Source organism: Qaidamihabitans albus (assembly GCF_016464705.1).
GTDB lineage: Bacteria > Actinomycetota > Actinomycetes > Mycobacteriales > Pseudonocardiaceae > Qaidamihabitans > Qaidamihabitans albus.
The window spans coordinates 1-57,671 of sequence record NZ_JAEHOB010000007.1 but is presented as its reverse complement, the minus strand read 5'-3'; the positions used below and the strand labels follow the sequence as shown (position 1 = coordinate 57,671).

47 protein-coding genes and 1 pseudogene (1 of these 48 running past the window's edge) are annotated in these 57,671 nt (G+C 71.2%); 21 read left to right on the top strand and 27 right to left on the bottom strand.

Annotated elements, in window-relative coordinates; all coding sequences use genetic code 11:
- The 4 genes in view from JAP66_RS15455 to JAP66_RS15440 are tightly spaced (at most 23 nt apart) and all read left to right on the top strand, a layout consistent with a single transcriptional unit that may run on beyond the window.
- Positions 1-14, top strand: partial view of an ABC transporter ATP-binding protein gene (locus JAP66_RS15455; RefSeq protein ID WP_199432438.1) — the 3' end only. It extends 1,084 nt beyond the left edge of the window; 14 of the gene's 1,098 nt are visible here — the last part of the coding sequence; the start codon falls outside the window, past its left edge; the stop codon is at positions 12-14.
- Complete coding sequence (locus JAP66_RS15450; protein ID WP_199432437.1) at positions 11-700, top strand: ABC transporter permease; 690 nt, start codon at positions 11-13, stop codon at positions 698-700. Before JAP66_RS15455 ends, JAP66_RS15450 begins: the two co-directional genes overlap by 4 nt.
- Positions 697-1,407, top strand: coding sequence for an ABC transporter permease (locus JAP66_RS15445; protein WP_199432436.1), 711 nt, complete (start codon positions 697-699; stop codon positions 1,405-1,407). The genes JAP66_RS15450 and JAP66_RS15445 overlap by 4 nt, the downstream gene beginning before the upstream one ends.
- A gap of 23 nt (positions 1,408-1,430) precedes the next feature.
- Entirely contained in the window at positions 1,431-2,312 is an 882-nt protein-coding gene (locus JAP66_RS15440) for an ABC transporter substrate-binding protein (protein ID WP_372448979.1), read from the top strand.
- Positions 2,313-2,360: 48 nt separating this feature from the next.
- Here JAP66_RS15440 and JAP66_RS15435 read toward each other — a convergent pair whose 3' ends face one another.
- From JAP66_RS15435 to ald, 5 genes are all read right to left on the bottom strand, one after another.
- Entirely contained in the window at positions 2,361-6,104 is a 3,744-nt protein-coding gene (locus tag JAP66_RS15435) for a multifunctional oxoglutarate decarboxylase/oxoglutarate dehydrogenase thiamine pyrophosphate-binding subunit/dihydrolipoyllysine-residue succinyltransferase subunit (RefSeq protein WP_199432435.1), read from the bottom strand.
- 156 nt (positions 6,105-6,260) lie between these two features.
- Positions 6,261-10,037 (bottom strand): ABC transporter ATP-binding protein, encoded by a 3,777-nt coding sequence (locus tag JAP66_RS15430; protein ID WP_372448974.1) that lies wholly within the window; start codon positions 10,035-10,037, stop codon positions 6,261-6,263.
- Between the two features lie 70 nt (positions 10,038-10,107).
- The gene (locus JAP66_RS15425) at positions 10,108-10,995 is read right to left on the bottom strand and encodes an ABC-2 transporter permease (protein ID WP_199432676.1); all 888 of its coding nucleotides are present in this window, start codon (positions 10,993-10,995) and stop codon (positions 10,108-10,110) included.
- A complete protein-coding gene (locus JAP66_RS15420; RefSeq protein WP_199432434.1) occupies positions 10,995-12,053 on the bottom strand; it encodes an ABC transporter ATP-binding protein in 1,059 nt (352 codons plus the stop codon). The genes JAP66_RS15425 and JAP66_RS15420 overlap by 1 nt, the downstream gene beginning before the upstream one ends.
- Positions 12,054-12,426: 373 nt before the next feature.
- On the bottom strand, positions 12,427-13,533 hold the full coding sequence (gene ald / locus JAP66_RS15415; protein WP_199432433.1) for an alanine dehydrogenase: 1,107 nt from the start codon (positions 13,531-13,533) through the stop codon (positions 12,427-12,429).
- A 175-nt stretch (positions 13,534-13,708) separates the two neighbouring features.
- On the opposite strand from ald, the gene JAP66_RS15410 reads away from it, so the two are divergent.
- Positions 13,709-14,668: a zinc-binding dehydrogenase gene (locus JAP66_RS15410; protein ID WP_199432675.1), complete on the top strand. Its 960-nt coding sequence runs from the start codon at positions 13,709-13,711 to the stop codon at positions 14,666-14,668.
- Positions 14,669-14,672: 4 nt separating this feature from the next.
- Here the strand turns inward: JAP66_RS15410 and JAP66_RS15405 are convergent, their stop codons facing one another.
- Genes JAP66_RS15405 through JAP66_RS15395 form a run of 3 tightly spaced genes read right to left on the bottom strand, consistent with a single transcriptional unit; the run spans position 14,673 to position 17,040 of the window.
- Positions 14,673-16,241 (bottom strand): PucR family transcriptional regulator, encoded by a 1,569-nt coding sequence (locus JAP66_RS15405; RefSeq protein WP_199432432.1) that lies wholly within the window; start codon positions 16,239-16,241, stop codon positions 14,673-14,675.
- Positions 16,241-16,687 carry a VOC family protein gene (locus JAP66_RS15400; protein WP_199432431.1) on the bottom strand — a complete coding sequence of 149 codons (447 nt, stop codon included), beginning with the start codon at positions 16,685-16,687 and terminating at the stop codon, positions 16,241-16,243. Before JAP66_RS15400 ends, JAP66_RS15405 begins: the two co-directional genes overlap by 1 nt.
- A complete protein-coding gene (locus JAP66_RS15395) occupies positions 16,684-17,040 on the bottom strand; it encodes a PadR family transcriptional regulator (protein WP_199432430.1) in 357 nt (118 codons plus the stop codon). The genes JAP66_RS15400 and JAP66_RS15395 overlap by 4 nt, the downstream gene beginning before the upstream one ends.
- A gap of 62 nt (positions 17,041-17,102) precedes the next feature.
- Between JAP66_RS15395 and JAP66_RS15390 the strand changes: the two genes are divergently transcribed.
- A complete protein-coding gene (locus JAP66_RS15390) occupies positions 17,103-17,495 on the top strand; it encodes a VOC family protein (RefSeq protein ID WP_199432429.1) in 393 nt (130 codons plus the stop codon).
- 40 nt (positions 17,496-17,535) lie between these two features.
- Here the strand turns inward: JAP66_RS15390 and JAP66_RS15385 are convergent, their stop codons facing one another.
- The gene (locus JAP66_RS15385; protein WP_199432428.1) at positions 17,536-18,039 is read right to left on the bottom strand and encodes a hypothetical protein; all 504 of its coding nucleotides are present in this window, start codon (positions 18,037-18,039) and stop codon (positions 17,536-17,538) included.
- A 50-nt stretch (positions 18,040-18,089) separates the two neighbouring features.
- Entirely contained in the window at positions 18,090-18,683 is a 594-nt protein-coding gene (locus JAP66_RS15380) for an SACE_7040 family transcriptional regulator (protein WP_199432427.1), read from the bottom strand.
- Between the two features lie 150 nt (positions 18,684-18,833).
- Here JAP66_RS15380 and JAP66_RS15375 point away from each other — a divergent pair, with 150 nt between their 5' ends.
- The 7 genes from JAP66_RS15375 (at position 18,834) to JAP66_RS15345 (ending at position 27,415) form a co-directional block, all read left to right on the top strand.
- Positions 18,834-19,628: an SGNH/GDSL hydrolase family protein gene (locus JAP66_RS15375; RefSeq protein ID WP_199432426.1), complete on the top strand. Its 795-nt coding sequence runs from the start codon at positions 18,834-18,836 to the stop codon at positions 19,626-19,628.
- Between the two features lie 118 nt (positions 19,629-19,746).
- Positions 19,747-21,360 carry a carboxyl transferase domain-containing protein gene (locus tag JAP66_RS15370; protein ID WP_199432425.1) on the top strand — a complete coding sequence of 538 codons (1,614 nt, stop codon included), beginning with the start codon at positions 19,747-19,749 and terminating at the stop codon, positions 21,358-21,360.
- Positions 21,361-21,362: 2 nt separating this feature from the next.
- Positions 21,363-23,336, top strand: coding sequence for an acetyl-CoA carboxylase biotin carboxylase subunit (locus JAP66_RS15365; RefSeq protein WP_199432424.1), 1,974 nt, complete (start codon positions 21,363-21,365; stop codon positions 23,334-23,336).
- Positions 23,333-24,487, top strand: coding sequence for an acyl-CoA dehydrogenase family protein (locus JAP66_RS15360; RefSeq protein WP_199432423.1), 1,155 nt, complete (start codon positions 23,333-23,335; stop codon positions 24,485-24,487). The genes JAP66_RS15365 and JAP66_RS15360 overlap by 4 nt, the downstream gene beginning before the upstream one ends.
- 64 nt (positions 24,488-24,551) lie before the next feature.
- The gene (gene map, locus JAP66_RS15355) at positions 24,552-25,319 is read left to right on the top strand and encodes a type I methionyl aminopeptidase (protein WP_199432422.1); all 768 of its coding nucleotides are present in this window, start codon (positions 24,552-24,554) and stop codon (positions 25,317-25,319) included.
- Positions 25,320-25,410: 91 nt separating this feature from the next.
- Complete coding sequence (locus JAP66_RS15350; protein WP_199432421.1) at positions 25,411-26,280, top strand: SDR family oxidoreductase; 870 nt, start codon at positions 25,411-25,413, stop codon at positions 26,278-26,280.
- A 58-nt stretch (positions 26,281-26,338) separates the two neighbouring features.
- Complete coding sequence (locus tag JAP66_RS15345) at positions 26,339-27,415, top strand: alpha/beta fold hydrolase (RefSeq protein ID WP_199432420.1); 1,077 nt, start codon at positions 26,339-26,341, stop codon at positions 27,413-27,415.
- Between the two features lie 32 nt (positions 27,416-27,447).
- Here JAP66_RS15345 and JAP66_RS15340 read toward each other — a convergent pair whose 3' ends face one another.
- Positions 27,448-27,897 (bottom strand): MarR family winged helix-turn-helix transcriptional regulator, encoded by a 450-nt coding sequence (locus JAP66_RS15340; protein ID WP_199432419.1) that lies wholly within the window; start codon positions 27,895-27,897, stop codon positions 27,448-27,450.
- Between the two features lie 94 nt (positions 27,898-27,991).
- On the opposite strand from JAP66_RS15340, the pseudogene JAP66_RS15335 reads away from it, so the two are divergent.
- Positions 27,992-29,066: pseudogene (locus JAP66_RS15335) on the top strand (epoxide hydrolase family protein).
- Here the strand turns inward: JAP66_RS15335 and JAP66_RS15330 are convergent.
- The 6 genes from JAP66_RS15330 to JAP66_RS15305 all read right to left on the bottom strand — a co-directional run bounded on the left by JAP66_RS15330 (position 29,063) and on the right by JAP66_RS15305 (position 35,160).
- Positions 29,063-29,380: a hypothetical protein gene (locus JAP66_RS15330; protein WP_199432418.1), complete on the bottom strand. Its 318-nt coding sequence runs from the start codon at positions 29,378-29,380 to the stop codon at positions 29,063-29,065. The pseudogene JAP66_RS15335 and the gene JAP66_RS15330 sit on opposite strands and share 4 nt — an antisense overlap.
- Positions 29,381-29,714: 334 nt before the next feature.
- On the bottom strand, positions 29,715-30,365 hold the full coding sequence (locus tag JAP66_RS15325) for a TetR/AcrR family transcriptional regulator (protein ID WP_199432417.1): 651 nt from the start codon (positions 30,363-30,365) through the stop codon (positions 29,715-29,717).
- The gene (locus tag JAP66_RS15320; protein WP_199432416.1) at positions 30,362-31,183 is read right to left on the bottom strand and encodes an alpha/beta fold hydrolase; all 822 of its coding nucleotides are present in this window, start codon (positions 31,181-31,183) and stop codon (positions 30,362-30,364) included. Before JAP66_RS15320 ends, JAP66_RS15325 begins: the two co-directional genes overlap by 4 nt.
- Positions 31,184-31,248: 65 nt before the next feature.
- Positions 31,249-32,460, bottom strand: coding sequence for an acyl-CoA dehydrogenase family protein (locus JAP66_RS15315; RefSeq protein WP_199432415.1), 1,212 nt, complete (start codon positions 32,458-32,460; stop codon positions 31,249-31,251).
- Positions 32,461-32,548: 88 nt separating this feature from the next.
- Positions 32,549-33,844, bottom strand: a complete 1,296-nt coding sequence (locus JAP66_RS15310; RefSeq protein WP_199432674.1) for an acyl-CoA dehydrogenase family protein — start codon at positions 33,842-33,844, stop codon at positions 32,549-32,551.
- A gap of 125 nt (positions 33,845-33,969) precedes the next feature.
- Positions 33,970-35,160: a TetR/AcrR family transcriptional regulator gene (locus JAP66_RS15305; RefSeq protein WP_199432414.1), complete on the bottom strand. Its 1,191-nt coding sequence runs from the start codon at positions 35,158-35,160 to the stop codon at positions 33,970-33,972.
- A gap of 138 nt (positions 35,161-35,298) precedes the next feature.
- Here JAP66_RS15305 and JAP66_RS15300 point away from each other — a divergent pair, with 138 nt between their 5' ends.
- Entirely contained in the window at positions 35,299-36,510 is a 1,212-nt protein-coding gene (locus JAP66_RS15300) for an acetyl-CoA C-acetyltransferase (RefSeq protein ID WP_199432413.1), read from the top strand.
- A gap of 14 nt (positions 36,511-36,524) precedes the next feature.
- Positions 36,525-38,696 carry a 3-hydroxyacyl-CoA dehydrogenase NAD-binding domain-containing protein gene (locus tag JAP66_RS15295; RefSeq protein ID WP_199432412.1) on the top strand — a complete coding sequence of 724 codons (2,172 nt, stop codon included), beginning with the start codon at positions 36,525-36,527 and terminating at the stop codon, positions 38,694-38,696.
- Positions 38,697-38,754: 58 nt separating this feature from the next.
- On the opposite strand, the gene JAP66_RS15290 is transcribed toward JAP66_RS15295, so the two are convergent.
- The 5 genes from JAP66_RS15290 to JAP66_RS15270 all read right to left on the bottom strand — a co-directional run bounded on the left by JAP66_RS15290 (position 38,755) and on the right by JAP66_RS15270 (position 44,486).
- Positions 38,755-39,486 (bottom strand): PP2C family protein-serine/threonine phosphatase, encoded by a 732-nt coding sequence (locus JAP66_RS15290; RefSeq protein ID WP_199432411.1) that lies wholly within the window; start codon positions 39,484-39,486, stop codon positions 38,755-38,757.
- Positions 39,487-39,604: 118 nt separating this feature from the next.
- The gene (locus tag JAP66_RS15285; RefSeq protein WP_199432410.1) at positions 39,605-41,176 is read right to left on the bottom strand and encodes an acetolactate synthase large subunit; all 1,572 of its coding nucleotides are present in this window, start codon (positions 41,174-41,176) and stop codon (positions 39,605-39,607) included.
- A gap of 22 nt (positions 41,177-41,198) precedes the next feature.
- A complete protein-coding gene (locus JAP66_RS15280; RefSeq protein WP_199432409.1) occupies positions 41,199-42,572 on the bottom strand; it encodes an FAD-binding oxidoreductase in 1,374 nt (457 codons plus the stop codon).
- 92 nt (positions 42,573-42,664) lie between these two features.
- Positions 42,665-43,165, bottom strand: a complete 501-nt coding sequence (locus tag JAP66_RS15275) for a DUF3830 family protein (protein WP_199432408.1) — start codon at positions 43,163-43,165, stop codon at positions 42,665-42,667.
- Between the two features lie 67 nt (positions 43,166-43,232).
- The gene (locus JAP66_RS15270) at positions 43,233-44,486 is read right to left on the bottom strand and encodes an aspartate aminotransferase family protein (RefSeq protein WP_199432407.1); all 1,254 of its coding nucleotides are present in this window, start codon (positions 44,484-44,486) and stop codon (positions 43,233-43,235) included.
- A gap of 103 nt (positions 44,487-44,589) precedes the next feature.
- On the opposite strand from JAP66_RS15270, the gene JAP66_RS15265 reads away from it, so the two are divergent.
- Genes JAP66_RS15265 through JAP66_RS15255 form a run of 3 tightly spaced genes read left to right on the top strand, consistent with a single transcriptional unit; the run spans position 44,590 to position 51,452 of the window.
- Positions 44,590-46,053, top strand: coding sequence for an NAD-dependent succinate-semialdehyde dehydrogenase (locus JAP66_RS15265; protein WP_199432406.1), 1,464 nt, complete (start codon positions 44,590-44,592; stop codon positions 46,051-46,053).
- On the top strand, positions 46,050-47,105 hold the full coding sequence (locus JAP66_RS15260) for a tartrate dehydrogenase (protein ID WP_199432405.1): 1,056 nt from the start codon (positions 46,050-46,052) through the stop codon (positions 47,103-47,105). Before JAP66_RS15265 ends, JAP66_RS15260 begins: the two co-directional genes overlap by 4 nt.
- Positions 47,106-47,144: 39 nt before the next feature.
- Positions 47,145-51,452 carry an HAD-IC family P-type ATPase gene (locus JAP66_RS15255; protein ID WP_199432404.1) on the top strand — a complete coding sequence of 1,436 codons (4,308 nt, stop codon included), beginning with the start codon at positions 47,145-47,147 and terminating at the stop codon, positions 51,450-51,452.
- A gap of 48 nt (positions 51,453-51,500) precedes the next feature.
- Here the strand turns inward: JAP66_RS15255 and JAP66_RS15250 are convergent, their stop codons facing one another.
- The 3 genes from JAP66_RS15250 to JAP66_RS15240 are packed head-to-tail and all read right to left on the bottom strand — an operon-like array spanning position 51,501 to position 53,745.
- Positions 51,501-52,226: a GntR family transcriptional regulator gene (locus JAP66_RS15250; protein ID WP_199432403.1), complete on the bottom strand. Its 726-nt coding sequence runs from the start codon at positions 52,224-52,226 to the stop codon at positions 51,501-51,503.
- A 2-nt stretch (positions 52,227-52,228) separates the two neighbouring features.
- Positions 52,229-52,951, bottom strand: coding sequence for a maleate cis-trans isomerase family protein (locus tag JAP66_RS15245; RefSeq protein WP_199432402.1), 723 nt, complete (start codon positions 52,949-52,951; stop codon positions 52,229-52,231).
- 44 nt (positions 52,952-52,995) lie between these two features.
- The gene (locus tag JAP66_RS15240; RefSeq protein ID WP_235999045.1) at positions 52,996-53,745 is read right to left on the bottom strand and encodes a maleate cis-trans isomerase family protein; all 750 of its coding nucleotides are present in this window, start codon (positions 53,743-53,745) and stop codon (positions 52,996-52,998) included.
- A 150-nt stretch (positions 53,746-53,895) separates the two neighbouring features.
- Between JAP66_RS15240 and JAP66_RS15235 the strand changes: the two genes are divergently transcribed.
- Complete coding sequence (locus JAP66_RS15235; protein ID WP_210770228.1) at positions 53,896-54,813, top strand: D-2-hydroxyacid dehydrogenase; 918 nt, start codon at positions 53,896-53,898, stop codon at positions 54,811-54,813.
- Between the two features lie 34 nt (positions 54,814-54,847).
- Positions 54,848-56,257: an amidase gene (locus JAP66_RS15230; protein ID WP_199432399.1), complete on the top strand. Its 1,410-nt coding sequence runs from the start codon at positions 54,848-54,850 to the stop codon at positions 56,255-56,257.
- On the opposite strand, the gene JAP66_RS15225 is transcribed toward JAP66_RS15230, so the two are convergent.
- The gene (locus tag JAP66_RS15225) at positions 56,254-56,985 is read right to left on the bottom strand and encodes a hypothetical protein (RefSeq protein WP_199432398.1); all 732 of its coding nucleotides are present in this window, start codon (positions 56,983-56,985) and stop codon (positions 56,254-56,256) included. The two genes, JAP66_RS15230 and JAP66_RS15225, sit on opposite strands and share 4 nt — an antisense overlap.
- Before the next feature lie 71 nt (positions 56,986-57,056).
- Positions 57,057-57,509, bottom strand: coding sequence for a VOC family protein (locus JAP66_RS15220; RefSeq protein ID WP_199432397.1), 453 nt, complete (start codon positions 57,507-57,509; stop codon positions 57,057-57,059).
- Positions 57,510-57,671 lie beyond the last annotated feature (162 nt).

Here is a 57,671-nt window from a genome sequence, read left to right as displayed (position 1 = left end):
TGGGTGGCGCATGACGTTCCTCGACGAGCTGTCCCGCTTCCTCGGCAGCGAGAACGTCCGGGCACAGATCCTGGCGAACCTGCTGGACCACTGCTACCTCGCCCTGCTGCCGCTCGTGTTCGGCGCCGTGCTGGCGATCGCGGCCGGGTGGCTGGGCCGCGGCCGTCGCCGGGTCCGCGGTGTTCTCTTCGTGCTGTCCAATCTGCTCTACACGATCCCGTCACTGGCGCTGTTCATGGTGATTCCCGGCATCATCGGGACGAAGTTCACCAGCAGTGCCAACGTGGTTGTCGGGTTGACCGTCTACACCACGGCACTGCTGGTCCGCCCGGTGCTCGATGCGCTGGACGCGGTGCCGCCGCACGTGGTCGCGTCGGCCACCGCACTCGGTTACCGCCCCGCCAGGCGCTTCTTCGCCGTGGAGCTGCCGCTGGCGGTGCCGGTGCTCGCGGCCGGCGTGCGGGTGGCCTCGGTGAGCAATATCAGCCTGGTCAGCGTGGGCGCGCTCATCGGCACCGGTGGTCTCGGCGTGCTGTTCACCGACGGCTTCCAGCGGGTCTACTTCGCGCCGATCGTCGTCGGCATCGTGCTGACGCTGCTGCTCGCACTCGTGGTCGACCTGCTGCTCGTGGCACTGCGCAGGTCGCTCACACCATGGGATCGCGCGGCACCGGGTAAGGCGGAGGTGAGCGCGGCATGATCCCCGAGCTCGTCGACTGGGTGTCCGATCCCGCGAACTGGCAGGGAACGGACGGGGTGCCCGCCAGGGTTCTCCAGCACGCCGGGTACGTCGCGCTCGCGCTGCTGATCGCGGCGGCGATCGCGGTGCCGCTCGGCCTGTTCGTCGGGCACACCCGGCGCGGCGCGGTAGTGCTCGTCGGCTCCGGCAACGCGATCCGCGCGCTGCCGACACTCGGTCTGGTGACCTTCCTGTTCCTGCTGTTCACCGACAGCTTCGTGGCGGCGCTCATCGGTCTGGTGGTGCTGGGGGTCCCGCCGATCCTGGCCGGTACCTATGCCGGTATCCAGGCCGTCGACCACGACGTCGTCGACGCGGCCGAGGGCATGGGCATGCGCGGCGGGCAGCGGCTGTGGCGGATCGAGGTGCCCATCGCGTTGCCGCTCATCCTCGGTGGCGTGCGCAACGCCGTGCTGCAACTGGTCGCCACCGCCGCGGTCGCCGCCTACGTGGGGCTGGGCGGACTGGGCCGGTACCTGTTCGACGGCCTGGCCAACTTCGACTACGGCGAGGTGACGGCCGGGGCGATCCTCACCGCCCTGCTCGCCGTCATCCTGGATCTCGTGATCGCGGCCGTCCAGCGCGCGCTGGTGCCCAAGGGGGTCCGGATCGCCACCGCGGGCAGGCGGGCTGCGGGCCCCGCGGCGACGGAGGAGGTGGTCGCGTGAGGTGGCGTCGCGTGCGGTCGCGCCTGCTCGCACTGCTGGCCGGGATCGGCCTGCTGGCCGCCGCGTGCGGCAATCCGATGGAGGGCGGTGCGGGGCGCGGGGAGATCGTCATCGGCGCCTCGGACGTAGGGGAGACGCTGTTGCTCGCCCAGATCTACGCCGGGGCACTGCGCAACGCCGGCTCGGAGAACGTGAGCGTGCATCCGCCGGTCGGCGGCCGTGAGGTCGTGGTGGAGGCGCTGCGGGACCGCTCGCTCTCGCTGGTGCCGGACTACAGCGGCAACCTGCTGCGCTACTTCGACGAGAACACCGAGGCAACCACGTCACAGGAGGTCTACACCGAGCTGCGCCGCGCGCTGCCCGCCGGGTTCGAGGTGCTCGACCAGGCGCCCGCCGAGGACACCGACGTGCTCGTGGTCCGCCGGGATCTCGCGAACCAGGGCGTGCGTACCATCTCCGACCTCGCACCGCTGTGCGGTGATCTCGTCTTCGGCGGGCCGGGCCAGTGGGCCGACCGGTGGCGGGAGAAGATCAAGGAGCTGTACGGCTGCGAGTTCAAGCAGATCACGGTGACCGATACGGGTGGTCCCGTGACCGTGGCCGCCCTGCGCTCGGGCGACATCCAGGTGGCTGACCTGTTCAGCACGTCGGCCACGATCGAGAACAACGGTTTCGTCCCACTGGAGGACGACAAGTCCATGTTCCCCGCACAGAACATCGTGCCGCTCGCGGCGAGGGGTGCGCTGTCCGAACGCGAGAAGCAGGCGCTGAACGAGGTTTCCGCGGTGCTGACGACAGAGAAGCTGACCCGGCTCAACGTCGAGTTCTCCGAGGAGAAACGGCATCCGCTGGACATCGCGGAGGACTTCCTGCGGGAGAACGGCCTGGCCCGGGGTCGTGAGTGAGGAGCCGAGTTCTAACTCGCGTGCGCACTCACGACCCCGGCGGGCCTGCTATTCGAAGGCCTTCGCGATGAGGGCCTTCTGCTCCACCTCGTGCACCTTCGACGAACCCGCCGACGGCGCGGCCATCGGCCGGCGGGCGAACACCTGCAGGCCGGAGCACACCTCCGGAAGCTTGCGCGGCAGGTTCAGCCCGAAGAACGGCCACGCGCCCTGGTTCTCCGGCTCCTCCTGGACCCAGGCCACGGCCTTCGCGTTCGAGTACCGCTCGATCGCGGCCGCGAGCTTCTTCTTCGGCAGCGGGTAGTACTGCTCGACGCGCACGATCGCGATGTCCTCGATCTCCTGCTTGGCGCGCTCGGCCACCATCTCCCAGTAGAGCTTCCCGGAGGTGAGCAGCACCTTGCGGACCTTGGCTGGGTCGATCGTCTCGTCGTCGATGACGGAGAGGAACTTCGACTGGTCGGTGAAGTCCTCCACCGACGACGTCGCGGCCTTGTTCCGCAGCATCGACTTGGGGGTGAACACGATCAGCGGCCGGTTGACGCCGTCGAGGGCGTGCCTGCGCAGCAGGTGGAAGTAGTTCGCCGGGGTGGAGGGCACCGCCACGGTCATCGAACCCTCCGCGCACAGCTGCAGGAAGCGCTCGATCCGGCCGGAGGTGTGGTCCGGCCCCTGGCCCTCGTGCCCGTGCGGCAGCAGCAGCACGACGTCGGAGAGCTGTCCCCACTTGGCCTCGCCGGAGGAGATGTACTCGTCGATGACGGTCTGCGCGCCGTTGACGAAGTCGCCGAACTGCGCCTCCCACATCACCAGCGCGTCCGAGTTGGCCACCGAGTAGCCGTACTCGAAGCCCACGGCCGCGTACTCGGACAGCGCCGAGTCGTAGATCATCACGCGGCCCTGGTTCTCGGACAGGTGCTGCAGTGGCGAGTACTCCTGGCCGCTCTTGCGGTCGATGACCACCGAGTGCCGCTGGGTGAACGTGCCCCGCCGGGAATCCTGCCCGGACAGCCGCACGAGCCTGCCCTCGCAGGCCAGCGAGCCGAACGCGAGCAGCTCGCCGAACGCCCAGTCGATGTTGCCCTCGCGGGCCATCTTCGCCCGCCGCTCCAGGACGGGCTTGACCCGTGGGTGCGGGTTGAAGCCCTCGGGCAGGTTGACGAAGGCGTCGCCGATGTGCTCGATGAGGCTGCGGGGAACCGCCGTCGGCACCTTGGCCGGCACCTGCTGCTCCTCCTCGACCGAAGGGCTCGGCGCGATCGGGTGCTTCTCCAGCTCGCGGACCTCGTTGAACACGTGCTCCAGCTGGCTGGAGAAGTCCCGCAGCGCCGCCTCGGCCTCGTCCACCGAGATGTCCCCGCGGCCGATCAGCGACTCGGTGTAGGTCTTGCGGACGCTGCGCTTGGCGTCGATGATGTCGTACATCCCGGGCTGGGTCATCGAGGGGTCGTCACCCTCGTTGTGGCCGCGCCGCCGGTAGCAGATCATGTCGATCACGACGTCCTTGTTGAACGCCTGCCGGTAGTCCACGGCCAGCCGCGCCACCCAGTACGCGGCCTCGGGGTCGTCGCCGTTCACGTGGAAGATCGGCGCGCCGATCATCTTCGCGACGTCGGTGGCGTACTGCGACGAGCGGGCGTGCTCGGGTGCGGTCGTGAAGCCGACCTGGTTGTTGATGATGACGTGCACGGTGCCGCCGGTGCGGTAGCCGCGCAGCAGCGCGAGGTTCAGCGTCTCGGCGACCACGCCCTGGCCTGCGAACGCGGCGTCGCCGTGCAGCAGCACCGGCAGCACGGTGAAGCCGCCGGAATCGCGGTCGCCCTTGTCGAGGATGTCCTGCTTGGCGCGCACGATCCCCTCGAGCACCGGGTCCACGGTCTCCAGGTGCGAGGGGTTGGCGGTCAGCGACACCTTCGTCTCGCCGTCGCCGAACATCCGGAAGTACTTGCCCTCGGCGCCGAGGTGGTACTTCACGTCACCGGAGCCGTGCGCCTGGCCAGGGTCGAGGTTGCCCTCGAACTCCTGGAAGATCTGCGAGATCGGCTTGCCGACGATGTTGGCGAGCACGTTGAGCCGCCCGCGGTGCGGCATGCCCACGACGACCTCGTCGAGCTCGTGCTCCGCGGCCTTGTCGAGCACGGTGTCCAGCAGCGGGATCACCGTCTCACCGCCTTCGAGCGAGAACCGCTTCTGCCCGACGTACTTCGTCTGCAGGAACGTCTCGAACGCCTCGGAGGCGTTGAGCTTGGACAGCACGTACTTCTGCACGGCCGGGTCCGGCTTCTCGTGCGGGATCTCCACGCGGTCCTGGATCCAGCGGCGCTCGTCGGGGTCGAGGATGTGCGTGTACTCGACGCCGACCGTCCGGCAGTAGGAGTCCCGCAGCACACCGAGCACGTCGCGCAGCTTCATCCGCTGCTGCCCGGCGAACCCGCCGACGGCGAAGTCGCGGTCGAGGTCCCACAGGGTCAGCCCGTGGGACAGGATGTCCAGGTCCTCGTGCCGCCGCTGCCGGTAGTTCAGCGGGTCGGTGTCGGCCATGAGGTGGCCGCGCATCCGGTAGGCGTCGATCAGCTCCAGCACGCGGGCGGTCTTGTCGATCTCGCCCTCGGGGATGTCCTCGACCCACCGCACCGGCTCGTACGGCAGCCGCAGCGAGGTGAAGATGTCGTCGTAGAAGCCGTCCCCGCCGAGCAGCAGCTCGTGGATGCGCTTGAGGAACTCGCCCGACTCCGCGCCCTGGATGATGCGGTGGTCGTAGGTCGAGGTCAGCGTCATGATCTTGCTGACGCCCAGCTTGACCAGCGTCTGCTCGCTGGTGCCCTCGAACGCGGCCGGGTACTGCATCGCGCCGACGCCGATGATGGCGCCCTGACCCGACTGCAGGCGGGGCACCGAGTGGTTGGTGCCGATGCCGCCCGGGTTGGTCAGCGAGATCGTGGTTCCGGCGAAGTCGTCCGCGGTGAGCTTGTTGTTGCGCGCCTTCTTGACGATGTCCTCGTAGGCCTGCCAGAACTGGAGGAACGTCATGTTCTCCGTGTTCTTGATGGAGGCCACGACCAGCGTGCGCTGGTCCTCCTTGACCTTCATGTCGATCGCGAGGCCGAGGTTGATGTGCTCGGGCGTGACCGCGTGCGCCTTGCCGTCGACCAGTTCGTAGTGCCGGTTGAGGTTCGGGAAGTCGTGCAGCGCGCGGACCATCGCGTACCCGATGAGGTGGGTGAACGAGATCTTCCCGCCGCGGGTGCGCTTGAGGTGGTTGTTGATCACGATGCGGTTGTCGGCCATCAGCTTCGCCGGCACCGCGCGCACGCTGGTGGCCGTCGGCACGCTCAGCGAGGCGTCCATGTTCTTCGCGATCGCCGCGGCGGCGCCGCGCAGCGGCTTGCGCTCGGGCTCGTCGGCCTTGGCGGGTGCCTGCTTCGCGGGGGCGGGCTTCGCCTGCTCGCCCTTGGGCTGCTGGTCCCTGGCGGCCTGCTTCTCCTTGGCGGCCGGCTTCGCCTCGGCCTTCGGCGCGACCTTCGGCGTCTGCTGTGTCTGCTGTGCCTGCTGCTTCGGCTCGTCCCGGGCCGGAGCCTGCTGGGTCTTCGGGGCGGGGCGCTGCCCGTTGGGCGACGGCGTGCTCTCGGCGGTATCCGGCTTCTGTTGCGCTGCCTGCGTGGGCTTGAAGTCGGCAAAGAAGTCATGCCATGCGGCGTCTACTGAGGAGGGGTCGGCGAGGAACTGGTCGTACATCTCCTCGACGAGCCATTCGTTGGGGCCGAACTGTGACGCAGGGCTGCTGCTGGACACGGCTTGGACTCGCCTCTATCCGTCTCGATCTGTGTTGTCCGATTACGCGCCTTCCAGGCTAACCCCCTCGCGTGGCGGCCCGGCAGCGAACTGGGTCAACTGCTGGACCGATGCTTTGGTATTTGTCACTGAACCGGTCCAGTGATCGATGCCGTGCTACTGCTGCCGCCAGAGAGCGGCGTACTGACCACCCGCTGCGAGCAGTTCCGCGTGCGTGCCCTGCTCGACGACCCGGCCGTGGTCCAGCACCGCGATCCGGTCGGCGCGGGCCGCGGTCGCCAGCCGGTGGGCCACCACGAACGTCGTCCGCCGCTGGGTGAGCCGGTCGGCCGCCCGCAGGACCGTCGCCTCGGTCGCCGGGTCCAGCGCGGCCGTGGCCTCGTCGAGCAGGAGCACGTCCGGGTCCACCAGCTGGGCCCGCGCGAGCGCGACCAGCTGCCGCTGTCCGGCCGACAGCGACCGGCCCCGCTCGCCGACCGGCTGATGGAAGCCCGACGGCAGCGCCGCCACACCCTCCAGCGCGCCGACCGCCCGTACCGCCGCCTCGACCTCGGCGTCGGTGGCCGACGGGCGACCGTAACGCACATTGTCGGCCACCGTGCCGGTGAACAGATGTGCCTCCTGCGGTACGACGCCCAGCCGGGCGCGCAGGCCCGCGAGGTCGTAGTCGCGCACGTCCACGCCGTCGACGCGCAAGGTGCCGCGAGTGGCGTCGTAGAACCGGGCCACGAGCTTCACCACGGTGGACTTTCCGGCTCCGGTGGCGCCGACGAGCGCGACGGTGGTCCCCGCGGGCACTCGCATGGACACCTCGCGCAGCGCGAGCGTGTCCGTGCCGGAGTAGCCGAAGTCGACACCGTCCAGCTCGACGTCACCGCGCAGCCGCCGCGGCACGGGCACCGGCCGGTCCGGCTGCGGCACCGACGTCGGGGTGCGCAGCAGGTCGCCGATCCGGCGCAGGCCCACCTTCGCCTGCTGGTAGGCGTCGAAGACGGAAGACAGCTGCTGCACCGGCGAGAAGAACAGTCCGAGGTAGAGCATGAACGCGAGCAGCACGCCGGGAGACAGCGTGCCCGCCGCCACCCGGTTCGCGCCCACGACCAGCACGATCGCCTCGGCGACACCGGAGAGGAGCGTGATGAACGGGAAGTAGGTGGCGACGTAGCGCTGCGCGCGCAGGCGGGTACGCCGGTAGGCGTCGCTGCGCGAGGCGAACGCCTGCGCGGAGCGCTCCTCGCGCGTGTAGGCCTGCGCGACCCGCAGCCCCGAGACGTTCTCCTGCATGTCGGCGTTCACGGCGCTGACCTGTTCCCGAGCCTCGGTGTAGGCGGCCGAGGAGAGCCTGCGGAAGATCGCGGTCGCCACGATGAGCACGGGCAGCACCGCCAGCGCGTAGAGCGCCAGGCCGAGGTCGGTGATGAACAGCGCGCCGCCGATGCCGGCGATGGTGAGCACGCTGACGACGGCGGTCGCCAGGCCGGTCTGCAGGAACGTGGACAGCGCGTCCACGTCGGTGGTCATCCGGGTCATGATCCGGCCGGAGAGCTCGCGCTCGTAGTAGTCGAGGCCGAGCCGTTGCAGGTGCGCGTAGCTGCGCACCCGCAGCAGGTAGAGCACGGACTCGCCGGTCCGCGCGGTGAGCCGGGTCTGCACCGCGATGACCAGCCAGTCGATCATGATCACGAGCACTCCGACGGCCGCCACCAGCAGGACGACGGACTCCGCGCCCGTGCGCACGCCGTCGTCGACGCCGCGCTGGTACAGGGCGGGCACGGCGACGGTCGCGAGCGCGTCGACGGCCACCAGCGCGACCACCGCGGCGAGCAGGCCGCGCACCGGGCGCAGCAGCCTGCCGAGGCGGAACCGCGGGTCGGGTGCCGTCGGGTCGGTGTCGCCGAGCTGCGGCGATCTCGCGGGCGGCAGTGCCCGAACCCGTTGGAGCAGTTCGGGTGTCGGCGGCAGGTTCAGGGACGCCCGCCCGCCGCCGTCACCGCCACCGGCCGGGGCCGAGCGGTGCGCCGCCGACTCCGCCAGCTCGCCCACCTCGTCCTGCTCGCCCGGCTCCGGCCACAGCTGCGGGGTGATCCCGGAGGCGTCGCGGGTGAACGTGTCGTGCCGCCGGACATGCTCGACGTCCTCGCCCGGCCCGGACACCAGGTCACGGAACAGGGCGCAGCGCTCGTGCAGCTCCTCGGCCGTGCCGACGTCGACGACCTTGCCCGCGTCGAGCACGGCGATCCGGTCGGCGAGGTCGAGCGTGGAGCGCCGGTGCGCGATCAGGATCGTCGTCCGTGCCCGGGTGACCGCGCGCAGCGTGTCGTGGATCGCCGCCTCGGTCACCGTGTCCACGGCCGACGTGGCGTCGTCCAGCAGCAGCAGGCGCGGGTCGGTCAGCAGGGCCCTGGCCAGCCCGATCCGCTGCCGTTGCCCGCCGGAAAGCGTCAGCCCGCGCTCGCCGACCAGCGTGTCGTAGCCGTCCGGCAGCTCGGTGATGAACTCGTGCGCCTCGGCGGCCCTCGCGGCGGCGACGATCTCCTCGTCGCTCGCGTCGGGTCGGCCGTAGGCGATGTTGTCGCGGACCGAAGAGGAGAACAGGAAAGCCTCCTCGAACACCACGCCGATCGCGCGCCTGAGATCGGCGAGGCGCACCTCACGGATGTCCGGGGCGTCACCCGGCGGTCCGATGTGGATGGAACCCTCGTGCGGGTCGTAGAAGCGGGGCAGTAACAGCGAGATGGTGGACTTGCCCGATCCGGCCGTGCCGACGAGGGCGAGCGTCTCGCCTGCCCGCGCGTGCAGCGACAGGCCGTCGAGCACCGGCTCCGAGCGGGTGTAGCCGAACCGCACGCCGTCCAGCCGGACCTCCAGCGGGCCTTCTGGCAGCGGCCGCGCGTCCGGGTGCTCGCGCACCTCGGGCTGGGCGTCGATGAGCTCGTGCACGCGCTCGGCACCGGCGCGAGTGAGCTGCGCCTGCACCACAAGGCTCGCCAGCATGCGGGCGGGACCGATCAGCGCGGAGACGTAGGTGGCGAACGCGAGGAAGGTGCCAAGGCTGATGTCACCGCGCAGCGCCAGCAGGCCACCCGCCGCGAGCACGGCGACCTGTCCCGCCGCGGGCAGCGCCGACGTGGTCGCTGTCGGCACGGCCGACAGGCGCGCCGCGCGCAGCCGCTCGGCGTACAGCTTCCTGGCGGTGGCGGAGAGTTTGCCGACCTCGCGCTGCTCCTGGCCGAAGCCCTTGACCACGCGCACGCCGGTGACGGTCTCCTCGACCTGCTGCGCGACGTCGGCCGCGCGCTGCTGGGCGGCCCACGTGGCAGGGAACAGCCTGCGCCTGCTGACCGCGACCACGATCGCCACGGCCGGTGCCACCACCAGGGCGATGAGCGTGAGCAACGGCGACATCCACAGCATCGCGCCGAGCGCGAGCACCGCGAAGATCACCGAACCGGCCGAGAGCGGGACCTGCATCAGGATGCCGGTGACGAGCTGCAGGTCGGTGATCGCGCGGGAGACGACCTGGCCGGTGCGCAGCGAGTCCTGCTTGCCGCCGTCGAGCCGGGAGACCGCGCCGAAAACGGCGCGCCGCAGGTCGTGCTGCACGTCGAGGGCGAGGCGCCCGCCGAGGTAGCGGCGGGCGAACGCGCTGCCGAAGGTCAGCACCTGCAGCCCGATCAGGGCCGCGGCCAGCCCGCCGAGGCGGGCCGTCTCACCGGCGACCGCGTCGTCCACCGCGACCCGCACCAGCAGCGGGCTCGCCGCCTGCAAGCCGACGCCGACGACGGCGGCGCCGAGGGCGAGCAGCACGAGCCGTGGGTGCTGCCAGCACGCGGCGGCCAACCTGCGGATCCACCCTGCCCGCGCCTGCCCGGGATCCCGGGCCAGGTTCTGTTCGGGGGCACGGTCGCGGCTTCGGGCGGGAGCGGTGGTCACGTCCCCAGGCTATGGTCGTGAGTGGCTACGCGAGTTCTAACTCGTGTGCGCACTCACGAGGCGTGGGTGGCTAGGTGATGTCCCTGCGCTGGTTGGCCGCCCACCCGCCGATGAAGAACACCATCGTCCAGGCGAGGAAGATCGCCGCCGACACCCACCACGCGAACGCTCCTGGCGCGCCCGCCGTGTACTGCAGCAGCCACTGCAGGTCCGAGTCGAGCTCGCCGGGCACGGACACGCCCGCCGCGCCGAACGCCTCCGCCCCGATGGCGCCCACGATCCCGTTCAGCGTGCCGTTCGGCAGGACCCCGCCGAGCCAGGTGATCCCCAGCCACGCGAAGCCGACGAACACCAGGACGTTCTCCACGACCAGCATCCAGATCGTGAGCGTGACCACGCTGCCGACGACGCTGTTCCACACGGCACCGACGCCGATCCCGAACAGGGTCGCCAGCACGGTTGCCAGCACGCCGGCACCGAGCACACCGAGCCACTGCCCGGCGCTGGGCAGGCCGCGCTCGTCCACGGTGAGCACGGTGCCCAGGCTCGCGGCCCCGACGATGACCACGCCGTACGCGGCGCCCCAAACGATGTAGGTGATCATCTTCGCGGTCAGCGCGGAGACGCGGTTCGGTGCGGTGAGGAACGTCGTCGTGATGGTCTTCTTGCTGTACTCGCCCGCTAAGGCGAACACGCCGAAGATGACCGGGAACATCGTGCCGATGTTCACCCCGTGCCCCAGCGCCAGCAGGCCGACCGGCAGCTCGCCGAGCTGGATTCCCAGCAGGGCCGCGAGCTCCTCCGCGTCGGAGCTGCCCAGGTAGTCGTTGAGGTCGTTGGTGATCGCGCCCCAGGCGAGCGCGAACAGGAACCCGAAGAGCACCGCGGGGATCATCAGGCCCCACCAGCTCTTGGTGGTCAGTGTCTTGCGGAACTCCGCCTTGACGAGGTTGCCCATCATCGCTGGCCTCCCCAGCCCTGTTGCGGCCCCGGCTGCTGCTGTGGTGGCGGTGGTGGCCCCCAGCCGCCCGGCGGCTGCTGCGGTGGTGGTGGTGGTGGGGGTGGCTGTTGCGGTGGTGGTGGCTGCTGGCCGTAGGGCAGCTGGCCCGCGCTGTACTGGCCGCTGGTGAGCTGGAAGAACAGCCGTTCCAGATCGGCCCGGTCCTCCTGCATGCCGTACACCGCGAGCCCCGCCTTCGCCGCGAGATCCCCGATCTGCTGCACGGTCGCACCGCTCACCGCGACCCGGCCGTCCTGCGTCGGCTCGATATGGGTGAAGCCTGCTTCCTGCAGGGCCTTCACCAGAGCGCCCGCGTCGGCGGGCTGCACGAGCACGCGCGAGGTCTGGCTGCTCCGGAGCTGGTCGAGCGAACCGTAGTACCGGGTCATCCCGGCGCTGATGATCACGACCTGGTCGATGGTCTGCTCGACCTCGGACAGCAGGTGGCTCGACACCAGCACGGTGCGGCCCTGCTGCGCGTAGGAGCGCAGGAACGTGCGCAGCCAGGCGATGCCCTCCGGGTCGAGGCCGTTCGCGGGCTCGTCGAGCACGAGTACCTGCGGGTCGCCGAGCAGCGCCGTCGCCAGCGCCAGCCGCTGGCGCATGCCGAGCGAGAAGTCACCGGCCTTGCGCTCGGCGGCCGAGGACAGCCCCACCAGCCCGAGCAGCTCGTCCGCGCGCTGGTCGGGCACGCCGATCGCGGCGGCGTACACGCGCAGGTGGTTGCGCGCGGTGCGCTTCGGGTGGAAGCCCTCGTTCTCCAGCACCGAACCGACCACCCGCGCCGGGTTGCCGAGCTGGTGGTGCTGCCTGCCGTTGATCGTCGCGATGCCCGCGGTCGGGGTGACGAGACCGAGCAGCATGCGCAGCGTCGTCGTCTTGCCTGCGCCGTTCGGCCCGAGGAATCCGGTGACCGAACCCGGCTCCACGGCGAAGCTCAGGTTCTGCACCGCCGTGACGGCACCGAACTGCTTGGTGAGGTTCTGCACCGCGATGCGGCCACTGCCGTCGTGCATGCCGCCCCCGTTCCCGCTCGCTGATCCGTCGTCGGCAGGCGCCATCCTGCCGTACCGGGTGGTGGGACGATCACGCGAGGGGCCGGGTCGCGCCGGCGGCCGTGGCGACCTGCGTCACGCGCCGCGGCGGGAATTCTCCCTGGCGCGGTAGACGGTGCGCGGCAACCTTTCCGGGCGCGGCTACCATTCACCGCGGATCCTTGGGAAATCACGATTCCGCCGGGTGGTGGGTGGACAAGTAATCCGGCCCCGTTGTGCCCCCCGACAAGCGAACTCGGAACCTATTACCTAAGCTGGTACACGGCGGCCCGCTCCCAGTGACCCCCAGGCTGGTTGAGCGGGCCGCCCCTTTCTTTCCGATCGGGTTTTTCGTTCAGCGCGGGACGGGGCTGTACTCCAGTCCGTGCGCGGCCGCCACTGGTTCGTTCGTCAGCGCGCCCGCATGGGTGTTCAGTCCCGCGGCGAGGCTCGCGTCACCGTCGAGCGCGTCGCGCCAGCCCCGCTCCGCGAGCTGGATCGCGTAGGGCAGCGTGACGTTGGTGAGGCCGTAGGTGGACGTCCTCGGCACGGCGCCGGGCATGTTGGCCACGCAGTAGAACACCGAGTCGTGCACGCGGTAGGTCGGCTCGTCGTGTGTGGTCGGCCGCGAGTCGGCGAAGCAGCCGCCCTGGTCGATCGAGATGTCGACGAGCACGCTGCCGGGCCGCATCCGCGCCACCAGGTCGCTGGACACGAGCTTGGGCGCCTTCGCGCCGGGCACGAGTACCGCCCCGATCACGAGGTCGGCCTCCAGCACGGAGTGTTCGAGGGAGAGGGCGTTCGACGTCACCGTGCGGATACGGCCGCCGAAGTCATGGTCGATCTGGCGCAGCCGGTCGACGTTCGTGTCGAGCACCTCGACGTCAGAGCCGAGACCGAGGGCGATCCGGGCGGCGTTGAGCCCGGCGACGCCACCGCCGATGACCACGACCCTGGCGGGGTGCACGCCGGGGACGCCGCCGGGCAGCACACCGCGGCCGCCGCTCGGCTTGAGCATCGCGTAGGCACCGACCTGCGGGGCGAGCCTTCCGGCGACCTCCGACATCGGGGCCAGCAGCGGCAGGGCGCCGTCGCTCGTCTGAACGGTCTCGTAGGCGATCGCGGTCGTGCCCGCGGCGAGCAGCGCTTCGGTCAGCGGGCGGTCGGCGGCCAGGTGCAGGTACGTGAACAGCACCTGATCGGCGCGCAGCCGCTCGTACTCCGCCGCGATGGGCTCCTTCACCTTCAGCACGAGCTCGCCCTCCGCCCAGGCTTCCTCCGCCGAGGCCAGGATCTTCGCGCCCGCGGAAAGGTACTCCTCGTCGCTGATGGCGGAGCCGACGCCCGCGTCGGTCTCGACGAAGACGTCGTGGCCGCGCTGAACCAGCTCGTGCACGCCGGCGGGGGTCAGCGCCACGCGGTACTCGTGCTTCTTGATCTCACGGGGGACGGCGATGCGCACGGCTGCCTCCTGCTGTCTGGTGCGGTGTCGCTGCCCACGGTGAACCACCCGGACGGCGGTGTCATCGTGGCGACAAGACAATGATGACCCGACCCGGTGGTCGGCGCAGGACAACGCCTTGACCTCTAGCATGGTCGAGGTTCCACCCTGGGTCGCACCGGCGGAAGGGATTCTCATGCGGGCGGTGTGGCTGAAGGAGTTCGGCGGGCCGGAGGTGCTCGTCACGGGTGAGGCGCCGGATCCGGTGCCGGGACCAGGGCAGGTGCTGATCGAGGTCGCCTTCGCCGGCATCACGTTCGTCGAGACGCAGTTCCGCCGCGCCGGGCGGGGACCTTTCGAGGTGGAGCCACCGCTCATTCCCGGAAACGGCGTCGGCGGTGTGGTCACGAGGGTCGGCCACGGCGCCGATCCGGCACTGGCGGGCAGGCGGGTGGTCAGCGGCCTCGGCGGCTCGGGCGGCTACGCGGAACGGGCGGTCGCGGACGCGGAGGCCGTCATCGAGGTGCCCGACGGCCTCGGTCTCGACAGCGCGGTCGCCCTGCTCGCGGACGGGCGCACCGCCACCATGCTCGTCCGCGGTGCCGGACTGGCCGGCGGGGAGCGGGTCCTCGTCGAGGCAGCCGCGGGCGGCGTGGGCACGCTGCTGGTGCAGCTCGCCCGCGCGGCCGGCGCGCTCGTCGTGGGGGTGGCGGGCGGGCGGCACAAGCTGGAGCTGGCCCATGAGCTCGGGGCAGAGGTGACGGCCGACTACCGCGAGCCCGGCTGGACCGAGCGAGTGCGCGACGCGGTCGGCGGCGTGGACCTGGTGTTCGACGCGGTGGGCGGCGAGACGGGACGGGCGGCGTTCGAGCTGCTCGGCCGGGGCGGGCGGTTCGTGTCCTACGGGCTCGCAGGCGGTGCGCCTGCCGCGATCCCCGGCGAGCTCGCCGCGGCCCGCGGGGTGAGTGTGAGCTGGGGTATCGGCGGACGACCGGCGGAGCTGCGGGCGTTCGCGAAGAGCGCGCTGGCCGAGGCGGCGGCCGGGCGGCTCCGGCCGGTGATCGGGCAGCGGTTTCCGCTCGAACGGGCGGCCGACGCGCACGCGGCGATCGAGTCACGGGCCACGGTAGGTAAAACGCTGCTCGAGGTGCTGTGAGGGCTCACGACCAGCGCACCGCGACGAGCTGGGTGAGCAGGGCGAGCCGGACGTCCGGCTCGTCGAGTTCCAGCGGCACCAGTTCGAGGAGCTTGCGCATCCGGTAACGCAATGTGTTGGGATGGATGCGCAGCGCCAGGGCCGCCGCCCGCGGATCGCCCGGATGCCGCAGCCATTCGTACAGCGTGTCCACGTACGCGGTGTCGTTGGCGGCGTCGTGCGCGCGGATCGCGCCAAGCGGGCCGAGTTCGGTGATCCGCGCGCCACCCGCTGCGGTCGCCGAACGGTGCAGTGCGAGGGCCGTCCACACCTCGTCGAAGCAGACGATCCGGCCGGGCAGCACACCGGAGCGCAGCAGCCCGAGTGCCTCGTCGGCCTCGGCCCGCGACCGGGCGAGGTCGGTGAGTGCGCGTGCGCTGCCCGCCGCGGCGCGCAGCTCCCCGGTCTTGCGCCCGGACGGGACCTCGTCCAGCGCGGCGCGCAGCTCGGGCCACGCGCCGGGGCCATGCTCGTCCGGCACGATCGCGTAGAGCAGGCCGCCGCTCTCGGCGGCGGCCGGGCGGCGGCCGATGCCCTGCGAGATCCGTTCGAGCAGCGCGAGCCGCAGCCCCTCGCCGTCGAGCGTCTCGCCGCCGGGCGTGTCCACCACGACGACCCGGTGCGGCTCGTCGGCGAGATCCAGCTCGGCGGCCGCCCTGCGCGGGCTCACCTCGCCGCGCAGCAGGGCGCGCAGCAGCTCCGCCGACGCGCGGCGCTGGACGTCGGCGTGTGCGCGGCGGCGCAGCAGGTGCAGCGCGACCACGGGCGCGGTGTCGGCGAAGGCGGCCGCGCGCTCGTCCGGGACCGGGCCGGAGACCACCGCCCACATGGACCCGAGCAGCTCGCCGCCCATCCGGATGGGCACGATGAGGCGTGGCAGGGTGCCGTCCCGCTGCGCCGGCACGAAGATCGTCTGCCGTCCGCGGGACAGCTCGCGGAACACACCACGCGAGCGAAAGCGGGCGAGCACGTCGTCCGGGATCCGCCGCCCCATGATCGTCGCCACGCGCGCGGAGTCGGTGAGGTCCTGGCGGGCCGAGTAGGCGAGCACGCGCGAGTTGGTGTCCTCGATGGTCACCGGCGCGTCGACCACCGAGGCCACCGCGTCGGCGAGCCGGAACAGGTCGCTCGCGGCCGGGTCGTCGCCGTTCTCCAGCGTCTCCGACTCGTCGGCGATTGCGTCGAGCACCGTGCGCAACAGCCATACCAGCTGTGCCCAGGACGTCGCGGCGTGCACCTCGACGAGGCCGATGCCCGCGCCGCGCGCCGCCCGCCGGATCCCGGGCTTGCGGGCCACCGGCGGCTTGAGCAGCACCGCCGCGGCACTGTGCTCGGCGCTGCCGCGCACCAGTTCGGTGGCCTCGGCGGCATCGGTGACGGCGACGCCGAGCACGAGGTCACCCGCCGCGAGGTGCCCGGGCGAGCCTGGCTCGGCGATCACGACGTCGGCCACGGCAGCGCAGTCCTCGGGCACGTGGACCGCGTGCAGCAGCGTGGGTCCCACGCGATCGACGACGGTGCGTACGGAGACCATCAGACCTCGTGCGGGGTGCGCGCGTCGATGTCGTCCGGCGTGTACTGCTCGCGCTTCGTGGTGAGCGCCCAGCGGTGCCCGGAGGGATCGACGACCCTCGCGTACCGCTCGCCGAAGAACATCTCCTGGATCGGCGACTCGACGGCCGCGCCGGCGAAGACGGCGCGCCGGAACAGGTCGTCCGGGTCGTGCGTCTCCAGCGTCAGCAACATCGGGGTGCCGCCGAGTGACGGTGGCGCGAGTGCGTCGAGTCGCGGGATCTCCTCGCTCACCAGCAGCCGGGCGTCGCCGACGGCGAGTTCCACGAACAGAACCGTGCCGTCGGGCAGCAGGTTGCGGAAGAGTTCCACGGCGCCGAACGCCTTGCGGTAGAAGGTCAGCGCGGCCGGCACGTCCTTGACGAACAGGTGTGGCACCAGCCCGATGGCGCGGCTCGGCCCGCTCACGCGCTCTTCTCCTGCCTGCTGAGGAGCCCGGCATCGGCCGCGGCGGCGGTCAGCCGTTCGAGTAGCCGGGCCTCCCGCGCGGCGACCTGCCTGCCGAGGCCGGTGAGCTGGTAGTAGCGGCGGCGCGCGTCGTGGGGCTCGTCCTCGCTCATGTCCGGAGCCTCCTCGACGAGACCGTCGGCGGCGAGGCGGGCCAGCGTGCGGTAGAGCGTGCCGGGGCCGAGTTGTACCGACCCGTCGGTGATCTCGCTGACGAAACCCATGATCCGGTAGCCGTGCGCGCGCCCCCTGGCGAGCGCCAGCAGGACCTGGAACGCCGCCGGGGTGAGCGGTGGCGGGTTGCCCTTCGCCATGCGCAGAGCATACACTCCGGTCTCGTTGTATCCGGGATGGATATATCTGAACTGGAGTTGTCATGGCTATTCGCGGCGTGAGCAAGGTGATCATCGGTGTGCGCGACCAGGACCGGGCGAGCAGGTTCTGGTCCGGGACCCTCGGCTTCGACGTCACCACGGACGCGTCCTACGGCGACGAGGGCAACCGGTGGGTCGAGGTGGCTTCGCCGGACGGCGCGACGGCGCTGATCCTGAGTGCGGACCCCGGCGACCTGTCCCGCTTCCCGGAGCGCGACGGCCTGCCCACGGTGAACTTCTTCCTCTACGCTGACGACATCGAGCGGACCTACGAGGAGCTGTCGGTGAAGGGCGTCGAGTTTCCCGCGCCGCCGACGAAGCAGCCGTGGGGCTGGTGGGCGATGTTCCTGGACCCAGAGGGGAACCGCTACGCGCTGCAGCCACGCGACTCGTGAGTGCGTAACAGTGTTCTAACTCGTGTCGGCACTCACGAGCTCAGTCGGCCATGGCTTCGGCGATCCAGTCGGTGACCGGCAGCCCGCGCTCGACGCACTCCGCGGACAGTCGCACGGTCCAGCGCAGGGCCTGGAGCACGAGGCTGTCCATCTCGTCCGGCTCGGCGCTGGCCAGGGCGATCTCCACCTGCTCCTCGGCCGCCTCGGTGTTGCCGTGGACCTCCGCGAGCAGGGTGCGGACTGCGGTGCGCACGGGCGGGTCGGCCTGGTCGATCGAGACCTCCTCGCCCTCGGCGTCGAACACCTGCACCTTCACCGGAGCGCTGCCGCCGTCCCCGAGCGTGCCGACCATCGCGCTGCACTCCGCGAAGAGCAGCAGCATCAGCTGCCGGGTCTCCGTCTGCCGCTGGTCGGGAGTGGCCGGGGCCAGCTCGTCGATCGCCTCGGCGTCGTCGCCGAGGCGCATCGCGACGAGTGCGCGCTGCGCCTTCCCGACGAGCCTGCTCCGCTCGTCCTCGCTCCGTTCGGGGTGCACGGTGCCCATCAAACACCAGGACCGGCCGAATTGGTGCCGCCCGTCCGGGGCAGGCGAGCTCAGCGAGCCGCCCGCAGCGCGCCGAGCGCCAGCCGTTGCAGCAGCGGGGCGAGTTCGTCGTCGGGCAGGTGCCTGCTGTGCGGGGTGGAGTTGATCAGCCCGAACACCGCGTGTGCCGCCGACCGGGCGTGCGCCTGGTCCAGTCCGGGCACGGCGGCCCGGATCGCACGTACCCACACCTCGACGTAGCGCCGTTGCAGCGCCCGCACCTGCCTGCGGTCGGTGTCGGCGAGGTTGGCGAAGCTGCGCTCCTGCACCGTGATCAGCGCCGGGTGGGTGAGCGCGAAGTCGACGTGGAACCGGACGAGCGCCGCGAGCACCTCGTCGGGGCCGCCGTCGTGCTCGGCGTGCGACTCGCCGCCTGCGAGCAGGTACTCGCTGATGGACGTCAGCATCTCGCCGAGCATCGCGTCCTTGCTCCGGAAATGCCGGTACAGCGCCGGGCCGGAGATGCCGACCGCCGCGCCGATGTCGTCGATTCCCACGCCGTGGAACCCGTGCTGCGCGAACAGTTCGGCGGCCGCGATGAGGATCTGCCCGCGCCGACCGGACTTCTCGCCGTTCGCGAGCGGGGTGGTGGGAGTCGATGGCACCGCGACAGTCTACGGCGGATGTGTTAGCGCTCGCTAACACATCCGCCGTTCGGCCTGGTCCGGTCGGGTCATCTCGCTTCACACGGGTTTTACGTTGGCCGCCCACCTGGTAATGGTTCTTCTGGTCAGCAGTCAACAGAGGGGGCCGCCATGACCCGACCGGCACTCCGTTACCTGGCAACGATCATGGTCGCCTCGCTGGCATTGCTCGGTGGTGCCGCCGCCGCGAGCGCGGCCCCGGCCGAGATCAACTACGTCGCGCTCGGCGACTCCTACTCCTCGGGTACGGGCGCAGGGGACTACGGCGACTCGGGTGGCTGCCGGCGCAGCGCCAACTCCTACCCGCGGCTGTGGGCGGACTCCCACGACGTCGCGGACTTCGACTTCGCCGCCTGTTCCGGCGCGCGCACGTCCGACGTGCTCGCACAGGCCGCCGCGCTCGGTGCCGGAACCACCTTCGCCACCGTGTCGGTCGGCGGGAACGACGCCGGCTTCACCGACGTGATGATCGACTGCACGGTCGGTGGCGACCAGACGTGCGTCAACCGTGTCGAGGAGGCCAAGACGTTCGTGCGCAACGTGCTGCCCGCCCGGCTCGACAACGTCTACGCCACCATGCGTGCGAACGCGCCGAACGCCGAGATCGTCGTGCTCGGCTACCCGCGCTTCTACGAGCTCGACGGATCGTGCAACGCCGGGCTGAGCGAGAAGAAGCGCGCGGCGATCAACTCCGGCGCCGACACGCTCGCGGAGGTCACCGCACAGCGGGCCGCCGCCGCCGGGCTCACCTTCGTCGACGTCCGCGGCCCCTTCACCGGGCACGGCATCTGTTCGAGCGACTGGTGGCTGCACAGCCTCACCTGGCCGGTGGAGAACTCCTACCACCCCAATGTCCGCGGGCATGCCCTCGGCTACCTGCCCGCACTGGAGACGGTGACCGGCTGACTGCCCGGCCGGCGACTCTCGTATCCGCTGGACACGATGGTTAGCGCTCGCTAACATCTCGCATCGTGTTAACGCCTGCTAACCTGTCGGGGTAGCCGCGCGGATGACGAGGGAGGCCATGGACACACCAGCGCTGACCAGCTTGGTCGACACGCATGGCGAGGCATACGCCCGCAACGCCGGCGCGCACGGCGAGCTGGTGGAGGATCTCCGCAAACGCTTGGCCGCGGCGCGGCTCGGCGGCTCCGAGAAGGCGCGTGCCCGTCATGTGGAACGCGGCAAGCTGCTGCCGAGGGATCGCGTGGACGCGCTGCTCGACCCGGGCTCGCCGTTCCTGGAGCTTTCTCCGCTGGCCGCGACCGGCCTCTACGACGACGAGGCGCCGTCGGCCGGAATCATCACCGGCATCGGCAGGGTGTCCGGGCGCGAGTGCGTCGTCGTCGCCAACGACGCCACCGTCAAGGGCGGCACCTACTACCCGATGACGGTGAAGAAGCACCTCCGCGCGCAGGAGGTGGCGCTGCACAACAACCTGCCGTGTGTGTACCTGGTCGACTCGGGGGGCGCGTTCCTGCCCCGCCAGGACGAGGTCTTCCCGGACCGTGAGCACTTCGGGCGCATTTTCTACAACCAGGCCACGATGTCCGCGCGCGGCATCCCGCAGATCGCCGCCGTGCTCGGCTCGTGCACGGCGGGTGGCGCCTACGTTCCCGCGATGAGCGACGAGGCGGTGATCGTGCGCAACCAGGGCACGATCTTCCTGGGCGGGCCACCACTGGTGAAGGCGGCGACGGGCGAGGTCGTCACGGCCGAGGAACTCGGCGGCGGGGACGTGCACGCCCGCTCCTCCGGGGTCACCGACCACCTCGCGGCCGACGACGCGGACGCGCTGCGCATCGTCCGCTCGATCGTGTCGACGCTCGGCCCGCGCGCGCCCCGGCCGTGGGACGTGCTGCCCGCCGAGGAACCCGCCCACGATCCGCGCGAGATCTACGGCGTGGTGCCGACCGACTCCCGCACGCCGTACGACGTGCGGGAGGTCATCGCCCGGCTCGTCGACGGCAGCCGGTTCGCCGAGTTCAAGAAGGAGTACGGCGCGACGCTGGTGACCGGCTTCGCGCGGATTCACGGCCACCCGGTCGGGATCATCGCGAACAACGGCGTCCTGTTCGCCGAGTCGGCCATGAAGGGCGCGCACTTCATCGAACTGTGCGACAGGCGCTCGATCCCGTTGCTGTTCCTGCAGAACATCACCGGTTTCATGGTCGGGAGGGACTACGAGGCCGGCGGGATCGCCAAGCACGGCGCGAAGATGGTCACCGCGGTCGCATGCGCCAGGGTGCCGAAGCTGACCGTGATCATCGGCGGGTCGTTCGGCGCGGGCAACTACTCGATGTGCGGACGCGCCTACTCGCCCCGGTTCCTGTGGATGTGGCCGAACGCGCGTATCTCCGTGATGGGCGGCGAGCAGGCGGCCTCCGTGCTCGCCACCGTCCGGCGGGACACGTTCGAGGCCCGCGGCGAGGAGTGGCCCGCCGAGGAGGAGGAGCGGTTCAAGGAGCCGATCCGCGACCAGTACGAGCACCAGGGCAGCCCGTACTACTCGACCGCGCGGCTGTGGGACGACGGCGTCATCGATCCGGCCGACACGCGCACGGTGGTCGGCCTGGCGCTGTCCGCGGCGGCGAACGCGCCCTTGGAACCCGTCGGCTACGGCGTCTTCAGGATGTGAGCATGTTCGACACAGTGCTGGTCGCCAACCGTGGCGAGATCGCGGTCCGCATCATCGGCACGCTGCGCCGGATGGGGATCCGCTCGGTGGCCGTCTACAGCGACGCGGATGCCGAGGCCCGGCACGTGCGCGAGGCCGACACGGCCGTCCGCATCGGCCCGGCCGAGGCGGCGCGCAGCTATCTGTCCATTCCGGACATCGTGCGGGCCGCTGTGGCGACGGGCGCGCAGGCGGTGCACCCCGGCTACGGCTTCCTGGCGGAGAACGCCGAGTTCGCGCACGCCTGCGCGGAGGCGGGCCTGGTGTTCGTCGGCCCGCCGGTGAGCGCGATCGACGCGATGGGCGACAAGATCCGCGCCAAGGCCACGGTCTCCGCTGCGGGCGTTCCGGTCGTTCCCGGGAAGTCCGACATCGACGACTTCGCCGCCGCCGCGGCCGAGGTCGGCTACCCGGTACTGCTCAAGCCCTCGGCCGGAGGTGGCGGCAAGGGCATGCGGCTGGTGCACTCGGCCGGGGAGCTGTCCGCCGCCGTCGAGTCGGCGCAGCGCGAGGCCCGCGGCGCCTTCGGTGACGACCGGCTGCTCGTCGAGCGGTTCGTCACCGACCCGAGGCACATCGAGATCCAGGTGCTCGCCGACGGCCAGGGCAACGTGATCCACCTCGGCGAGCGCGAGTGCAGCCTGCAACGGCGGCACCAGAAGATCGTCGAGGAGGCGCCGTCCGCGCTGCTCGACGAGCGCACGCGCGTGCGGATGGGTGCCGCCGCCGTGGATGCCGCGCGTTCGGTCGGCTACGTCGGCGCGGGAACGGTGGAGTTCATCGTGTCCGCCCGCGACGCCGAGGAGTTCTTCTTCATGGAGATGAACACGCGGCTGCAGGTCGAGCATCCGGTGACCGAGCTGGTGACCGGAATCGACCTGGTCGAGTGGCAGCTGCGGGTCGCGGCCGGGCAGGCACTCTCGCTCACTCAGCGAGACGTGCGCCTCGACGGGCACGCGGTGGAGGCCCGCGTCTACTCCGAGGACCCGGCCAGGGGCTTCGTGCCCACCGGTGGCACCGTGCTCGACGTCGCCGAGCCGGCCGGCGCCGGTGTCCGGGTCGATTCCGGCATCCAGCGGGATGCCGTGGTCGGCTCCCACTACGACCCGATGCTCGCGAAGGTCATCGCGTGGGGACCGGACCGGGCGGTCGCGCTGCACCGGCTCGACCGCGCCCTCGCCGAGACCGCGGTGCTCGGCGTGCACACCAACGTCGCCTTCCTGCGCGCGCTCGTGCGGGATGCCGACGTCCGGGCCGGCCGGCTCGACACCGGGCTGGTCGAGCGAAAGGTGGCCGAACTGGTCGCGGGCGCGGTGCCGGGGGACTTCTTCGTCGCGGCCGCGCTGGACCGGTTGCTGGACCTGCAACCCGAGGGCCCGGTCATCGACCCCTGGGACGTGCCGAGCGGCTGGCGGCTCGGTGCGCGCGGCAGCGTGACGTTCCGGCTGCGGGCCGGCGACACCGAGTCCTTGGTGCGGGTCGAGGGCCTGGCCGGTGACGCACTGGTGAGTGTGGACGGCGCGGAGCCGGTCGCGGTGTCGGCACGGCGGCACGGCCGGGACCTCGAGGTGCGCGGCGCAGGGGAGTTTCGCCGCTACCGCCGGGCACAGGCCCCCGACGGCACGCTGTGGCTCGCCGGGGAGGGGCACTGCGCGGCGATCGGTGAGCGGCCGAACCTGCTCGCCACCCACGCGGAGTCCACCGAGGCCGGTCCCGTCACCAGCCCCATGCCGGGCACCGTGCTGGTGGTCAAGGTGGCGCGCGGCGACGCGGTAGCCGCCGGGACCCCGCTGCTGGTCGTCGAGGCGATGAAGATGGAGCACACCATCACCGCGCCGGTCGACGGCATCGTCACCGAACTCCACGTCCAGGCGGGCCAACAGGTCGCGCTGGACGAACCCCTTGCCCAAGTCAGTGCGGAGGAGCACACCTCATGATCGACTTCAGGCTGGACGACGAGTACGAGGCGCTGCGCAAGACCGTTCAGGACTTCGCGCAGGCCGAGGTCGCTCCGGTGATCGGCGGCTACTACGAACGCGAGGAGTTCCCGTACGACCTCGTCGCGCAGATGGGCCGGATGGGCCTGTTCGGCCTGCCGTTCCCCGAGGAGCACGGCGGTATGGGCGGCGACTACTTCGCGCTGTGCCTCGCGCTGGAGGAACTGGCGAGGGTCGACTCGTCGGTGGCGATCACCCTGGAGGCCGGGGTGTCGCTCGGGGCGATGCCGATCCACCGTTTCGGAACGGATGCGCAGCGCCGGGAGCACCTGACGGCCCTCTGCTCCGGCGAGGCGCTCGGCGCGTTCGGGCTGACCGAGCCCGGCGGCGGGTCCGACGCCGGTGCCACCCGCACCACGGCGCGGCTCGACGGCGGCGAGTGGGTGCTCAACGGGAACAAGGCGTTCATCACGAACTCGGGCACCGACATCACCCGGCTCGTCACGGTGACCGCGGTCACCGGCCGGAAGCCGGACGGGCGCAAGGAGATCTCCACGATCATCGTGCCCTCCGGGACGCCGGGCTTCACCGTCGCGCCGAAGTACTCGAAGGTGGGCTGGAACGCCTCCGACACGCATGAGCTTTCCTTCGACGACTGCCGCGTCCCGGAGGCGAACCTGCTCGGCGAGCGCGGTCGCGGCTACGCCCAGTTCCTCTCCATCCTGGACGAGGGCCGCATCGCGATCGCCGCGCTGAGCGTCGGGCTGGCGCAGGGCTGCGTCGACGAGTGCCTGCGTTACGTCGGCGAGCGGGAGGCCTTCGGCCACAAGATCGGTGCCTACCAGGCGATCCAGTTCAAGATCGCGGACATGGAGACCCGGGTGCATACGGCGAGGCTCGCCTACTACCAGGCGGCCGCGAAGATGCTGCGCGGCGAGCCGTTCAAGAAGGAGGCCGCGATCGCGAAGCTCGTCTCGTCCAACGCGGCGATGGACAACTCCCGCGAGGCCACGCAGATCTTCGGCGGCTACGGCTTCATGAACGAGTTTCCGGTCGGCCGGTTCTACCGCGACGCGAAGATCCTGGAGATCGGCGAGGGCACCAGCGAGGTACAGCGGATGCTGATCGCGCGGGAGCTCGGCCTGGACTGACCACGACGCGGGAGCTGTGATAGATATACCGGTATAACTATCCCTGATTCCTGGAGTCGTCGTCGTGATCGAACTCAAGAGCGCCGGTGAGCTGGACGCAATGCGGCTGGCCGGGAAGGTGGTCGCCACGGCGTTGCGCGCCGTTGCGGCGGGTGCGGCGGTGGGCACGTCGTTGCGGGAACTGGACGAGATCGCGGCGGGAGTGCTCGCCGACGCGGGTGCCCGGTCGTCGTTCCTGCATTACCAGCCCGGCGGCGCGCCGAGCCCCTTCCCGGCGGTGCTGTGCACGAGCGTGAACGACGCGGTGGTGCACGGCATCCCGAACGGCTACCGGCTGCGCGACGGCGACCTGCTCAGCATCGACTTCGGGGCCGAGGTCGACGGCTGGCACGGGGACGCGGCGACCAGCTTCGTCGTCGGTACCGCGGATCAGCGCGACCTCGACCTCATCGCGGTCACCGAGCGGGCGCTGGCCGCCGGTATCGATGCCGCCCGGCCGGGCAACCGGCTCGGCGACATCGGGCACGCCATCGGCGGCATCGGGCGGGCCGCCGGTTACGGCCTGCTCGCCGACCACGGCGGGCACGGCATCGGGCGGGCGATGCACGAGCCGCCGAGCGTGCCCAACGAGGGAGTCGCGGGCAAGGGTCTGCGGCTGCGTCCCGGCATGGTGCTCGCGATCGAGCCGATGCTGGTCGCGGGTGGTGGCGACTCCTACCGGCCGGCCGAAGACGGCTGGACACTGTGCACCTTCGACGGGAGCAGGGCCGCGCATGCCGAGCACACGGTCGCGGTCACGAGCGACGGACCGCGGGTCCTCACGACCGAGTGACACGCCAGGGCTGGCGTCACGGGGTGATACACGGCACCATGTCCTAGTTGGCAACATGCCAATACAGGGAGCCGACGAGAGGAGCCCCGGCATGGGCAGGCAGCCACGCTCACTGCGAGGCAAGGTCATCGTGATCACCGGAGGTGCGCAGGGCATCGGCGCCGCGATGGCGGACGCGCTGGTTCGCCGGGGCGCGCACGTGGCCCTCGGCGACCTCGATCTGGTCCGGGCCGAGAAGACCGCGGGCGAACTGGGCGCCGACACGCTCGCCCTGCCGCTCGACGTCACCGACCCCGCAGGGTTCACCGCGTTCCTCGACGAGGTCGAGCGGCGGCTCGGGCCGATCGACGTGCTGATCAACAACGCCGGGATCATGCCGCTCTCGCCGATCGACGAGGAGGACGACGCCTCGACCCGGCGGCAACTGGAGATCAACCTGCACGCCGTCATCCACGGCACCCGGGAGGCGGTGCGGCGGATGCGCCCGCGCGGCAGCGGGCACATCGTCAACGTCGCTTCGATGGCGGGTAAGGCCGGCTTCCCGGGCGCGGCCACCTACTGCGCCACCAAGCACGGCGTGGTAGGGCTGTCCGAGGCGGTCCATCTCGAACTGCGCGGCAGCGGGGTGGACGTGTCGTGCGTCATGCCGGCGGTCGTGCGGACGGAGCTCGCCAGCGGGCTCGGCGAGGCCAGGATGATCAGGTCGGTGCGGCCGGAGGATGTCGCGGCGGCGACCGTGCACACGCTGCACCACCCGCGGTTCGACGTCTTCGTGCCGAAGTCGCTGGATGCCACGAACCGGATCACCCGGCTGTTCCCGCGCAGGGTCAGCGAGTGGGTGATCCGGGCGCTCGGCGGCGACCGGCTGCTGGCCTCCGCCGCGCACTCGGCCGAACGCGCGGAGTACGAGGCACGTGCCGCGGAGAGCGCGCCGAGGGTGAACCGGTCACAGACCGGTTGAGTGCCGGCTCCCCCCCGGGAGAGGATCCTTCCTGGAGCACCAGTGCAGGGAGGCATGGATGACGGCACCACCGGCAAGGCTCGCGGCCGCGGCGTCCAACGTGGTCGCGAAGGTTCTGCGCGGCGGTGTGGCAGACCTGCGACCGGTGCCGAGGGCACTCATCGACCAGGGGCCCAACCGGTCGGTATACCGGATGACCGGCACGGGCGGGACCAGGCCGTCCGGGCCGCCGGTGCTGCTGGTGCCGCCGCTCGCCGCGCCCGCGCTGTGCTTCGACCTGCGCAGGGGGTGCAGCCTCGCCGAGCACCTCGTCGAGGGCGGCAGGCCCACCTATCTCGTCGACTACGGGAACGTGGCCTTCTCCGACCGCAGGCTCGGGGTCGAGCACTGGATCGACGACGTGCTGCCCAGGGCGATCCGCAAGGTCAGTGCCGACGCGGGCGGCCGGCGGGTGCACGTCGTCGCGTGGTGCCTCGGCGGCATCTTCTCCCTGCTGGCCACCGCCGACCAGCCCGACCTGCCGGTGGAGTCGGTCACCACGATCGCCTCGCCGTTCGACTTCACCGCGATCCCGCTGGTCGCGCCGTTCCGGCCGTTGATCGACCTCACCGGCGGGTACCTGCTCACACCGTTCTACCGCGCACTGGGCGGCGCGCCGTCGTACCTGGTCACCCAGGTGTTCCGCGCCACCGGGATCAACAAGGAGATCACCAGGCCGCTGGCGGTACTGAAGAACCTCGACGACCGCGACTTCCTGGCGCAGATCGAGGCCGTGGACCACTTCATGGACAACATGGCCGCGTATCCGGGGCGGACGTTCGGGCAGCTCTACCACCGGTTCTTCCGGGCCAACGACCTCGCCGAGGGAAGCGTGGACCTCGGTGGACGGATCATCTCGCTGTCCGGGGTGAAGGTGCCGACGCTGGTGATCGCGGGGGAGAACGACACGATAGCGCCGCGGCCCGCCGTCGAGCGGCTCGTCGGCCTGCTGGAGAACGCGCCGGACGTGCGCTTCGAGTCGGCCCCCGGCGGCCACCTCGGCGTCCTGACCGGCCGCCGCGCCCGTGCGACGACGTGGCGTTACCTGGACGGCTTTCTGGACGACCAGACCAGCCGCGCCGGGCAAGCCTTGTGAGTGCCTAGCCGAGTTCTAACTCGTGTGGCCACTCACGAGCTGTGGTGCGCCAGCAGGCGAGCCAGCAGCCCGGTGAGCTGGTCACGTTCCGCCGGGGCGAGCGGGTGGAGCAGCTCGTCCTGAATCCTGGCCAGCTGCCGGTCCAGCTGCCGGAGCCGGCGCCTTCCGGCGGGCGTGATCGAGATGATGTTCCGTCGCCGGTCGTCCGGATCGGGCGCGCGTTCGACGAGCCGCTGGGCGGCGAGTGCGTTGAGAGCGGCGACGACATCGCTGAAGTGGATGCCGCTGCGGCGGCCGAGTGCAGCCTGGCTCGCCGGCCCGAACTCGTCCAGCGTCGCCAGCAGGCGGAAGTCGTAGCCGCGGGCCTCGATCTCCGCGAGCCCCTCGCTCACCAGCCGGTGCGCCTGCGCGGCCGTCTGGGTCAGCAGCCAGCTCGGTAGCCGCGCCAGCCGGGCGGGCGCCGCGTCCCCGTGGGAATCCATGGGAAGAAGTCTAGCCAATCCGTTGGCCACACTAACGATCGGCGACTATCGTTGGCCGCACTAATGTTAGTCGGACGAACGATTAGGAGCTACCATGATCGAGTCCTTTCGCATCGACATCCCCCAGGCCGACCTGGACGACCTCACCGACCGGCTCGCCCGGACCCGCTGGCCGGACGAGTTGCCCGGCGCCGGATGGGACTACGGCATCCCGCTGCACCGGGTCAGGGAGCTGGCGGAGTACTGGCAGCAGGAGTACGACTGGCGAGAGCAGGAGGCCGCCCTCAACGAGTTTCCGCAGTACGTCACCGAGATCGACGGTCAGACCGTCCACTTTCTGCACGTGCGCTCCACCGACCCCGGCGCGCTGCCGCTCATCCTCACGCACGGCTGGCCCGGTTCCGTCGTGGACTTCCTCGACGTGATCGGTCCACTCTCCGAGGACTTCCATCTCGTGATTCCGTCGATCCCCGGCTTCGGCTTCTCCGGTCCGACCCGCGATCGCGGCTGGGACTTGCATCGGGTCGCGCGTGCCTGGGCCGAGCTGATGCACCGGCTCGGCTACCGCAGATACGGCGCTCAGGGTGGCGACTGGGGTTCGGGTATCTCGCGTGCGCTCGCAGCCGTGGCCCCGGAGCACGTCGTCGGCGTGCACCTCAGCTACCTGCCCACCCGGCCCGTACCCGGCGCGGAACTCGTACTGTCCGAAGACGACACCGCCCGGCTGGAACGGATCAAGGCGTACGCCGCCCAGCGGCCCGGCTACATGGTGTTACAGGCAACCAGGCCGCACCTACGCGCTGACCGACTCACCGGTCGGGCAGCTCGCCTGGATCGCCGAGAAGTTCGCCGAGTGGACCGATCCGCGGTCCAGCATCAGCGTGGACCGGCTGCTCACGAACGTCATGCTGTACTGGCTGACCGGCACCGCGGGCTCCTCGGCACGGCTCACCCGCGAGAGCGCGTTCGGCGAAGCCCTGCCCTGCCCCTCGCCGGTCGGCGTGGCCGTCTTCGCGCACGACATCACCCTGTCCGTACGCCCGCTCGCCGAGCGGATGCTCACCATCACGCACTGGACCGAGTTCGACCGGGGCGGCCACTTTCCCGCGCTGGAGGTACCCGGGCTGTTCGCCGGTGACGTGCGGGCCTTCTTCGCCGGGCTCCGCTAAGTCGCGCCGTCCAGCCGGCCGGCCCGCAGCCACAGGGCGAGTGCGATGGCCCAGCCGCCGATCACCGCGGTGGCGAGCGGGAGAAGCAGGAACAGCTCGCGCCACAGCAGAGCCATGGCCGGGACGGAGACGAGGAGGAGCCCGCCGAGCACGGCGGGCAACACGCGGGGACGGTGGTGGGCGGCCAGCAGCGGAGCGGCCGCGACCGCGACAGCGGCCGGCGCGAGCAGCCCGACCGGGCTGCCTGCCGACAGCAGGCTCAGCAGTGGCCAGCCCAGAGCGGGCAGCGCGGTGACGGCGAGGGCCAGCCACATGCGTGCCGCGACATCCGGTGGAGGGTGTCGGCGTCGGCGCGGTGGCCGGTGCGGAGTGCCAGAACGGCCAATGTCGCAAGGGCGAGCACGCCGCCGCCGGCCGATGCCGGAATCAGGTATCCGACGCCGTCCCGGCACGTGCCCGGAGCCGGTCCGCAGCCGACGCGGGTCTGCCGCAGCAGACTGGCGGTCGCCGCCGCCCCGGCCACCGCGGCGGCCGCCGCCGCGAGCGCGAAGGAGACGTATCGAGACGAGAGTTCCTCACGGGGAAGCCGGAGCCGCTCTGCCATGGGCCCATGATTCCCAGTTCGCACGGGTGCGTCCAGCGACCGGTTCAGCGGGCGACTTGCTCGTCCAGCTCCCGGCACAGGTCGGCGAACGCCTGCTTGCCCGCCGCGACGGCACCGGGGCCGGCAGGGGCCTCGGCGTACTCGGTCAGCATCGCGGCGAACATGTCCATCGAGGCGGGTGACGGGCTGTCGCCGCCCAGCACCGGAGCCGCCGCCACCAATCCGACGGAGAGCACGGCCATCGTCTCGCCCAGCGCCTTCGCGTCGATGCCGGGACGGACCAGCCCAGCGCGCTGCATGTGCTCGACGAACTCACGTCCCAGCACGAGCCGTGGCGCGTACCGGGGCGCACCGTGACGGCGCAGCATGCCGCCGAGGACGTCGGCGTCGCGGGTGTAGAGCGCGCGCATGAGCGGGCGGGCGAGCAGTTCGTCGATCGCGTGCCAGTGGATGCGGGAGAGCCGGCCGCCCTCGGGATCGTCGTCCACCCGGGACCGCACCGCGGTGAGGTAGGCGCGGAACTCCCATCTGACCAGTGCCTCGAACAGCTCCCGCTTGCTCCGGAACTCGAGGTACACCGAACCCTTGGACACCGCGGCCTCGCGGGCGATGTCGTCGATCGTGGTCTTGCCCGCGCCGAACCGGAGGAGCAACCGCCCCGCCGCGCCGAGGATGCGCTCCGCTCGCTCGCTCATGCCGGTTCGCCCGCGGGGTAGTGAACGCTCAGGAAGTCGAGCAGTGTCTCGTTGAACCACTCCGAGTTGTCCTGGTTCGCGTTGTGCCCGGCATCCGGGACGATCTCGTAGCGGCACCGTGGCTCCCGCGCCGCCCAGCGGGGTGCGGTCCGCGCGACGTTGCCGGTCCGGTCCTGGTCGCCGTGGCAGAGCAGCAGCGGTTGCCCGATCCGGTAGCCGGGCTCGGGGTGAATGGCTCCGCCGACCGCGCGCCAGACGGCGACGAACTCGTCCTTGGCGAGCTGCCGTGCCGCGTCGAGGGCGTACTCCTGTGCGCGCGGGGTCACCGCCGTGCGCCGGGCGATGAGGCGGCGCAGGTGACCGTCGGGCCACAGGCGGAACATCAGCGGTGACGCGGCCAGTGCCCACCGCTCCCAGCGGGGGATCGGCAGGGTGGCGCAGGTCGAGCCGATGACGACGAGGGCGGCGACCCGTTCGGGCCGGGTGAACACGATGTCCTGCGCGATGTAGCCGCCGAGCGACTGCCCGGCCAGGCACACCGGGCCGGGCTCGCCGACCTCGTCGAGTACGGCGAGCAGGTCTCCGGACATGTCCCCCACGGAGATCGGCAGCGCGCCGAGCGGTTTCGACCGGCCGTGGCCGCGCGCGTCCCAGGTCAGCGTGCGGTAGCCGGCATTGGTCAGCGCGGGGACCTGCTCGTCGAACATGCGGTGGTCCATCGATGCGCCGTGACTGAACACCACGAGCGACCCACCGGCGGGGCCGTCCAGCCAGTAGTGCAACCGCGACCCGGCCCGCTCGACCACGCCAGTGCTCATCACCGCCTCCTCGGTACGCGTTGACCAAATTAGCAAATCCAGTCAACCGGTACCGAAGAGGCGGGCTACTTCAACTCCGCGCTCGCCTTCCCGAGCAGCTTGCGGGCGACGATCAACTGCTGGATCTGCTGGGTGCCCTCGAAGATGTCCAGGATCTTCGCGTCCCGGCTCCACTTCTCCAGCAGCAGATCCTCCGTGTAGCCGAGCGTCCCGGCCAGCTCGACGCAGCGCAGCGTGATGTCCACGACCGAGCGGCCCGCCTTCGCCTTCGCCATCGAGGCGTGCAGCGAGTTCGGCTTGCGGTTGTCCGCCATCCACGCCGACTCCAGCGTCAGCAGGTACGCGGCCTCGTAGTCCGCCTCCAGCTGCAGGTAGGCGGCGGCCGCGGCGTGCTGGGAGTTCGCCGGCTTGTCGTAGTCGACGGTGACGCCCGCCTCGGCGAGAATGCGCGCGGTCTCCTCCAGTGCCGCCCTGGCCACGCCGATCGCCATCGCGGCCACCAGCGGGCGGGTGTTGTCGAAGGTCTGCATGACCCCGGCGAAACCCTTCTTGGTGTCGATCTCCGGGGTGCCGAGCAGATTCTCCTTGGGCACGCGGCAGTTCTCGAAGCGCAGCACCGCCGTGTCCGACGCGCGGATGCCGAGCTTGTGCTCCAGCCGGACCACCTCGAAGCCCGGCGTGCCCTTCTCCACGACGAAGGACTTGATCGCGGCGCGGCCCTTGCTCCTGTCCAGCGACGCCCAGACAACGACGGCGTCCGCCCGCTGGCCCGCGGTGACGAAGATCTTCTCACCGTTGAGCACGTACTCGTCGCCGTCGAGCTCCGCGGTCGCGGTGATGGCAGCCGAGTCGGAGCCGCAGCCCGGTTCGGTGATCGCCATCGCGGCCCAGAGGCCGGCGAAGCGCTCCAGCTGCTCGTCGTTGGCCACCGAGGCGATCGCGGCGTTGCCGAGTCCCTGCCTCGGCATGGAGAGCAGCAGCGCCACGTCGCCCCAGCACATCTCGATCGTGCCGAGCACGGTGCTCAGGTTGCCGCCGTTGCGGTTTCCGTTCGACTTCCCGTCGTCGTCACCTCGGCGGACACCGGATGCGCCCGCGCCGCCCTCGCCGGAGCCGTTCAGCCCGTCGAGCAGTGCCGCGAACATGTCCAGCTCGGACGGGTAGGCGTGCTCCGCGCGGTCGTACTTGCGGGAGATGGGCCGGAAGACCTCGGCCGCCGCCTGGTACGCCTGGTTGACGAGCGCACCGGCCTTCTTCGGAGGTTCCAGGTTGATCATGGTGACCCTTCGCGATGGTCGTGAGTGCGTACGCGAGTTCTAACTCGGGTGGCCACTCACGAGGCGGGTGGCTGGGTGGCTGGGTGGGTTATGGGAGGAGGACGCCTTCGAGGACGCCGATGGCACGCAGGTCGCGGTACCAGCGCTCGACCGGGTGCTCCTTGACGAAGCCGTGCCCGCCGAGCAGCTGCACACCGGCGCTGCCGATCTGCATCCCCTTGTCCGTCGCCAGCTTGCGGGCCAGCGCCACCTCGCGGGCGAACGGCTTGCCCTGTTCCGCCCTGGCCGCCGCGCGCAGCGTGACCAGCCGCATGCCCTCCAGCTCGATCCCGATGTCGGCGACCTGGAACGCGACGCCCTGGCGGTGGCTGATCGGCTCGCCGAAGGCCTGCCGCTCGTTCACGTACGGGACGACGTAGTCGAGCACGGCCTTCGCCGTGCCGCACGCCAGCGCCGCCCAGCCCAGCCGGGACAGCCGCACCAGCTCGGTGAACGTCTCGGCCGAACCGCCGCCGAGCAGCGCCGAGCCGGGCAGCGACACCTTGTCCAGATGGAGCCTTCCGGTCGCCGCGCCGCGCAGCCCCATCGCGGGCTCCGGTTCGATCGTCACGCCCGCCGTCGACGACTCCACGATGAACAGCGCGGGTCCACGGCCTTCGAGGTCGGCGGAGACGATGAACAGCTCAGCCTCGGCGGCACGCGGCACGAGCGACTTCACGCCGTCGAGCTGGTAGCCCTTCGGGGTACGCCGGGCACGGGTGGCCGGCTTGAACGGGTCGTACAGCGCCTTGCGCTCCTGCACCGCGAGTGCGGCGGCGGGCACGTTGTCGCCCACGAACGCGGGCAGGTACGTCGCCTGCTGGTGCTCGTCGCCCCACTGCACGAGCGCCGTGCTCACCGCGGACGGGGCGAGCACGGCCACGGCCAGGCCCATGTCGCCGTGCGCGAGCGCCTCCCCGACAAGCACGTTGGTCACCACGGACCGCTCCGTGCCGATCCCGCCCAACTCCTCGGGGATACCGACGAGCGTCACGCCGAGCTCGGCCGCCCTGCTCAGCAGCCCGTCCGGCGGCGCAAGCTTGGCGTCCGCCTCGGCCGCGGCCGGCCGCAGCTGCTCGGCCGCGAACTCGCCGACGGTGTCCACGATCATCTGTTGCTCTTCGCCGGGCGCCAGGTCGAACAGCCCGGTGTCGGGCGCGGGCGCCGGCCTGGCCGGCCCGCCCAGCCGCTGAGCTGCCTTGAACGTCCGGCCCGCCGCTCCGGCGGCGCGGAAGCCGTTGCGGGTGGCCGCCGAGACGAGGTTCTCGACCGGCCCGCGCAGTCCGACGCGGTCGAGCGTCCTGGTCCCGGCCAGCTTGGTCAGCGCGGCCAGGCCGACGCCCATCGCGTCGCGCCTCCGCTGCGGTGTCTCTTGGCCCACGGCTCTCCCCTCACATACCTACTCGTGAGTAGGTTAGCGTGTCCGGAGTTCCCGCGCCAGTACGGCCGGGCTGTCGCCGATGGCGCGACCTACGAGATGTCCAGTACCGCCGTCATCAGCGTGAGCAGCTCGGCGTCCAGGTTCGGCCGCGCGTTGACGCGCCGGGTGCGGGCCAGGTCGTTGGCGATCGTCAGCGCCGCGTGCGCGGTGATCTTCGCTTCCCTGTGGTTCAGCTCGGGGTGCACGGTACCGAGCAGGCGCACCCACTGGGCGACGTAGTCCCGCTGGATCCGCAGCAGCTCCGCCTTGTCCCGCTCGTCGATGTGCACGCGGTCCACCGAGAACGACACCAGCAGTTCGGGTGAGCCGGTGAGTGTCCGGACATAGGACTCGGCGAGCCTGCGCAGCGCCTCCCGCTCGTCCCGCGGCGCGCTCGTGCGCAACGCGTGGTCGGCGCCCAGGGCGAGCCGGTCGGCTGCGCGCCGCCCGATCGCCCCGAGCAGGCTCGCCTTGCTCGGGAAGTGCCGGTAGACGCTCGGCCCGGCGATACCGGCCGCCTTGCCGATGTCCTCCATGCTCACCGCGTGGAAGCCGCGCTTCTGGAACAGCTCGGTCGCCGCGGTGAGCAGTTCCTCGCGGCGGGACCGCCCGCCGAGCGTGGGCAGTGGCGGCTCCGGCGACGGCGCGGCCTCCGGCTCTGGCAGGGTGGCGTGCACCACACGCAGTGCGATGTCCACGAGCAGCTGCCCGAAGCGCCGCTTGGCGACGCTGGTGTGGTGCACCGATACGCTGCCGAACACGGACAGCCCCGCCCAGCACAGCAGTTCGGCGTCCTCGGCCGCCAGCTCGCCGCGCAGGTTCAGCAGGACCTTGGTCCACATGGCGAGCATCGCCGAGGACCGTTGCCGGATCGCGCGCTGCGTCTCCCGGTCCAGATGCCGCCCCTCCCAGCGCCACAGCGCGGCCACCTCGCGGCGCTCGACCGACTTCGTCGCGAGCCGCGTGAGCAGGGCGTGGACCTGGGCGGGTGTCGGCTCCGCGTCCGCGAGCGCGCTCGCCGTCGCCGCCTCCATCTCCTCGATGCCGGCGAGCAGCACGTGGGCGAGGATGGCCTGCTTGTCGGCGAAGTGCCGGTACAGGGCGGGCCCCGTGACGCCGGCCGCCGCCGCTATGTCGTTGATGCCGACGCCGTGGTAGCCGCGGGCGCGGAAGAGCTCGGAGGCGACGGCGGCGATCTGGTGTCGCCGGTCACGAGGGCGCTTGGTTCTCGGCTGGTCCATAGGTGAGCCCACAATAGCGGCTGTTGACCGCATGACAAACCGTTGACAGCATGGGCCGAAGCAGGATTATGTTAGTGGCGATTAGCGTTGAAGCCAGCATCTCAGCATTGCCGCCACTCGCCAGGAAGGACCGTTGGTGTGAGTACAGAGGCGTTCATCTACGAGGCGCTCCGCACGCCTCGTGGCAAGAACAAGGGCGGATCCCTGCACGGGACCAAGCCGATCGATCTCGTCGTCGGCCTGCTCAACGAGCTCAAGTCCCGGCACCCGGACCTGGATCCGGCCGTCATCGACGACATCGTCCTCGGTGTGGTGTCGCCCGTCGGTGACCAGGGCGCGGACATCGCGCGGGCCGCGTCGATGGCGGCGGGCCTGCCCGACACGGTCGCCGGGGTGCAGCTCAACCGGTTCTGCGCGTCCGGCCTCGAGGCCGTGAACCAGACGGCCCAGCGGGTGCGCTCGGGCTTCGAGCGGCTGCTGATCGGTGGCGGTGTGGAGTCCATGTCGCGGGTGCCGATGGGGTCCGACGGCGGCGCGATGTTCACCGACCCGGCGACGAACTACGACACGTACTTCGTGCCGCAGGGCATCGGCGCCGACCTGATCGCCACCATCGAGGGCTTCTCGCGGGAGGACGTGGACGCGTTCGCGGTGCGCTCGCAGGAGAAGGCCGAGGCCGCGTGGGCGGGTGGCTACTTCGCGAAGTCCGTCGTGCCGGTCAAGGACCTGAACGGCGTGACGATCCTCGACCACGACGAGCATCGCAGGCCCGGCACCACGCTGGAGTCCCTGCGCAAGCTCAAGCCTGCCTTCGAGGGCATCGGCGAGATGGGCGGCTTCGACGCGGTGGCGCTGCAGAAGTACCACTGGGTCGAGAGCATCGACCACGTCCACACCGGCGGCAACTCCTCCGGCATCGTCGACGGCGCGGCCATCGTGCTGGTCGGCGACGAGGAGGTCGGCAGGACCATCGGCATGACGCCGAGGGCACGCGTCGTCGCGACGGCGGTCACCGGGTCGGACCCGACGATCATGCTCACCGGTCCCACACCGGCCACGCAGAAGGTACTGGACAAGGCCGGGCTGACCATCGACGACATCGACCTGTTCGAGTTGAACGAGGCCTTCGCCTCCGTCGTGCTCAAGTGGATGAAGGACCTGAAGATCCCGGAGGAGAAGGTCAACGTCAACGGCGGTGCCATCGCGATGGGCCACCCGCTCGGCGCGACCGGCGCGATGATCCTCGGGACGATGGTGGACGAGCTCGAACGCAGGCAGGCCCGGCGGGCACTGGTCACGTTGTGCATTGGCGGCGGCATGGGTGCCGCCACGATCATCGAGCGCGTGTGAGGGACGAGACCACAATGACTGAATCGAAGACCATCCGCTGGGAGCAGGACTCCGACGGCATCGTCGTGCTCACGCTCGATGACCCGAAGCAGTCGGCGAACACGATGAACGCCGACTTCCGCTCCTCGCTCGGCGTGATCGCCGACCGGCTCGAGGCCGAGAAGGACTCGATCACCGGCGTCGTGCTCACCTCCGCGAAGAAGACCTTCTTCGCCGGTGGCGACCTCAACGACCTGATCCAGGCGCGGCCGGAGCACGCCGAGGAGATCACGCGCGGCGGTGCCGAGCTCAAGGCCGGGCTGCGCAGGCTGGAGACCTTCGGCAAGCCGGTGGTTGCCGCCATCAACGGTGCCGCCCTCGGCGGCGGCCTCGAGCTCGCGCTGGCCTGCCACCACCGCATCGCCGCCGACGTGAAGGGCAGCCAGATCGGTCTGCCCGAGGTCACGCTCGGCCTGCTGCCCGGTGGCGGTGGCATCGTGCGCACCGTGCGGCTGCTCGGCATCCAGAACGCGATCATGAACGTGCTGGTGCAGGGGCAGCGGCACAAGCCGGCCAAGGCGCTGGAGCTCGGCCTTGTGCACGAGCTCGTGGACTCGGTCGACGAGCTCCTGCCGAAGGCCAAGGAGTGGATCAAGGCCAACCCCGGCGCGCACACCCAGCCGTGGGACACCGAGGGTTACAAGATCCCCGGTGGGACGCCGTCCAACCCGAGCTTCGCGGCTAACCTGCCCGCCTTTCCGGCCAACCTGCGCAAGCAGCTCAAGGGCGCGCCGATGCCCGCGCCGCGCGCGATCCTGGCCGCGGCCGTCGAAGGCGCGCAGGTGGACTTCGAGACCGCGTCGCTGATCGAGACCCGTTACTTCGTCAGCCTGGCGACCGGCCAGGTCGCGAAGAACATGACCAAGGCGTTCTTCTTCGACCTGCAGCACATCAACTCCGGTGGCTCCCGTCCGGACGGCTTCGAGAAGTACACCGCGAAGAAGGTCGGCGTGCTCGGTGCCGGGATGATGGGCGCCGCGATCGCGTACGTGTCGGCCAAGGCCGGGATCGACGTGGTGCTCAAGGACGTCTCCCAGGAGAACGCCGAGAAGGGCAAGGGCTACGCGGCCAAGCTCGAGGAGAAGGCGCTCAAGCGCGGCAAGACCACCAAGGAGAAGTCGGACGCGCTGCTCGCGCGGATCAAGCCGACGGCCGACCCCGCCGACTTCGCCGGTGTCGACTTCGTGATCGAGGCCGTATTCGAGAGCACCGAGCTCAAACACAAGGTGTTCGGCGAGATCGAGAACGTCGTCAACCCGGACGCGGTGCTCGGCTCCAACACCTCGACCCTGCCGATCACGGGCCTCGCCGAGGGCGTGCAGCGGCAGGAGGACTTCATCGGCATCCACTTCTTCTCGCCGGTGGACAAGATGCCGCTCGTGGAGATCATCCGCGGGGAGAAGACCTCCGACGCCACGCTGGCGAAGGTGTTCGACTACACGCTGCAGATCAAGAAGACCCCGATCGTCGTCAACGACAGCCGGGGCTTCTTCACCAGCCGCGTGATCGGCACGTTCATCAACGAGGCGGTCGCGGCCGTCGGTGAGGGCGTCGAGCCGGCCAGCATCGAGCAGGCCGGTGCGCAGGCGGGCTACCCGGCGCCGCCACTGCAGCTGATGGACGAGCTGACGCTGACCCTGCCGCGCAAGATCCGGCAGGAGACCAGGGCCGCCGTCGAGGCGGAGGGTGGCACCTGGAACGAGCACCCGTCCGAGGCGGTCATCGACCGCATGATCGACGAGTTCGACCGCAAGGGCCGCTCCAGCGGCGCCGGGTTCTACGAGTACGACTCCGAGGGCAAGCGGGTCCGCATCTGGCCGCGGCTGCGCGAGGCGTTCAACTCGGGCAGTGCCACGGTGCCGTTCGCCGACCTCAAGGAGCGCATGCTCTTCGCCGAGGCGCTGGAGACCGTGAAGTGCTTCGACGAGGGCGTGCTGACCTCGGTGCAGGACGCGAACATCGGCTCGATCTTCGGGATCGGCTTCCCGGCGTGGACCGGTGGTGTCGTGCAGTACATGAACCAGTACGAGGGTGGCCTGAAGGGCTTCGTGGCGCGGGCGCGCGAGCTGGCCGAGCGCTACGGTGACCACTTCGAACCGCCGCAGTCGCTTGTGGACAGGGCTGAGAAGGGCGAGCTCTTCGAGTAGCACCGATCGCGGTGAAGGCCACCGGCACGGCGCCGGTGGCCTTCACCGTTTCGCGGGTTCAGACCGCGGCGCGGTCCACGACGATCGCCGTGGCGTTGTCCGCGCTTCCGGCAAGGCGGGCCTGCCGTACGAGTGCCGAGGCGGTCTCCCCGGCGGGCACACCCCCGGCCAGCAGCTCCCGGACCTTCGCCAGCCCCAGCTTCTTGTGCACGCCGTCGCTGCACAGCAGCAGCCTGCCCGGGCCCGCGCCCACCCGCGCGCGGCCGATGTCGCCCTCGTCGGCGGTGCGGACCGAGTCCGTCACCACGTGCTCCATCCTGGCCGGTGCCGTCACGCCGCGCAGCCGCCAGAACTCGGCGAGGGTGTGGTCCACGGTGATCTGGTGCAGCACCCGCCCGTTCCACCGGTACGCGCGGCAGTCGCCGACCCACGCCAGCTCGCAGACTTCGTCGGCGTGCTCCTTCCCGGTGGGCGGGTACACCGCGACGATCAGCACGCAGTCGGCGCGTGCCTGGTCGAACTGCGTGCGCAGCTCCCGCTGGGCCTGTCGCAACCCGGCGGCGGCGCCGTGCCCTGCGGCCGCGGTCGCCGCGGTGCCTGCGGCCAGCCGCGCGGCGCGCGCCGCGAGCAGGTGGTCGCCGATGCCGTCGGCGACGACGAAGGCCATCCGTCCGGTCGCCGGATCGGTGTGGGTGGCCACGGCGTCGGCGTTGATGTCGCGCGGTCCCCGGTCGCTCGCCGCGTCGGACCGGGTGTGCACCGTCAGTGGCAGGTGCGGAGTGGTCAGCATCGCTGGGCCTCCTCGTGCGGGGCCGGACCCCCGACGGCCGGCCTGCCACCAGTCAACCGCGCGAACCTTTCCACCCGCACAGAGGATCCTGGGAATTCCCTGTGAATCCCCGCCCGGCTCAGACGATCGGCGGCACCATCGCGTCGATCAGGTGTGGTCCCGGCTCGGCGAGCGCACGCGAGAACTGCTCGGCCAGCTCCTCCGCCGTGCTCGCCCTGGTAGCGGGAACGCCCATGCCCTCGGCGATCCGCACGAAATCCATGTCCGGAGTGGACAGATCGAGTAGCTGGTTCGCCTTCGGCCCGGACGTCTCGGCGCCGACACGCTGCAGCTCCATCCGCAGGATCGCGTAGGCGCGGTTGTTCAGCAACACCGTGGTGACGTTCAGGTTCTCCCGCGCCTGGGTCCACAGTGCGGAGATCGTGTAGAGCGCGCTGCCGTCGGACTCCAGGTTGACCACGGGCCGGTCCGGGGCCGCGATCGCCGCACCGGTGGCCAGCGGAATCCCCTGGCCGATCGCGCCGCCGGTGAGCGTGAGCACGTCGTGCCGGGGCGAGCCCGCTGTCGCGGCGGGCAGCAGCAGGCCGGACGTCACGGCCTCGTCGGAGATGATCGCGCCCTCGGGCAGCAGCGCGCCGATCACGTCGACCCAGTTCTGCGCGGTGAGCTCCCCGGTGGGCAGTTCCGGCCGTCGTGCCTCGGCCAGCACCGGCTCCGTGCCGGGGGCGACGACGTCGGCCAGGTGCTCCAGCGCACTCGTCACGTCGTCGTCGACGTCGGCCAGCGTGTGCACCTGTGCGCCCTCGGGCACGAGGTCGCTCGCCTTGCCCGGGTAGGCGAAGAACGAGACGGGCGAACGCGTGCCGGCCAGCAGGACGTGCCGGACACCGTCGAGCTGGTAGGCGACCTGCTCGGCGAGGTAGCCGAGCCGCTCGATCGTGGGCAGGCCCGCGCCGCGCTCCAGCCGGCTCGGGAACGTCTCGATGAAGGGCTTCGCCCCGGTCGCGTTCGCGATCCGGTTCGCGGCCCGCAGGGCTCGCTCGCGGCAGGCGGCGCCGCCGAGCAGCAGCGCGACCGGCTCGCCGGTGCGCAGCACCTCGGCGACGCTCTTGATCGTGGTCTCCGGCACCGGCTTGGCCACCCGCGGCGGAACCGGCGCGCAGACCTTTCCACCCTCGCCCCACGAGACGTCCGCGGGCAGGATGAGTGTGGCCACCCGGCCGGGCGCGTCCTGCGCGGCGGCGACGGCAGCGGCGGCGTCGGCACCGACGTCCGCGGTGCTGGCCGAACGGCGGACCCAGCCGCCGAGCGAACCTGCGACGGCCTCGATATCGGACTCCAGCGGAGCGTCGTAGCGCTTGTGGTAGGTCGCGTGGTCGCCGATGACGTTGACGATCGGCGTGTGCGCCCGGCGTGCGTTGTGCAGGTTCGCCAGGCCGTTGCCCAGACCGGGGCCGAGGTGCAGCAACGTCGCGGCCGGCTTGCCCGCTATGCGCGCGTAGCCGTCCGCCGCCCCGGTCACGACGCCCTCGGCCAGGCCGAGCACCGCGCGCATCTCCCCGCCGGCGTCGGAGGCACCGGCGCTGTCGAGGGCGGCGACGAAGTGCATCTCGGACGTGCCCGGGTTGGCGAAACACACGTCGACACCGGCGTCCACCAGCGTGCGGATCAGGGACTGCGCGCCGTTCATGGTCCTCCTCGTCGTGGACTCGTCAGTCGAAAAGCACGCCGGGGTTGAGGATCCCGGCCGGGTCGAACGCCTGCTTGAGCCGCCGCATCAGCGCGATCTTGTTCGGGTCCTCGAGTTCGAGGAAGTGTGCCTTCTTGACCCGGCCGATGCCGTGCTCGCCGGAGATCGCGCCGCCGAGCTCCATGCCCACGGCGAAGATGTCGTGCAGCAGGTTCGCGCGCTTGTCCGGGTCCTTCTGGAAGACGCCGAGGTGCACGTTGCCGTCCCCGGCATGCCCGCAGCCGGCGACGCCGGACTCCGTCTTCGCGGCGAGTTCCCTCGCGCGGGCGAGGAACTCGGGCATCGCCGCGCGCGGCACGACCACGTCGATGACGTCGTCGGCCCCGGCCGCCTTGGCCGTCCAGAACGCCTTCTCCCTGGCCTCGATGAGCTTGCGGGCGGCCGTGCCGTCGAGCACGTACACGTCCGCGGCACCGAGGGCGGTGAGCAGCTCGCCCAGCGCCCCCACGTCGCCGTCGAGCCGGTCCGCGTCCCGGTTCTCCAGCGCGACGACCAGGTAGGCCTGGGTGGCGTCCCGCACCTCGTCCGGGATGCCGAGGGTGAGCTGCGTGGTGTAGGTGATCGCGCCCATCGTGAAGGCGTCGATGTACTCCAGGATGTGCGGGGCGAGGCCGCTGGAGACGACCTCGGGAACGGCGGCCATCAGCCGGTCCAGATCGGCGAACGGGGCCAGCACGGTCGCGCCGTGGGCGAGCCGGGGGTGCAGCCGGACGGTGACCTCGGTCGCCAGCGCGAGCGTGCCCTCGGAGCCGATGATGAGCTGGGTCAGGTCGTAGCCGGTGGACGTCTTCACGATCTTGCCGCCGGTACGGATGATCTCCCCGGTGGGCAGCACTGCCTGCAGGCCGAGCACGTTGTTGCGGGTCACCCCGTACTTCACCGCACGCATGCCGCCCGCGTTGGTGCCGACGTTGCCGCCCACGCTCGCGCTCAGCTCGCCGGGGTAGACGGTGTAGCCGAGGGCGTCCGCCTCCGTCCGTTCGTCCAGTTCGGACAGCGTCACACCCGGCTGGACGACCGCAACGTGGTTGGTGGTGTCGATCTCCAGGATCGCGTTCATCCGTTCGAACGACACCAGCAGGCCGTCGGGGTGTGGCCGCGCGGCCGCGGAGAGGCCGGTGCCCGCGCCGCGCGCGGTCACCGGGAGACCGTGCTCGGTGGCCGTCGCCAGGATGGCGGCCACCTCCTCGGCACCGCCCGGCCTGACCACGTACCGCGGCTTGTGCGGCGGACCTTCGAGGGCCTCGTCATGGGCGTAGTCGTCGGTGATCTGCTCGCCGGTCAGGACATGGTTCTCGCCTACGATCTCGGCCAGCCGTTGCGCGACGTTGCCCATGCCCGGCAGCGTAGTACGTACGGCCTCGCTCGCGGGGCCCCGATGTGGCATTAGGTGCGTTGAGCGCACCGAATGCCACATCGGGGGCATCCTCAGTCGGCGCGGGCGAACGACAGCGTCTCGCCCTCGACGCCACGCAGCCACAGGTCCTGCGCGGCGGCCGCCATCTCGTCCAGCCCCTCGGTGATCGTGGCGAAGACGTTGCCGGGGACCCAGCCCGCGTCGCCGTTGATGAGCAGGTTGTTGCGGCCGTAGAAGATGGCCAGGTCGGTGGCGCCCTGATCGCTGTGCGCCTCGCTGTCGGAGTCGTAGCCGTAGGCGGGGTTGCCGATCTCCCACGCCTCGAAGCCGAAGTACACGACGTCACCGGGGATGGGGGTGACCGTCGGGTTCTCCCGGCCCGGCTTGGGCTCGGCGAACGGTGGCACGAGGGTGTAGACCTCGTTGCGGGCGTACTTGGCGTGGTAGGCCGAGCCGCTCTGCGGCAGCGCGTCCCACACCGCCCGGCACGTCCGCGGCGCCTCGGCTTCGAGCAGCCGGGCGCGGCAGGAGACGCCCCGCTTGTCGAGGGTGATGGTGATGTACCGAGCCAACGTTCTCCTCCTGGGGTCGTGAGTGCGTAACAGTGTTCTAACTCGCGTAGGCACTCACGAGGGCGGGTTACTTGGTGACCGAGGAGACCACGTCGGTCCAGATCTCCAGGGCCTCGTCGATCTGCTCGGCGGTGACGACGAGCGGCGGGATCATCCGCACCACGTTCATGTACGCGCCGCAGGTCAGCAGCAGCAGCCCACGCTCGGCCGCCGCCTTCTGCGCCGCCTGCGCGGTCGCGTTGTCCGGCTTGCCGTCCGGGGTGGTGAACTCCGAGCCGACGAGCAGGCCGAGCCCGCGCACGTCCCCGATCGCGGCGGTCTTCTCGCCGACGGCACGCGCTCCTTCGAGCAACTGCCGCCCGCGCTCCGCGGCGTTGTCGACGAGCCCCTCCTCCTGGATGACATCGAGCGTGGCGATCGCCGCGGCGCAGGCCACCGCATTGCCGCCGTAGGTGCCGCCCTGCGAACCCGGGTACGCCTTGGCCATCAGCTCCCGCGAAGCCGCGACGCCGGAGAGCGGGAAACCGCTCGCCAGGCCCTTCGCGATCAGCACGACGTCGGGCCGAACGTCGAAGTGCTGGTGCCCCCAGAACCGGCCGGTGCGCCCGAACCCGGTCTGGATCTCGTCGAGCACGAGCAGGATGCCGTGCTCGTCGGCACGCTCACGCAGGCCGGCGAGGAACTCGGTGCTCGCGGGCACGTAGCCGCCCTCGCCGAGCATCGGCTCGACGAAGAAAGCGGCCGTCTCGTTCGGCGCGCTCATCGTGGCGAACAGGTAGTCGAGCTCCTTCAGCGCGAACCGCGTCGCGGTCTGCTCGTCCCAGCCGTAGTGGTAGGCGTAGGGGAACGGCGCGACGTGCACCCCGGCCATCAGCGGCGAGATCCCGGCCCCGAACCGCGTGCCGGAGGTGGTCATCGACGCGGCGGCCACCGTGCGGCCGTGGAAACCCCCCTGGAACACCACGACGTTCGGCCTGCCGGTGGCCTGCCGGGCCAGCCGCAGCGCCCCTTCCACCGCCTCGCTGCCGGAGTTGGCGAAGAAGAGGGAGTCGAGTCCGGCGGGCAGCACGTCGCCGAGCCGCTCGGACAGTTCGAGCAGCGGCTTGTGCATCACGGTGGTGTACTGGCCGTGGATCAGCTTGCCGATCTGCTCCTGCGCGGCCCGCACCACCCTGGGGTGGCAGTGACCGGTGCTCGTGACCCCGATGCCCGCGGTGAAGTCGAGGTGGCGGCGGCCGTCGACGTCGTAGAGGTAGACGCCCTCGCCGTGGTCGACGACGACCGGGGTGGCCTGCTTGAGGAGGGGGGAGAGCTGGGCCATGGCAGCGAGACTCCTTCATGGCGCGAGGGGTTGTAGATTGTCAACAATATTCGTAGCATGGCGGTCGCAGCTGCGCAATCAGAAGGACGAGGAGCACTTTGGCATGAGCACGGTGAGTGAGTCGGGCGTCGTCGACGCGGTCGGCAAGGAACTGTTCATCGGCGGCAAGTGGACGCAGGCGACCGGGGGCAGGACCTTCGGGGTTCATGATCCCTCCACCGGCGGCCTGCTGTGCGAGGTCGCCGATGCCTCACCCCAGGACGGCATGGCCGCCCTGGACGCCGCCGTCGCCGCGCAGGCGGACTGGGCGCAGTACCCGCCCCGCGAGCGCGGCGAGATCCTGCGCCGCTCCTACGACGCGCTGATGGCGCGCCAGGAGGAGCTCGCGCTGCTCATGACGCTGGAGATGGGCAAGCCGCTGGCCGAGGCGCGCGGCGAGATCGCCTACGCGGCCGAGTTCTTCCGCTGGTTCGCCGAGGAGGCGGTGCGCATCGACGGCGGCTACGCCACGGCGCCCAACGGCACCGGCCGGTTCCTGGTCACCAAGCAGCCCGTCGGCCCTTCGATCCTCATCACGCCGTGGAACTTCCCGATGGCGATGGGTACCCGCAAGATCGGGCCCGCCGTCGCCGCGGGCTGCACGATGGTGATCAAGCCCGCCGCGCAGACGCCGCTGTCGATGCTTGCGCTGACCCAGATCCTCGCCGACGCCGGCCTGCCCGACGGCGTGCTCAACGTGCTCACCACCAGCGACTCCGGCGGGGTCATGGAGCCGCTGATCCGCGACGGCCGCGCGCGCAAGCTCTCCTTCACCGGCTCGACCTCGGTCGGGCGCAAGCTGCTGGAGCAGTGCTCGGAGAAGGTGCTGCGCACGTCGATGGAGCTCGGTGGCAACGCCCCGTTCCTCGTTTTCGACGACGCGGACCTCGAAGCGGCCGTGGACGGAGCGATGCAGGCCAAGATGCGCAACATCGGTGAGGCGTGCACCGCGGCCAACCGGTTCTACGTGCAGCGCGGCGTCGTCGACGAGTTCTCCCGCAGACTCACCGAGCGGATGGCCGCGCTGCCGATCGGCCGCGGAACCGAGGGCGGCGTGGTGGTCGGCCCGCTGATCGACGAGGCCGCGATCGAGAAGGTGAGCAGCCTGGTCAGCGACGCCGCGCAGCGCGGCGCGCAGGTGCTCACGGGCGGCGCCACGGTGGACGGTCCGGGCAACTTCTACCAGCCGACCGTGCTCACCGGCGTGCCCGCCGACGCCCGCATGGCCGACGAGGAGATCTTCGGCCCGGTGGCGCCGATCTCGGCGTTCGACACCGAGGACGAGGCGGTGGCCGCCGCGAACAACACCGAGTACGGCCTCGTCAGCTACCTCTACACCAGCGACCTCAAGCGGGGGCTGCGGGTCTCCGAGCGGCTCGAGGCGGGGATGGTCGGGCTCAACCAGGGGGTCGTGTCCAACCCGGCCGCGCCGTTCGGCGGGATCAAGCAGTCCGGTCTCGGCCGTGAGGGCGGCACGGTCGGCATCGACGAGTTCCTGGAGACGAAGTACGTCGCGGTGAACCTGTGAGGACCTACCGGATCGCGAGCATTCCCGGCGACGGGATCGGGGTCGACGTCACGGTCGAGGCGCGCAAGGTGCTCGACCGCGTGGCGGAGCTGCACGGATTCGGTCTGGAATGGACGGAGTTCGACTGGAGCTGCGAGCGCTACACCGAGACCGGCAGGATGATGCCGGACGACGGGATCGAGCGGCTGTCCACCTTCGACTCGATCCTGCTCGGTGCCGTGGGCTTCCCCGGCGTGCCGGACCACGTGTCGCTGTGGGGCCTGCTCATCCCGGTGCGCCGCGCGTTCGCCCAGTACGTGAACCTGCGCCCCGTGCGGCTGCTGCCCGGCACGGTGTCGGCGCTGGCCAACCGGTCGGCCGACGAGCTGGAGATGGTGATCGTCCGGGAGAACTCCGAGGGTGAGTACTCCACCATCGGCGGCAGGCACAACGGGGGCGCGCCTGGCGAGTTCGCCGTGCAGGAGTCGGTCTTCACCAGGACCGGCGTCGAGCGGATCGTCCGGTACGCCTTCGAGCTCGCGCGCACCCGGAGCGGCCACGTGTGCTCGGCGACCAAGTCGAACGGGATCATCCACACGATGCCGTTCTGGGACCAGATCTTCGCCGAGGTGGCCGCGGAGTACCCGGATGTGCGGAGTGAGCAGTGCCATATCGACGCACTCGCCGCCCGCATGGTGCAACAGCCGGACCGGCTCGACGTCGTGGTCGGGTCCAACCTGTTCGGTGACATCCTCAGCGACCTCGCCGCGGCGGTGACCGGCGGTCTCGGGATGGCGCCCTCGGGCAACATCAACCCGCCTGGCGAGCATCCCTCGATGTTCGAGGCGGTGCACGGCAGTGCGCCGGACATCGCCGGGCAGGGCATCGCGAACCCGGTCGCGCAGGTGCTGACCGGCGCGATGCTGCTCAGGCACCTCGGCGAGCCGGACGCGGCGCAGGCGATGGACACGGCGGTGGAGAAGGTGCTGGCCGAGGGCGTGGTGGCGACCCCGGACCTCGGTGGCCGTGCGACGACCGCCGAGCTGGGCTCGGCGATCGCGGCGGCGCTGTAGCGCGCATAGAAAACGGCGGTATTGGGCACTACTCGTGCCATGAAGCTGTTGGGGGTGCGGGTACCGGGACCGTTGACCGCAGTGGGCACCGCGGTCGGCACGGCACGCGGCCTCGCCGGGTTGGTGTCGCGGCCGCGGCGCCGGGTGTGGTCGTGCCCCGGGCGGTTGCACATCGAGGCACACGGCGTGCACGGGCCGGGCGGCGAGCGGGTCGGCCGGCGGATCGAGCGTGCTCTCGAGAAACACTCCGGTGTGGAGTGGGCGCGGGTCAACTCACCGGCATCCCGCGTGATCGTCGAGGTGTCGGATCCACCACCGCCGACGGCGGAGCTCGTCCGCATGATCGAGAAGGCGGAAGCGGAGCCTGCCGACCCCGGCGAGGAGGCCGCGGAGGACGAGCTGCACCACCCCGCGGACGGGGCGAAGGGCACCCGGCTGGTGCCGACCCTGGCCGCGGACGCGCTTGGACTCGGCCTCTCCGTGCTCACCAAGCTCTCGCCCTGGGTGCCGGTGCCCACCGAAGTGGCCGCGCTGCCGGGCATCGTCGGCCACCACCCGCGGCTGCGGGAGTTCGCCGCCCGCGGCGCCCACAGCCGGGAGCGCGCGGACTCATTCACGGCGATCACCGGTGCCCTCGCCCAGGGCCTCGCCGCGGGTGGTGAGGGAGCGCTGCTCGACAGCGTGCAGCGGATCGGCAGGCTCCGCGAGGCGCGTGCCCACGAGCGTGCGTGGTGCGCCGCGGAGAGCAGGCTGATCACCGGGCCGGACTTCGCCGCGGCAGGGCCGGTGGCCACGCAGCGGCCGGTGCCACTGCCCGACGGCCAGATCGAGGAGTACGAGAAGCGCGTCCTCGCGCTCGGCGCCGCGGCGAGCGCGGTGACGTTGCCGTTCGGCGGCCCCCGCAAGGCGGCGGCGCTCGGGCTCTCGGCGCTGCCCAAGGCCGCCGAGGCGGGCCGGTCGGCGTTCGCCGCGCAGCTCGGCAGGGTGCTGGCCCGGCGCGGGGTGCTGGTGATGGACCGCTCCGCGCTGCGCCGGATGGACCGCGTGGACACCCTCGTGCTCGACCACACCGCCCTGGAGAGCGGCCGGCTGGTGCAGAGCGACCTCATCGCGCTGCCGGGAAGCGACTCGCACGCGGTGGCCGAGCAGGCGTGGCGGCTGTTCGACCCTGCCGATCCGCTGGCCGTGCGCGAAGAGGGTGAGTGGGCCCTCGGTCCGCTGGACGAGCTGCACCTCAGCGGGCGGCGCGGGGCCAGGGAACGCGGCCGACTGGAGAAGAAGGGTGCCTCGGCCGTGCTCGGCCTCGCCTGCCGCAGGCGGCTGGACGCGGTGCTCGCGCTGGCCGCGGACCCGCTTCCGGGCGTCCACGCGCTGACCGCCGCCGCCAGGGAGGCCGACCTGCGCGTCGAGGACACCGGGGAGGACGGGGACCCGCTGGCCACCGTGCGCGAGCTGCAGGCCGAGGGCCGCGTCGTGCTGCTGGTGTCGGGAAACCGGCGTGCGCTGGCCGCCGCCGACTGCGGCGCCGGTGCCTACCGCGACGGCGAGCCCGCACCCTGGGGTGCGCATGTGCTCATCGGCGAGGACATCCGGGCGGCGGCGCTGCTCGTGGAGTCGGTCGCCGTCGCCCGCACCCTCAACCACGAGAGCATCCGGATCGCACAGGCGTCCACCGGGGTCGGCGTGGTGACCGCGTTGCAGGACGGCCGCCGGAGCAGCCCGGCGAGCCGGGGGATGCGTGCGGTCAACGCCGGTGCCGGCCTGGCACTGGCCAACGCGCGGCGGCATGCCCGCCGTCTCCGGCCACCCGAGCCGACCGCCGCGCCGGACACGGTGCCGTGGCATCTGATGCCCTCCGACGCCGCCGTCGAACGGCTCGCCACCGGACCGAACGGGTTGAGCGAGAACGAGGCACGCCGTCGTGCCCGCGACCGCGGCGCCGGTTCCGGCCCGGTACCGACCAGCCTGGGCAGCGCCTTCCTGGCCGAACTGGCCAACCCGCTCACGCCGGTGCTGGCAGGCGGTGCCGCGCTGTCCGCTGCGGTTGGTTCGCCCGCGGACGCCGCGCTGGTCGCGGGCGTGACCGGGCTCTCGGCCCTGATCGGCAGCGTGCAGCAGGTACGCACGGACCGGGAACTGGCCGATCTGCTGAGCCGCTCGTCGGTCAGCGCCACCGTGCTGCGCGACGGCGACGAGCGGGTGATCAGCGCGGACGATCTGGTGCCCGGCGACGTCGTCGCCCTCACCTCGGGTGATGTGGTGCCTGCCGACTGCAGGCTGCTCGACGCGGACGGGCTGGAGATCGACGAGTCGTCGCTGACCGGTGAGTCCCTGCCGGTGGGAAAGGACCCCGCCCCGGTGGTCGCGGCGGAGGTGGCCGAACGCTCGTCGATGGTCTACGAGGGCACCACCGTGGCCGCCGGGCAGGGGGCGGCGGTCGTGGTCGCGGTCGGCGACGACACCGAGGCCGGGCGCAGTATGGCGCTCGCGCGCGAGGGCTCCCCGACGACCGGGGTGGAGACCAGGCTGACCGAGCTCACGGAGAAGAGCATGCCGCTCGCGGTCGGCTCGGCGGCGGCCGTCGCGGGTGCCGGTCTGCTGCGCGGGGTGCCGCTGCGCGAGAGCATGTCCGCGGCGGTGAACCTGGCCGTCGCCTCGGTGCCGGAAGGGCTGCCGTTCCTGGTCAACGCCGCGCAGCTGGCGGCGGCACGGCGGCTCGCCGAGCACGGCACCCTCGTCCGCAACCCGCGCAGCATCGAGGCGCTCGGCCGCGTGGACGTGCTGTGCTTCGACAAGACGGGCACGCTCACCGAGGGCAGGCTCAGCGTGAGCGAGGTGGACGACGGGCACCTGCGCTGCCCCGTCGACACGCTCAGCGAACCGCTGCGGCCGGTGCTGGCCGCCGCGCTGCGGGCCACCCCGCACGCGGACCGGCCCGAGGACCTGCCGCACGCCACCGACCGGGCGGTGCTGGAGGCCGGGCGCAGGCTGCGGATGGGCACCGGTACCGGCGCCGCCGGCTGGCGGCTGCTCTCCTCGGCGCCGTTCGAGCCGTCCCGCGGCTACCACGCGGCGGTGGGGGAGACCAGGAAGGGCAGGTTGCTGAGCGTGAAGGGGGCGCCCGAGGAGGTGCTGCCCCGGTGCGCGCTCGACGGCAAGGCACGCAAGCGCCTGAACGGCCGGATGAAACAGCTCGCCGAGGCGGGACACCGCGTGCTTGCCGTCGCCGAACGGCAGCTCGACGGCTCGGCCGCGGAGGCTGGGGAGGGCACCGAGGATTCCGTGCGGGAGCTGACCTTCCGCGGGTTCGTCGCGATCGCCGACCCGGTGCGCCGCAGTGCCGCCCCCGCGGCGGCCGAGCTGCGCGCGGCGGGCGTGCACATCGTGATGATCACGGGCGACCACCCGGTCACCGGGGAGGCGATCGCGTCGGAGATCAACGGTGACGGCACCGAGCTGCGCGTGGTGACCGGCGCCGACCTGGACGAGCTGGACGACGACCGGCTGCAGGAGACGCTGCCGGACGTCGACGTGGTCGCGCGGTGCAGCCCGGCGCAGAAGGTGCGGATCATCAAGGCCTACCAGCGGCTAGGCCGGACGGTGGCGATGACCGGTGACGGCGCCAACGACGCGCCCGCGATCCGGCTCGCCGACGTCGGAATCGCGCTGGGCGGGCACGGCACCCCCGCCGCGCGGGCGGCCGCCGACCTGGTGGTGACCGACGACCGGCTGGAGACGATCATCGCCGCGCTCGTCGAGGGCCGGGCGATGTGGGCGTCGGTGCGTTCGGCGCTCGGGGTGCTGCTCGGCGGCAACCTCGGGGAGATCGCGTTCAACGTGCTTGTGGCCGCGATGACCGGCCGCTCACCGCTCGGCGCGCGGCAGTTGCTGCTGGTCAACCTGCTCACCGACCTGGCGCCGTCGCTGGCGATCGCGCTGCGCAGGCCGGATGGCGACGCCGTCGCCGAACTGCTGCAGGAGGGCCCGGAGAGCTCGCTCGGCGGCCGCCTCTACCGGGACATCGGTGTCCGTGCGGGCACGACGACGCTGGGTGCCTCGGCGGCGTGGACGCTGGCGCGGATGACCGGACGGCGGCGTCGGGCGAGCACCGTGGCGCTCGCCGCGCTCGTCGGTACCCAGCTGGGGCAGACCCTGCTCACCGGCGGCCGCAGTCCGGCGGTGCTGGCGAGCGGGCTCGGGTCGGCGGCGGTGCTGGCCGCGGCGATCCAGACGCCGGGTGTGAGCGGGTTCTTCGGGTGCACCCCGCTGGGACCGGTGGGCTGGACGATCGCGCTCGGCAGCGCCGGAGCCGCGAGCGCACTGGGCACCGTCTGGCAACCCTCGTGAGTGGCTACCCGAGTTAGAACTCGCGTGGCCACTCACGAGGGTGGAGGGTCAGGCGATGTCGACGCCGCCGACGGGCAGGCCGGGTGCCGCACCCGAGGTCAGGCTCGTGCCCGGCGCCAGCCGCTGCACGGCGTCCTCCATGTGCGCCTCCAGCAGCGCCAGCACGGTCTCCTCGTCGTCCTGGCGGATCGCGTCGATGATCTGGTTGTGCTCGGCGACCCGCTCGTCGGCGCCCTGGTAGCTCTTGCGGTACGTCTCCTGCAACGCCGAGAGGCACATGCGCGTCTCGATGAGCAGCGTGCGCGCCATCCGGGTCAGCCGCCGGCTGCCGGACGCTTCGATGAGCTCCTCGTGGAAACGCAGGTCGGCCTCGGTGAGCGCGGCCGGATCGTCCTGCTGGTCGGCCTCGGCCATCGCGTGTACGGCGTCGTCCAGCATCGCGGCGACCCGGTCGCGGTCACCGCCACGCATTATCCGGATCGCGGCCGCGCGCTCGATCGCCGAACGCGCGGAGTAGATGTCGTAGACGTCGCCCGGTTCCAGGTCGATCACGAACAGCCCGCGATGGCGCTCGCTGCGCAGCAGGCCCTCGGAGACCAGCCGCTGCATCGCCTCGCGCAGCGGTCCTCGGGAGACCTGGAACCGGGCGGCGAGGTCGGTCTCACCGAGCTGGGTACCGGGCGGCAGCGAGCCGTTCATGATCGCGTCACGGAGCTGGCGGGCGATGATGCCCGCGGTGGACTCGCGGTTCACCGGCTCGATGTCGGCCAGCACGCTCACCCACCCCCGGAGCGGAACAGCGCGCCGACTCCGGGCACGGCACGGTTCGCCCCGACGAGCCGCAGGCCCTCCCACACGGTCACCTGGTTGGCGGTGAGTACCGGCTTGCCGAGCCGTTCCTCGGCCCGCTCGACGACCGCGAGCGTGCGCATCGCGGTGTCCGGCACCAGCAGCGCTTCCGCGTCGGGGTGGTCGTGGCTCACGATCAGGTCCACCACCGCCTCCGGGGACAGATCGCCGACCTCGGCCGCGGTGTCGATGTCGGCCGCGGACAGCGAGACGACCTCGATGCCGCCCTTGCCGAGAAACTCGACGAACAGCTTGGCGACCTCATCCGGGTAGCTCGCCGCGACGGCCACCCGGCGCAGGCCGAGAGCGTTGGCCGCGTGCACGAACGCGAACGAGGTGCTCGACGCGGGCAGTCCGCCCGCGGCCGCGGAGAGCCCGGCCACCTGCTCGGTCGCGCCGTCCCAGCCGTAGACGAAGCTGCCGCTCGTGCAGGCCCACACGATCGCGTCCGGTTCGTGCCTGGCCAGCAGCCCGGCACCTTCGGTGAGCCGCTGCGGGCTACCGAGGTCGAGCAGCTCGGCGACGGCGTGCAGGTCGGTGCCGTAGATGTGGGCCACGGCCAACCGGGTGCCGTCGCCGAGCAGGCCCTCGGCGAGCGGGTAGTCGTCCTCGGCGGCGTGGTCGGGGTAGATGAAGCCGATCGTGGGCAAGGGCCACCTCCTGGCAGGATTGTCGACAATCCTAGTGGAAGGAGTCAAGACACCTCTCGCATCCAGTTGCCCGGGCCGACGATGGGCAGGTTCATCCGCTTCAGGCAGGCCCACATGGTGAGCTGGTTGGCGGTAAGGACGGGCTTGCCGAGCGCGGACTCGAGCGGGTCGATGACGTCGTAGGTGGGCAGGTTGGTGCAGCTCACGAAGATGGCCTCGGCATCGTCATGGTTCGCGGCGATGATCCGCTCCGCGATGGTGCGATAGCTGACCTTCCAGATGCCGCCGCCGAGGCCGAGGTGGTCGCTGGACATCGTCTCGACGCCGAGTTCGGCGAGGAACTCGTGCAGCTTGGCGGTCAGGTCGGCGTCGTAAGGGGTGAGTACCGAGACCCGCCGGATGCCGAGCTGTTGCAGCACCTCGGCGAGCGCGCCGGAGGTCGTCACGGCGTCGGGCGCGCCCGCGTCGCAGATCACCTTGCGCAACGAGTGCTCGGCGTCCACGCCGCTGACGAAGCTGCCCGAGGTGCACAGGTACGCCACGACCTCCGGCTCGACGTGCAGCACGTCCCTCGTCGCGGCCGCGAGATGCTGGGCGTTGCTGACCAGGTGTGCCATCTCCATGCTGACCGGCACGGGCTCGTAGGGGGTCCTGGCCAGGTGCAGCGAGACCTCCATCGGCACCCAGCGCCACAGTTCCCGCTCCAGCGCCAGGTCGAACGGCGCGATGACGCCGATGCCGCGCTGGGCCACGGGCCCGTCGAACGCGGGGAAGTCCAGTGCCGGTGAATCCAAGGCTCGACCTCCGACGGGGCTATTGAAGGGGCCTCCGGGGTGCGTCCTCGGATTGTTGACAATCATACGACCGCCTCTTACCGTGTCAACGTGATCGGCACGGATCGTCCGGTGCTGGCGGTGTTGTGTGGCGACAAACACCCCCCGGACATGCACTCCATCGAGCAGGACGCAGCGGTTCGTTACACGCGGGCCGACGGGCTCGCCGACGCCCTGCGCGGGGCCGATGCCCTCTTCGTCTATGACTTTCTGTCCAACGCGGTCCCGGGCGCATGGTATTCCGCGGACCGCCTGCGCTGGCTGCACATCGCCAGCGCGGGCGTCGACCCGGTGATGTTCCCCGAGTTGCGCGACAGCGACGTGGTACTGACCAATTCGCGAGGGGTGTTCGACGGGTCGATCGCCGAGTACGTGCTTGGCGTGATCCTCGCCTTCGCCAAGGACCTCGCCCACTCGGTACGGCTGCAGGACCAGCGGGAATGGCGGCACCGGGAGACCGAGCGGATCGCGGGCAGGCAGGCGCTCGTCGTGGGCACCGGGCCCATCGGGCGCGCGATCGCGCGGATGCTGCGGGCCGCCGGGATGCGGGTGTCCGGTGCCGGGCGCACGGCGCGGGACAACGATCCGGACTTCGGCACCGTGCACGCGTCGGCGGAACTGAACCGGCACCTGGCCGCCGCCGACTTCGTCGTCGCGGTGGCACCGCTGACCGAGCAGACCAAGGGCCTCTTCGATGCCGGCGCGTTCGCCGCGATGAAGCCTGAAACGCGGTTGGTCAACGTCGGCAGGGGCGAGCTGGTCGTCACCGAGGACCTGGTCGAGGCGCTGCGTGCGGGGGAGATCGCCGGGGCCGCGCTCGACGTGTTCGAGACCGAGCCCCTGCCCCCCGAAAGTCCGCTGTGGACGATGGATAACGTGCTGTTGTCGCCGCACATGTCCGGGGACTTCATCGGCTGGCGCAATGCGCTGGTCGAGGTGTTCGCGGACAATTTCCGGCGGTGGCTGGCCGGTGAGCCGCTGCGCAACGTCGTCGACAAGCGCCTCGGCTACGTACCCTCGGCCGGCTGAAGATCGACAGGCACTCCAAGCACTGAGGAGAACAATGCGGAGCACGGGACCCCTGCTGACGGCGAGCGAGCTGGTGGCCGCGTACTCCTCGGGCGAGCTCTCCCCCGTCGAGACCACCCGGGCGGCGCTCGACGTCATCGAGGACCGCGACCAGGAGTACAAGGCGTTCGCGCTCGTCGACCCCGAGGTCGCGCTCGCGCACGCGAAGAGCTCCGAGGAACGCTGGCGCGAGGGTAACCCGATCGGCTGGCTCGACGGCGTGCCCGCGTCGATCAAGGACATGTTCCTCACGCAGGGCTGGCCGACGCTGCGCGGCTCCGTGTGCATCGAGCGGGATCAGCCGTGGGCCGTCGATAGCCCGGTCACCGCGCGGATGAAGGAGAACGGCCTCGTCCTGCTCGGCAAGACGACCACACCGGAGCTGGGCTGGAAGGCCGTCACGGACAACCCGCTGGACGGCATCACCCGTAACCCGTACGACCCCGCGCTGACCCCGGGCGGATCGAGCGGCGGCAGCGCGGTCGCCGTGGCCACCGGGATGGGTGAGCTCTCGGTCGGCACCGACGGCGGCGGCTCGGTACGGATCCCGGCCTCGTTCTGCGGCATCGTCGGGTTCAAGCCGACCGGCGGGCGGATCCCGCTGTTCCCGGCGAGCCCGTTCGGCCCGCTGGCACACGCCGGCCCGCTGGCCCGTTCGGTGGACGACATCGCCCTGTTCCTCGACGTGCTGGCCACCCCCGACCACCGCGACCCGGCCGCGCTGCCACCGCCGGCCGGGACCTACCGCGAGGCGGTGCGCCGCGACGTCCGCGGGCTGCGGGCCGCCTTCTCGCCCGACCTCGGCTACATCGACGTCGACCCGGAGGTGGCTCGCCTGGTCGTGTCGACCGTGGCCGCGCTGACCGAGGCCGGCCTGCGGGTGGAGGAGGCCGACCCCGGGTTCACCGACCCGATCGACGCGTTCGGCGTGCTCTGGTCGGCCGGTGCGGCGAAGTGGCTCGACACCTTCCCGGCCGGTTCGGAGGAGCGGGTGGACCCGGCGCTGCGCAAGGTCTGGCAGCAGGGGCACACCTACTCGGCGAGCGACTACCTCGAAGCGAGCGCGATCCGGTCGGCACTCGGTATCCACATGGGCGAGTTCCACACCCGGCACGACATCCTGATCACGCCGACCGTGGCCATCCCGCCGTTCGAGGCGGGGCACGACGTGCCGCCCGGCAGTGGACTGGAGAGCTGGCCGCAGTGGGCGCGGTTCTCCTACCCGTTCAACATGACACAGCAGCCGTCGATCAGCGTGCCGGCGGGGTTCACCTCGGCCGGACTGCCGGTGGGCCTGCAGATCGTGGGCCCCCGGCACTCCGACGACCTCGTGCTCGCCGTGGCGAAGCTGGTGGAGGAGGTCCGGCCCTGGCCCACTGACCGGCCGGCGGGCAAGCGCCGCTAGCTGACCGCTTCGTCGGCCGTCCGGGTGAACGCGGCGTCGGTGAAGTCGCCTGCGACCTCGACGTTGCGTTCGCCGAACGCCTGTGAGTTCACGATCCTCAGCACCAGGCAGAAGCGTCCGGTGACCCCGTACTCCCGGAGCAGTTGCGTGTAGCGCCGGGCCAGGTACCGGGCCGCCGCGTGATTGGATACCGCGGTCTGCCCGCACAGCACGAAGATCGGATAGCCACCGGCGGTCACCTTGGCGAGTGCGACGTACTCCACCTTGCCGGGGTCCGGCCCGAACGCGCGGCCACCGACACCGATCGTGAGCTTGTCCGGCGAGCCCTCGCGCGGGCCGATTGTGAGGCCTGGCACGAAGGTCTCGAGAAGCGCGTCGGTCCGTGGGTTGGCGACTGGGCTCCCGACAGCGAACTCGGCCCTGTCCCCGAGCGTCCGTGGCAAGTACTCGCCGGAGCTCGGCACAAGTTCGATCTCCGCGCCACAGTCGCGCGCGACGGCGGCGAGCTCGACGATCGCGGCCGCGTCGCGACGGTGCACGCTCAGCACCGAGTTGGACAGCGCATGCCGGGGCACGAATACCGCGCAGGTGGACCTGGCGTCCAGTCCGAAGAACCTGCTCTTGCGTGCTTCTTTGCGCCGTCGCCGCAGAAACTGCACCAGCAGCACTGCGAGCCCGGAGATCACGCTTGCCAGAAGATTGACCGCGAGATCCCCGACCTGCGGCATGGGCACTCCTCTCCGACCCGACGACAGGTCAGTGTCTAGCAGAAGCGGTACCCGCGCCGGTGCCGTCTCCGTCAGGTCGCGTCGAGGTCCAGCGTGGCCATCGGGGCGCCGGCGGGCTGCCACGTGGCGAGGAAGCCGGGTTGTGCCGACACGTCGACCAGTTCGACGCGGGCGCCGATGCTGTCGATGCGGTGGTAGGTGAACGAACGCCCATAGGGGCACGAGTCGAACTCGACGGGCGCACCCCGCTCGGCCAGGCGGTCCTTGTCCTCCCCGATGTTGCCTGACCAGTAACCGATGTGATCGAAGCGGGAACCTGCCGAGGCATCCCAGGGACTGCCTTCCGGGCCGGTGATGAGCTCGAAGAACGGTGGGCCTTCCGTGGAGAACACGATGCGGTAGTCCCACTCACCGAGGGTGCCCTCGCGTATCGCACTCCAGGTCACGCCCAACGTGCCGCTGAGGTCCCGTTGCGCCCTTTCCAGGCCTTGCACGACGAAGCACAGGTGATAGAAGGCCGTCACGACACCGTTCCTACCACGCTGTAACGGCTCCACGGCTCGGCAAGGCGGTCGTGAGTGGGGAGCCGTGTTCTAACTCGTGTGCGCACTTACGAGCGGTGACCAGGCGCAATGCCGCACGTTCTGGGACTGTCCGGGTAACGGTGGATCTGGTCTTGGTCTGAT

Coding starts and splice junctions, on each gene's coding strand:
- JAP66_RS15285 (WP_199432410.1), bottom strand. CDS start 41,176: ATGAACGGCGCGCAGTCCCTGATCCGCACGCTGGTGGACGCCGGTGTC.
- JAP66_RS15425 (WP_199432676.1), bottom strand. CDS start 10,995: ATGGGCAACCTCGTCAAGGCGGAGTTCCGCAAGACACTGACCACCAAG.
- JAP66_RS15390 (WP_199432429.1), top strand. CDS start 17,103: ATGGCTATTCGCGGCGTGAGCAAGGTGATCATCGGTGTGCGCGACCAG.
- JAP66_RS15385 (WP_199432428.1), bottom strand. CDS start 18,039: ATGGGCACCGTGCACCCCGAACGGAGCGAGGACGAGCGGAGCAGGCTC.
- JAP66_RS15350 (WP_199432421.1), top strand. CDS start 25,411: ATGGGCAGGCAGCCACGCTCACTGCGAGGCAAGGTCATCGTGATCACC.
- JAP66_RS15320 (WP_199432416.1), bottom strand. CDS start 31,183: ATGAGCACTGGCGTGGTCGAGCGGGCCGGGTCGCGGTTGCACTACTGG.
- JAP66_RS15360 (WP_199432423.1), top strand. CDS start 23,333: ATGATCGACTTCAGGCTGGACGACGAGTACGAGGCGCTGCGCAAGACC.
- JAP66_RS15305 (WP_199432414.1), bottom strand. CDS start 35,160: ATGGACCAGCCGAGAACCAAGCGCCCTCGTGACCGGCGACACCAGATC.
- JAP66_RS15270 (WP_199432407.1), bottom strand. CDS start 44,486: ATGGCCCAGCTCTCCCCCCTCCTCAAGCAGGCCACCCCGGTCGTCGTC.
- JAP66_RS15295 (WP_199432412.1), top strand. CDS start 36,525: ATGACTGAATCGAAGACCATCCGCTGGGAGCAGGACTCCGACGGCATC.
- JAP66_RS15405 (WP_199432432.1), bottom strand. CDS start 16,241: ATGGTCTCCGTACGCACCGTCGTCGATCGCGTGGGACCCACGCTGCTG.
- JAP66_RS15225 (WP_199432398.1), bottom strand. CDS start 56,985: ATGCCGCAGGTCGGGGATCTCGCGGTCAATCTTCTGGCAAGCGTGATC.
- JAP66_RS15365 (WP_199432424.1), top strand. CDS start 21,363: ATGTTCGACACAGTGCTGGTCGCCAACCGTGGCGAGATCGCGGTCCGC.
- JAP66_RS15370 (WP_199432425.1), top strand. CDS start 19,747: ATGGACACACCAGCGCTGACCAGCTTGGTCGACACGCATGGCGAGGCA.
- JAP66_RS15345 (WP_199432420.1), top strand. CDS start 26,339: ATGACGGCACCACCGGCAAGGCTCGCGGCCGCGGCGTCCAACGTGGTC.
- JAP66_RS15235 (WP_210770228.1), top strand. CDS start 53,896: ATGCACTCCATCGAGCAGGACGCAGCGGTTCGTTACACGCGGGCCGAC.
- JAP66_RS15290 (WP_199432411.1), bottom strand. CDS start 39,486: ATGCTGACCACTCCGCACCTGCCACTGACGGTGCACACCCGGTCCGAC.
- JAP66_RS15280 (WP_199432409.1), bottom strand. CDS start 42,572: ATGGGCAACGTCGCGCAACGGCTGGCCGAGATCGTAGGCGAGAACCAT.
- JAP66_RS15395 (WP_199432430.1), bottom strand. CDS start 17,040: ATGGCGAAGGGCAACCCGCCACCGCTCACCCCGGCGGCGTTCCAGGTC.
- JAP66_RS15340 (WP_199432419.1), bottom strand. CDS start 27,897: ATGGATTCCCACGGGGACGCGGCGCCCGCCCGGCTGGCGCGGCTACCG.
- JAP66_RS15420 (WP_199432434.1), bottom strand. CDS start 12,053: ATGCACGACGGCAGTGGCCGCATCGCGGTGCAGAACCTCACCAAGCAG.
- JAP66_RS15445 (WP_199432436.1), top strand. CDS start 697: ATGATCCCCGAGCTCGTCGACTGGGTGTCCGATCCCGCGAACTGGCAG.
- JAP66_RS15375 (WP_199432426.1), top strand. CDS start 18,834: ATGACCCGACCGGCACTCCGTTACCTGGCAACGATCATGGTCGCCTCG.
- JAP66_RS15410 (WP_199432675.1), top strand. CDS start 13,709: ATGCGGGCGGTGTGGCTGAAGGAGTTCGGCGGGCCGGAGGTGCTCGTC.
- JAP66_RS15325 (WP_199432417.1), bottom strand. CDS start 30,365: ATGAGCGAGCGAGCGGAGCGCATCCTCGGCGCGGCGGGGCGGTTGCTC.
- JAP66_RS15310 (WP_199432674.1), bottom strand. CDS start 33,844: ATGGGCGTCGGCCTGGCCGCGCTGACCAAGCTGGCCGGGACCAGGACG.
- JAP66_RS15315 (WP_199432415.1), bottom strand. CDS start 32,460: ATGATCAACCTGGAACCTCCGAAGAAGGCCGGTGCGCTCGTCAACCAG.
- JAP66_RS15230 (WP_199432399.1), top strand. CDS start 54,848: ATGCGGAGCACGGGACCCCTGCTGACGGCGAGCGAGCTGGTGGCCGCG.
- JAP66_RS15255 (WP_199432404.1), top strand. CDS start 47,145: ATGAAGCTGTTGGGGGTGCGGGTACCGGGACCGTTGACCGCAGTGGGC.
- JAP66_RS15265 (WP_199432406.1), top strand. CDS start 44,590: ATGAGCACGGTGAGTGAGTCGGGCGTCGTCGACGCGGTCGGCAAGGAA.
- JAP66_RS15330 (WP_199432418.1), bottom strand. CDS start 29,380: ATGTGGCTGGCCCTCGCCGTCACCGCGCTGCCCGCTCTGGGCTGGCCA.
- JAP66_RS15450 (WP_199432437.1), top strand. CDS start 11: ATGACGTTCCTCGACGAGCTGTCCCGCTTCCTCGGCAGCGAGAACGTC.